The following is a 56342-nucleotide window of genomic DNA, read 5'->3' on the forward strand; positions in this document are numbered from 1 at the left end:
CTCAGTACGCGCCTCCGTGCCATGACCACTCATTTCCGGCGGGGCACCCGCTTGCCGTGACCACTCACCGCGCCCCGGGTGCCGCCGGTTCCGGGCCGGGCGCCGGACCGGATTCCGAGGCCGTGACGTCGGCCGTGCTCTCGACGGGCTCGCCGTGGACGGCCCACACGGTGCCGTCGTCCGCGTACAGCCGTGCGGTGACGTGGTGGGTGCCGCGGGGCACGAGGCGCCCGGCCAGGTGGTGCTCGGCGGTGCGCAGCCGGGCGACGGTCCGGCCGTCGACGTAGAGGTGGGCGATGCCGCGCCCGGCGACCGGCACGGCCGGCGTGCCCGCGGGCGAGAAGCGGAAGTCGCGGACGGTCAGCCGCACGTCCCATCCGCCGGCGGGGGCGGGCTGGATCTCGATCGCGACCCCGGGTGCCCCCTTCCCGCCCACCTCGCGGTAGAGCCGTCCCTCCTCGTCCATCTCGTCGAGCAACGTGCCGACGGGCGAGGCGGAGATCGCGGTCCCCCGTCCGTGCGCATCACCGGCTCCGCAGCCCGCGGCTCCGCCGAGCAGGGCGCAGACCACGAGCGCGGCGAGCAGTCCAAGCGTCCACCGCATGTCCGGGAGCGTAGAACAGGGCTTCTGGCGGCCGGATCCCCCTGAAGTCGGGTTCTTGGACCGCGCACCCACTCTCGAGTACTAGGCCCTGTCGTCAAATTCCCGCCTGCCCCGCGACGCCCGGCACGCCCTCTCGCCGCACCGGGCGAAAGCCCAAGTACGTCCAGTACGAGGACTTCCGCCCGGCACGCCGAGAGCACGCACCGGACGCCGCAGGGCCGCCCTTCGGGCGACGACGGGAATTTGACGACAGGGCCTAGTCCCGTGGCAAATCCGGCCATCCGCCGCCCGGCCCCCGGCCGGCCTCTTGCGCGGGGCGGGACGGAATCCTACGGTGTTGCATAGGAATCAGGCACGAGGGAGCGATCATGAGCGGGGACGCGAGGAAGACGGCCGAGGGGCTGGCCCATCTCTCCGGATTCGGCAACGAACACGGCTCGGAGGCGGTCCCGGGGGCCCTGCCGCACGGCCGCAACGCGCCGCAGCGCGCACCGCTCGGCCTGTACGCGGAGCAGCTGAGCGGTTCGGCGTTCACCGAGCCGAGGGCGTCCAACCGGCGTTCGTGGCTGTACCGGATCCGGCCGTCGGCCGCCCACCCGGCGTTCACCCGCACCGACAACGGCGCCCTGCGGACCGCCCCGTTCACGGAGACGGTGCCCGACCCGAACCGGCTGCGCTGGAACCCGCTTCCGGAGCCCCCGGCCGGGACGGACTTCCTCGCGGGCCTGTGGACCCTCGGCGGCAACGGCGACGCGAGCCAGCGCACCGGGATCGCCGTGCACCTCTACCACGCCAACACCTCGATGGAGCGGGTGTTCAGCGACTCCGACGGCGAGCTGCTCATCGTCCCGGAGCGCGGCGGACTGCTGCTGCGCACCGAGTTCGGGCTGCTGCACGTGGAGCCGGGACACATCGCGCTGATCCCCCGCGGGGTGCGCTTCCGGGTGGAGCTGCTGGACCCGGCGCCGGAGGGCGGCCCCGGCGCCCGCGGTTACGTGTGCGAGAACTACGGCGCGCCCTTCCAGCTCCCCGACCTCGGCCCGATCGGCGCCAACGGCCTCGCCAACGCCCGTGACTTCCTCGCCCCGGTCGCCGCGTACGAGGACGTCGAGGGCCCGGTCGAGGTGGTGAACAAGTTCTGCGGCAACCTCTGGACGGCGACGTACGACCACTCGCCGCTGGACGTGGTCGCCTGGCACGGAAACCATGTGCCGTACGTCTATGACCTGCGCCGTTTCAATGTGATCGGCTCCATCAGCTACGACCACCCGGACCCCTCGATCTTCACGGTGCTCACCTCGCCGTCCGACACCCCGGGTCTGGCTGGCGTCGACTTCGTCGTGTTCGCGCCGCGCTGGCTGGTGGGCGAGGACACGTTCCGGCCCCCGTACTTCCACCGGAACGTGATGAGCGAGTACATGGGGCTCATCGAGGGCGCGTACGACGCGAAGGCGGAGGGCTTCGTGCCGGGCGGCGGCTCGCTGCACAACATGATGTCGGCGCACGGACCGGACCAGGAGACCTTCGACCGCGCCAGCGCCGCCGAGCTGAAGCCGCAGAAGATCGACGACGGCCTGGCCTTCATGTTCGAGACCCGCTGGCCGGTGACCGCGACGGCCCAGGCGGCGCGGGCGGAACACCTCCAGCGCGGCTACGACGACGTCTGGAAGGGGCTCGGGCGGCACTTCCGTCCGGCCGGCTGAGCCTCACCGGCCGTTGCCTTCCACGCCCGCGACCGGTACGGATACCCTCGTGACCTCCTTCGCTCCCGATTCGATCGTCCTGAACCGCAAGCTGCCGCTGTGGTACCAGGTGTCGCAGTCCCTGCGTGCCTCCATACTCGGCCGCACCCCTCAGGACCCCCTGCGCCTGCCCACCGAGGAGCAGCTCGCGGGGCACTACGGGGTGAGCGTGCTGACCATGCGGCAGGCGCTCAAGGAGCTGGAGACCGAGGGGCTCATCACCCGGCACCGCCGGCGGGGCACGTTCATCGAGCCGAGCGCCCGGCGCGGCGCGCCCGTGCGGCTGCTCGGCTCGGTGGACACGATCGTGGCCCAGCAGTCGGGCATGACGACCGAGCTGCTGGACCAGGGGAAGGCGCCCGTTCCCGGCGAACTGGCGGAGTTCTTCCCCGATGTGGACGAGGTGGCGACGTACCACCGGCTGCGCAGCGACGAGACGACGGGTGAGCCGACGAACCACGCGCGCAACTACCTCCGGCCGGAGCTGGCCGACCGCATCGACCGGGAGGACCTGATCCGCTGGCCGATGACCAAGGTGCTGCGGGACGTGCTCGGGGTCGGCATCAGCCGGATCACCGACACGGTGGAGGCCACGCTCGCGGACCCGGAGACGGCGCGGCTGCTCCAGGTGCCGCTGCTCAGCCCGATCCTGCGCTACACGGGCGTCATCCACGGCCAGGACGGGCAGGCGCTGGACGTCGCGGTCATCCACTACCGGGGCGACCGCTTCTCGTTCACCGTCACCCTCGACGCGCACTGACGATGGCGTACGGGGACGGCGGACGGCGCCCGCGTCGTACGATGCCGGGCGTGACGCCCGACGCCGCTCCGCTGCTCGCGGACCTCATGCCGTGGTCCGTCGCACCGCCGAGACTGGGCCGGAGGTGGCCGACGGCCCCCGACCCGGCCTCCCTGAAAGCCCGTTGGGACGCCCTCGTGCGGGCCGAGGGGGCGGACCGCGAGACGCTGTTCGGGCCGACGCGGGCGCGCACGACGCACTCCGCGGTCGCCCAGCTGCCGGGCCAGTCCAGCGGGACGGGCCGTCTCGCGCGGGCGTCGGACCCCTGCCCGGCACCGGTCCGGGTGCTGAGCGCCCCCTTCGACGAGCAGTGGCTGATTCCCGATCACAGGCTGATCGACTCGGCCCGCCCCGAGCTGTGGCGGGTGGCGGACGACGAGCAGGTGTTCGCGGTCGAGCAGTCCCATGTGCCCGGGACGTCCGGTCCGGCCCTGCTGGCCGCCTCCGTGCTGCCGCTGAGCGCCGGCCGCGGCGGGCGGGTGCGTCCCCTCTACCGGCGTCCCGGCGGCCGTGAACCGAACCTGGCGCCGGGCCTGTCGGAGCACCTCGGCTCCCGCCTCGGCCACCCGCCCGCTCCTGTCGACGTCCTCGCCTGGACCATGGCGGTCGCGCGGCACGGCCGGGACGGCTGCGTGGTCCCGCTCACCGCCGACCCCGAAGTGTGGTCGTCCGGAGTCGAGTTGGGCCGTCGCATGCTCCGGCTGATGCGCCGCGGGGGCGAGCGCCCCAAACTCCCCGGCGGCCGGCGCCCCTACGTGCGCGCACCGCTGTCCGCGGGCCCCCTCCTCGCCGACCCGCACTACGACCGCGCCGAGGAGTGCCTGCACCTCGGCGAGGGCAGGATCTCGCCCGTGCCGCCCGAGGCCTGGGACTTCGAGGTCGGCGGCGCGCGCGTGCTCGAGCAGTGGTTCGCGGCGAGGTCCGGGGCGGGAGAGCCCGGCACCCTGGAGGCGATCGGCCCCGCCGGCTGGCCGCAGGCGTGGACGTCAGAACTCCTCGAACTCATCACGGTGCTCGCGCTCCTCGCGGAACTACGGCCCCGGCAGGCCGCGTTGGAGTCCGGGCCATCGATCACCCGCGCGGAGCTGCGCACGGCCGGGGTGCTCCCGGTCCCGGACACGGCCTGCCGCCCGGCGTCGGTGCTCGACCACCACGAAGAGGGTCCCGAGGGCCAGTTCGCGCTGATCTAGCGGTGCGGTCCCATTACGGGCGCGCATCACCCCTCGCCGCGCCGGGGCCCGCCGGCCGAGGACGGCCGGATCACCCCGCGGAAATCAGTGCATGACAAATGTATGCCCAGGGTCCATGATCCATCGCATGCAGCCAGAGCCCCTGCCCCTCGAAGGCATCACCGTCGTCGCCGTCGAGCAAGCCGTCGCCGCGCCCTTCGCGACCCGGCAGCTCGCTGATCTGGGCGCCCGGGTCGTCAAGGTCGAGCGGATCGACGGCGGGGACTTCGCCCGGGGCTACGACACCACGGCCCATGGCCTGGCCTCGCACTTCGTGTGGTGCAACCGGGGCAAGGAGTCCATCGCCCTCGACCTGAAGGACCCGCGCGGGCTCGATGTCGTCCGCAGGCTCGTCGCGGGGGCGGACGTGTTCGTGCAGAACCTCGCGCAGGGGGCGGCGGCCCGGCTGGGACTGGACGCGGCGACCCTGTGCGGCGAGCATCCGCGGCTGATCGCCGTGGACATCTCCGGGTACGGACCGTCGGGGCCGTACGCCGGAAAACGCGCGTACGACATGCTCGTGCAGTGCGAGGCGGGGCTCGTGTCGGTGACCGGGACGCCCGGGCAGCCGGTGAAGGCGGGCATCCCCGCCGCGGACATCGCGGCGGCCATGTACGCGTTCTCGGGGGTCCTGGCGGCGCTGGTGCGGCGCGGCACGACCGGGCGCGGGGGTCCGGTCGAGGTGTCGATGCTGGACGCGCTCGCGGAGTGGATGGGGCATCCGCTGCACCACGCGATGCACGGCGGGACCCCGCCGGCCCGCACGGGTCTCGCCCACAGCGTGATCGTGCCCTACGACGCCTATTCGACGGCTGACGGCGGGCACGTGCTGTTGTCGGTGCAGAACGACCGGGAGTGGCGGCGGCTCGCCCAACAGGTGCTGGAGCGGCCCGAGATGGCGGACGATCCGCGCTTCGCCACGAACGCGGCGCGGGTGGCCGACCGGGAGCACGTGGACACCGTGGTCGCCCGGGCGCTGGGCGCGCTCGGCGCCGACGAGGCGGTGGCCCGCCTGGAGGCCGCGGGCATCGCCTGCGCACGGCTGCGGGACGTGACGGAGGTGGCGGAACATCCGCAGCTGGCGGCCAGGAACAGATGGCGGGACGTGGGATCGCCGGTCGGACCGCTGCGGGCGCTGCTGCCTCCGATCACGCTGCCGGGCGGGGAGGATGCTCGCATGGGGTCCGTCCCGCGGCTCGGCGAGCACACGGGGGTGGTGTTGCGGGCGCTGGGCATGACCGAGGCGGACGTCGCCGAGCTGCGGCGGGACGGAGTGGTGCGCTGAGCCTCACGGCCCGGTGACGGTGGTGACCCGCGCTCCGGACGTGGTGATCACCGGGCACCGCTGCCCGCCGTGGGGATGACGGACGCGGAGGGGCAGCGTTGCGCCGGTTCGGTGGAGTCGCCGGAGCGCGGGTCGAGAAGGCCGGTGCCGACAGCCGGTCAGCGGCTGCCGAACAGCGAGCGGCGCAGCCGCCTGAGCGGCGCGAACAGCGAGACCCGCCGCACGCGCGCGACCCTGGAGCCGCTGTCGTGCGCGTGGTCACGGGTCGTGAGCTCACGCATCAGCGACGTCGCCTCGAGCGTCTCGCGCTGCGGTATGGCGGGACCGCCGAGCACCGCGAGATGTCGGTCGAGGCGCGAACTGGTCGCGCTGCTCCCGCACGTGATCGCAGGGACACGTGCCCTGCTGCGCATCGTTATCTGTTCCATGTCACTCCCCACCCGTACAAGTCCACCCGGCCCGGGCAGAGTAACCCTATCGCCCCCTCGCGGCGCGTGTGTATCTCGGACAAAGGATTCACCTTCCCCATAAGGGGGTTGACGGTTACTCTCCGAATCCAACCGTTTCCAGGGCGAGTTGGACAACCGGCGAGGTAGTGGGCTGTTCCGAGCCGCCGGAAGGCTCGACCGTCACCGCGAGTGACGTCGCGTTGGGGTTCAGTCCGTCGGCGACGAGGGGCGTGTCGCCGTCGAAGAGACCGAGGGAACGCGGTTTCTCGTTGGGGCGCATGAGCCACAGCTGACGGACGCGCCCGTCCGGAGGAGTGCCGAGTCCGCTCAGCGTCACGACGGCGCGCCGCTCCGACGCGGAGGCCACTACTCCGATTCCGCGGCCCCGCGCGTCCCGTCCGGCGGTCGCCCGCGCGTCGGGGGCGGCGAGAACGTGGGCGATCTCACGCGCCTGGGCACGCTCCTGGTCCAGCCGGTCGCGCGCCTGGGTCGCCTGCACCGCGAACAGCGCGGCGACGACGAGCGCCGCGGCGGCCGTGGCGGTGGCGAGCGGGGCGAACAGCGGGCGGAACCAGGGAGCACCGGCCCGCGCGGACTGATGGGCCGCCCGTACTCCGGGCAGGTCCCGGGCAGCCCGTTCCTGAGGGGTCATCCGTACGGAGGCCTGTTCCTGGGGCGTCGTCCGCACGGCGGTCAGCACCCGCTCGCGCAGCGCGGCCGGCGGGGCCGCCGCCGTGGACCAGGCGAGCCGCACGGCGTCCTCGGTCAGCGCCCGCACCTCCTCGGCGCAGCGGTCACAGCCCTTCAGATGGCGTTCGAAACGGCGCCTCTCGTCGCCCTCCAGTGCGTCGAGGGCGTAGGGGGCGGCGAGGGAGTGCAGATCCCGGCCCATCAGTCGGTCGAGGACGCTCATGCGGCACCCCTCTCTCTTCCGTTCTCTCTTCCGTGCGGATCACGGCCCGGCAGGCGGTCGTGGACGTTCACGCGACTCCTCCCAGGCATTCACGCAGGCGGGTGAGCCCGTCGCGCATACGGGTCTTGACGGTGCCGAGCGGCAGGGAGAGCCGCTCGGCGACTTCACGGTAGGTGTAGCCGTCGTAGTAGGCGAGGGTGACGGACTGCCGCTGCAGGGCGGTGAGCCGGTCGAGGCAGCGGCGGACCCACTCGCGTTCGAGGCCGGCCTCGACCTCCTCGGCGACCTGGTCGAAGGCGGGGTGGTGGTTGCGCCGCCCCTCGCGCTGCTCGCGTTCGGTGGCCGCGCGGGCGCTGCGCACCCGGTCGACGGCACGGCGGTGCGCGAGGGTGAGGATCCAGGACAGGGCGCTGCCGCGTCCGGGGTCGAACCGCGGCGCGGAGCGCCAGAGTTCGAGCAGGACCTCCTGCGACACCTCCTCCGACTGCGCCGGGTCGCGCACCACACGGCGCACCAGTCCGAACACCGGCCCGGACACCAGTCCGTACAGCTCCTCGAACGCCCTCTGGTCTCCTCCGGCCACCAGTACCAGTAGTTCGTCGGCTTCCACCCGTCCCCCTCTTCGGCCCCGCACGGCCCGTCCCTTCCCTTACGTCTTCGCAGCGAACCTGCCTACGGATGGGTTACGGATCAGCGAGCGGAAAACGCGTGTCCGTCACCGATCAGTTCGTACGTTCCGCAGCCGGTCTGTCCCCTGTCCGCCACCGGCGGTCCCGCGCGTCCCGCGCCGGCCTGCCGGAGGGCCCGCCGGAAAAGAAGCCGGCCCGTCGATGAAACAAGCTGCGAGAACCGCCGTAAAGACGTTTGGGATTCGACCAATCCACCCCGGCGACCGCTCCGAATGGCGTGCGTCAGGCAAGTTGGACAGAGGACGGACGGCATGACACCTATCTCCAGGACCGGCGCGAGTCGCAGGACTCTCGCGACCCTCGTATGCGGTGCGCTGGCTGCCGGGGGGCTCGCGGCCGCGGGTGCGACGGCGCTGACGCCGGGGGCGGCCTCCGCCTCCAGCCACCGGGAGGCCCCCCTGATCTCGGGCACTCCCCAGTACGACAACACGGACGTGTACGCGTTCGTCAGCCCGGACAAGCCCGACACGACGACGATCGTGGCGAACTGGATCCCCTTCGAGGAGCCGGCCGGCGGCCCGAACTTCTACACGTTCGCCGACGACGCCCAGTACGACATCCACATCGACAACAACGGTGACGCGCAAGGTGAGTTGATCTACCGCTACACCTTCAAGACGCACCGCAAGAACGGCAACACGTTCCTCTACAACACGGGCCCGGTCACCAGCCTCGACGACCCGGACCTCAACATCACGCAGACGTACGACATCGAACTGCTGCGGCTGCACAACCAGCGGGTGGTCTCGAGGACCAAGGTCGCGGACGACGTCCCGGTCGCCCCGTCCAACGTCGGCAAGGCGTCGATGCCGGACTACGCGAAGCTGCGCCACCACGCGATCTCCAAGCTCGCCGGCGGCTCGACGACGTTCGCCGGCCAGGCGGACGACCCGTTCTTCCTGGACCTGCGCGTCTTCGACCTGCTGTACGGCGGGAACCTGTCCGAGGTCGGGCGGGACACCCTCAAGGGCTACAACGTCAACTCCATCGCCCTGCAGGTCCCGAACGACATGATCCGTGAGTCGGAGGGCCAGCCGATCGTCGGCATCTGGTCCACCACGCAGCGCCGGGACGCCCGCGGCCACTACACCCAGGTCTCGCGCCTGGGCATGCCCCTGGTCAACGAGGTCGTCAACCCGCAGAAGGACAAGGACAAGTTCAACGCGTCCGCGCCCTGGGAGGACGCCCAGTTCCTGAAGAACGTGACCAACCCGGAGCTGCCGAAGCTCATCGAGGGGATCTACAAGATCAAGGCCCCGGCCGAGCCCCGCAACGACCTGGTCGACGTGTTCCTGAAGGGTGTGAAGGGCCTCAACCAGCCGCCGCACGTGCGTCCGGCGGAGGAGCTGCGCCTCAACACCTCGATCAAGCCGACCATGCACCCCAAGCGGCTCGGTGTCCTCGACGGCGACAACGCGGGCTTCCCGAACGGCCGCCGCCTCACCGACGACGTGATCGACGCCTCGCTCCAGGTCGTCGAGGGTGAACTGGTCGGTTCCAAGAACGACCTGGGCGACGCGGTCGACAAGAACGACAAGGGCTTCGAGAAGTCCTTCCCGTACGTCGCCCTGCCGACCTCGGGTTCGCGCGGCGCGCTCGCCAAGGGCACGACCAGCGGCACCGACGTGCGCAGCCAGCTCGGCGACGCCCTGCAGCCCGCCGGAACGGACGCCGGCGGCAAGACCGACACCATGCTGATCGCGGGCTCCGCCGCGGCGGGCGCCGCCGGCATCCTGCTCATCGGCTCCGGCCTGCTGTGGTGGCGCCGACGGATGTACAACCGGGCCTACTGACCCGGCTCACCGACTGGCGCGGCCCGCACGCAGTTCACACCCCCCACGGTGCGGGCCGCGCCGCCCCACCCCCCACAAACGACCGTTTTCCGAGGACTTTGAGGAGAGGGCATGTCCCCGCGTACGAACGACGACGCGACGCCGGACGCCGAAAAGGCCACACCCGACGAGAACACCGCGGCGGCCATGCCCGACGAGAGCACCGTGGAGCCGGCACCGGCCGACGGGACCGCGGAGGCTGCGGTCGCCGACGGGACCGCGGAGACGGCGGTCGCCGAGACCGTCACCGCCACCCCGGCGGCCACGGCCGGGGACGAGGACCCCGGGGCACCGGCGCGCGAGGCGGACGCCGCGAAGGCGGCACCCGCCGACGGGACCGCGGAAGCCGTCCCCGGCGGGGGCACGGCGGACGCGGTCGACGAGCGGGTGGCGGCCGTGCGCCGGCTGTCGCGGTCGCAGCGCCGCTGGCGGGCCGCCCAACTCGGATTCTGCGCAGCCGCGTTGGCGGTCGCCATGACGGCGGGCTCGGTGGTGCTCGGCGCCCTGAGGGACGGTGCGACGACGCCCGCCGTCGCGGCCGTGTCCAGCGGTGTGTCGCCGCAACTGCTCGCGAGCGGCGACCTCGACGCGAGCATCCGCTCCCTCCAGACCCATCTCCGCACCCAGCCCAAGGACTTCGGCGGCTGGGCCACGCTCGGTCTCGCCTATGTCGAACAGGCCCGCACCAAGGGCGACCCCTCGCGTTACCCCCAGGCCCAGGAAGCGCTCGGCCGGTCCCTGAAGCTGCGCCCCGACTACGATCCCGCGCTCGCCGGACAGGCCGCCCTCGCGGCCGCCCGGCACGATTTCACCGGCGCCCTGAAGTACGCGGACCTCGCGCTGGAGCAGAACCCCTACAGCGAGCGCGCCCTGTCCTCCCGCATCGACGCCCTCGTCGAACTCGGCCGCTACGACGAGGCGTCGAAGGCCGCCGACCTGGCGGACTCCCGGAAGCCGGGCGTCCCCGTCTTCACCCGGTTCGCCTACGTCCACGAGCTGAGCGGCGACGTGAAGACCGCCCGCCGGGTCCTGGAACAGGCGCTCGCGACGGCGACCGGCCGCGGCGACATCTCGTACGTGGCGTCCGCGCTCGGCCAACTGGCCTGGAACCAGGGCGACTACCACTCCGCTCTCACCTATTACGCACGGGCGCTCGCCGCCGACGACACCTACCTCCCCGCCCTCGAGGGCCGGGCCCGCACACAGGCCGCGCTGGGCGACCGCGCGGCGGCGATCAAGGGGATGGAGCAGATCGTGCAGCGCTACCCGCTGCCCCAGCCCCTGGTCGAACTGGGCGAGTTGTACGAGGCCCGGGGCGCGGCCGGAGACGCGCAGAAGGCCCGCGACCAGTACGCCCTGGTGAACGCCTGGATCTCCCTCGCCCACTCCTACGGCGTCAACGCCGACCTCGACACCGCGCTGGCGGCCGCCGACCACGGCGACCACGAGGCCGCGCTGACGGCGGCCCGCGCCGAGTGGGCCCGCCGGCACACCGTGCACACCGCGGACGCGCTCGCCTGGGCCCTGCACGTGTCGGGCCGCGACGCGGAAGCCCTGCCGTACGCGCGCCGGGCCACGGCGACGGGCTACCGCAACGCCTCCTTCCTCTACCACCTCGGTGTCATCGAGGGGGCCAACGGCCACACCGGCAAGGCCCGCACCGCGCTGAAGGCGGCCCTGGACCTGAACCCGGGCTTCTCGCCGCTGGGCGCCCGCGAGGCCCGTGAGGCACTGGAGGCCGCGAAGTGAGGGCGCCCCGGTTCCTCGCCCTGTGCGGAACGGTCCTGACCGCGGCCTGTGCGCTCGTACTGGTCCCCTCCGGATCCGCGAGCGCGCATCCGCTCGGCAACTTCACCGTCAACCGCTACGACGGTCTCGTGGCCGCTCCGGGACAGTTGCGGGTCGATCACGTCGAGGACCTGGCCGAGATCCCCGCCACCCAGGCCGGGCCGGACATCAAGAGGCTCGGTCTGGACGGCTGGGCCCGGCAGCGCTGCGAGGCCGCCGCGCACGACAGCGAGGTCACGGTGGACGGGCGGGCGGTGACGCTCAGCGCGGGCGCGAGCACGGCGCGCCTGCGACCGGGGCAGGCGGGACTCGACACCCTGCGCGTGGAGTGCCGGCTGACGGCGCCGCTGCCCGGCAAGGACACGGTCGCCGTGGGCTTCCACGGCGCGGGCGCCGACCACGGCCCCGGCTGGCGCGAGATCACCGCCCGTGGCGACCGGATGACGCTCACCTCCTCGGACGTACCGCGGAAGTCCGTCTCGTCCGAGCTGACCCGGTACCCCAAGGCGCTGCTCTCCTCCCCCGCCGACACCGCCACCGCCTCGCTGCGGATCCGGCCCGGCGGCCCCGCCCTCGTCGAGGAGCGGCGCGACGCTCCGGCCGCCTCGGTGCTCCCGCGCGGCGCCGACCGCTGGACCCAGGCCCTGAACGACCTGGTGGCCCGACGCCACCTCACCTTCGGCTTCGCCGCCCTGGCCCTGGTCATCGCCGTGGGCCTGGGCGCGATGCACGCGCTCGCGCCCGGCCACGGCAAGACCCTGATGGCCGCGACGGCGGCGGCGCGCGGGGGCCGGGCCCGGTTCAAGGACGTGCTGCCGCTCGCCGCCTCGGTGACCGTCACCCACACCCTCGGTGTCGTCGCGCTCGGCCTGCTGGTCACCGCGGGTTCGGCGGCGGCCCCCTCCGTGATCGCCTGGCTGGGCGTGTCCAGCGGCGTCCTCGTCACCGGGGCCGGCATCACCCTCCTGCGACGGGCCTGGCGCAACCGGCCCTCCGCGCACGGCCACGGACACAGCCACACCCACGACCACGGGCACGGCCACGGGCATCGGCACGACACGGACCACCCGCACGACCACACCCACGATCACGACCACGCGTCGCCTCACGGGCACGACCACGCGCACGAGCACGACCACGACCGGGCCGCGGCTCATGACCACACGCACGAACACGGCCCGGACCACTCGCACGACCACGAGCACCCGCTCCTCCCCCAGCACACACACGATCACGATCACGGCCACGACCACGACCACGACCACGGGGACACTCCGCACCGGCACGCCGCGCGCCCCCTGGTCCTGGCCCACGCCACCGCGTCCGTCACCACCGGCGCTCCCACGGCGACAGCGACAGCATCCCGGCCCCACACCCACGACCACCCGCACCCGCACCCGCACCCGCACCCGCACCCGCACGACCACAGCCACGAGCACGACCACCACTCCCCCACCCTCGAACACACCCACGGCGGCTTCACCCACACCCACGAGATCGCCCCCACCCTCCGCGGAACGATCCTGCTCGGCTTCGCCGGCGGGCTGGTGCCCAGTCCCTCGGCCGTCGTCGTCCTCGTGGGCGCCGCGGCGCTCGGACAGGCCTGGTTCGGCCTCCTCCTCGTGCTCGCGTACGGCGTCGGGCTCGCCCTGACGCTGACGGCGGCCGGGTTCGCCGTCGTCAAGCTCGGCAGCGGCGTGAACCGCGCCCTGGCCGGACGCCGGCGGTGGGCCGAGGGACGCCTCGTGCTCCTGGTCCGCAGGACCGCGCCCCTCGGATCGGCGCTGATCGTCGTGGCCCTCGGGGCCGGATTGGTGCTCAAGGGGGCGGCATCCGTACTCGGCTGAGGTACTTTTGGGGAGAAATCGCGCGCAAGCGAATGGGGGACGCACGTGTCCGAAGGTCCGGGCAGTGAACGTGTGATCGCGGGGCGCTACCGGCTGCTCTCGCCCTTGGGCGAAGGCGGTATGGGCACGGTGTGGCGCGCCCGCGACGAAGTGCTGCAACGCGAGGTCGCCGTGAAGGAGGTCCGCGCCCCGGCCGGGCTTCCCGACTCCGAGGTCGAGCGGATGTACGCGCGTCTGGAGCGGGAGGCCTGGGCGGCCGCCCGTGTCTCCCACCGCAATGTGGTGACGGTGTACGACGTGGCCATGGAGGACGGCCGGCCCTGGATCGTGATGGAGCTGATCCGCGGCATCGCGCTCTCCGATCTGCTGGACGCCGAGGGACCGCTCGATCCCCGGCGCGCCGCCCACATCGGCGCCGAGGTGCTCGCCGCGCTGCGCGCCGCGCACGAGGCGGGCGTCCTGCACCGGGACGTCAAACCGGGCAACGTGCTGATGGCGAACGACGGACGGGTCGTCCTGACGGACTTCGGCATCGCGACGGTCGAGGGCACCTCCGCCCTGACCATGACGGGCGAGGTCATCGGATCGCCCGAATTCCTCGCTCCGGAGCGGGCGCTCGGCCGCACCCCCGGGCCCGAGTCGGACCTGTGGTCGCTCGGGGTGCTGCTGTACGCGGCGGTCGAGGGCAACTCGCCCTTCCGGCAGCCCACTCCGCTGAGCACCCTGCGGGCCATCGTCGACGAACCGCTGCCGGCGCCGCGTCGCGCGGGTCCGCTCGCCCCCGTCGTCGAGGGGCTGCTCGCCAAGGACCCCGCCGAGCGGACGAGCGCCGAGGCGGCCGAGCACGAGCTGCGCGTCGTCGCGGCGGGCGGTACGGCACCCACGCGCCCCGCGGGCGCCGTGTCCCCCTCTTCCGGGGCGCCGACGATCGGGGCGTTCGGACTGCCGGCGCCGACGTCCTCGACACCGCCCCAGGGCTTCGGCCCGCCTCCCGCGACCGTGCCCTCGGCCACCCCCGCGGGCCCCGCGGGGGAACCCGACCGCAACCGCCGGGCCACCGTCGCCATCGTCGCGGGCCTGATCGCGCTGGCCCTCGCCATCGGCGGGCTGACGTACGCCCTGCTGAACCAGGACGGCTCGGACGGCCACACCGGTCAGGGGAACAGCAGCAGCGGGGGCACCGGCACCACCGACGGGGGCACGGCCTCGGAGGGCCACAAGAGCCAGAGCGCCGCGGCGGGCGCGACCGGCGGCACGAGCCCCTCCAAGAGCGAGCCCGGCGGCGGGAGTTCGACCACCGCTCCGCCCGCGCAGTCCGTACAGGTGACGGTCTCGGGCCACAACACCCACTACACGGGCGCCTGCCCGCCGCCCGGCGCGCAGGCCCCCTCGTTCACGGCGACGTTCACGGTCGGCCGCGTTCCGGTGGATGTCGAGTACCGCTGGGTGACCGAGACCGGCGAGGTGACCGACGCGAGCTGGAAGACGCTCTCGTTCCCCTCGGGCGGCGGAAGGACCCAGCAGAAGACGGTGGTGGCGACGACGTACGACACGAGCGGGGAGTTCTCCAACTCGATCCACGTGGAGGTGCGCGATCCGGTGCGCGTGACCTCGAACTCCGTTCCGTTCACCATCACCTGTATGACGGAGACCCCGACGGACGGGGCCTCCGCATCCGTGTCCGCCTCCCCCTGACGGGGCGGGCGGTGTCCCTCGGCGGGGCGGGCGTCCTCCCCGCCGGGGCGGTGTTCTCTCGAAGGGTTCCGGGGTGGGGGCCCGGAGGTCAGGCGGCTCCGGAGAGGGCCGGCAGGTAGCCGCCGGACTGTCCGCTCGCGGTCGGGTGGTAGGACACCCCGATGTCCAGCCAGTTCAGGCTGTGCAGCCAGGCGCTGCCGGAGCAGATCTCGTGGCCGGTGAAGTTGCCCCTGACATCGGCGAACGTGAAGCCGTGGGCGGCGGCACGAACGGCGATCGCGCTGTCCAGATAGTCGGCCGCGCCGTTGATGGCGGACCGTTCGGTCTCCGAAAGTCCGGTCAGGCAGCTGCCGTTGAGCTTGTAGAAGCGGGGGTAGCCGAGGACGACCACGTGGGCGGCCGGGGCTTTCGCGCTGATCGCCGAGTAGACCGAGTCGAGCTTGCCGGGGAGCGTGGAGTCGACGTACGCCTTCGCCGTGGCGATGCGTGAGAGGCAGGTGCTCTCGGACTGCAGGACGCAGGTCGTCATGACGTCCGAGAAACCGGCGTCGTTGCCGCCGATGGTGATCGAGACGAGGCCCGTGGAGGAGCCCAGCGGGCCGAGCTGGTTCGCCGTCACATCACCCGTACGAGCGCCCGAGCAAGCGGTGAAGTCGAACGACGAGGGTGAATGGGCGGCGTTCCAGAGGTAGGGGTACGCCTTCGTGCTGCGGTCGCAGGAGCCGCTGGAGCTGATGTAGCTGCCCGCGCCGACGCCGGAGGAATAGGAGTCACCGAGCGCCACGTAGCCGGTGGCCGCCGCGGTTCGAGCCTGCGCCGCGGCCGCCCCGGTGAGGGCGAGGCCGGCGGCCAGGAGGAGTGAGGTCATGTATGCCGAAAATCTGGGACGTTTCATGGAACCTCCCTTTAGCAGGATCTCTGCCACAACTTTGGTAGCAGCTACGCGCATTGACAGGAAGTGTCCATGCCAAGACTCTTATGCATCAACCGATGGATCCGTCCCTGTTCGTCACCTATCCCGCCACATGTCCGTGCCGGTCGGGCGACAGCGGGACGACACGGGAGGACGACCTGTCAACTCCCGGGGACCGCTTCGGGCCACGCCCGCGGCCCGACGGACGGCTCACCGACCGCCAATTCCGGTGTCGCGCGGCCCGGTTGCCGAAGAGATCCGTCAACTCGGCTGTGCGGCAGTGCCGTCGGTCCCCGCCCGGCGGCCCCTCGCCCGTCCGGCGGCCGTCCCGCCGCCCCGAGGGCGGGACGGGGATCCCGTCGCACCGCACCCCCGCAACGGGCGGACGGGGTACACCGGAAGAGCGGGACCGAACGCGACACACACGGCACACCGCGGAAACCGGGTGCACGGGGCGCCCGCGTGACAGATCATGGCGACATGTCTGCGAACCCACACGACGCTCTGCCGATCAGGCTCAACGTCGACGACAGCGACTCGCCGTCGGACGTCGTCGACGCCCTGTTCCTCGGCCGCTTCGCGACGGGCGAGCAGCCGCACTCGCACGCGGCGAACATCGACCGCGTGCGCTCCGGGGCCACCCTGCTCCCGCCGGACGCCCGGGTGCTGCGCTCCGCGCGCGACGACGACCGCAGCGCCACCCTCGCCGAGGGCGACGGCTGGACCCTGCTGGTGTCCCGCTGGAACCGCGGCGCCGACGTCACGGTGACCGCGACCAGCGCCGAACTGGCCGAGAAGGTGCTGAAGCAGGCCACGGACGGCGCGGTGGACGAGCCGGAACCGCAGCCGGAGAACGTCACGATGGGCTTCTGGTACGTGTCGCCGCGCCGGGGACCGCACCGCACGACCCGGCAGATCTCCGCGGGCACCTGGGAGGAGGTCCGCCCCAACTACACGGCGCCGGTGGCGGACGCCATGGACCGCCTGATGAAGACGACCCCGGAGGACATCGCGGGCCGGCTGCTGCTGCTCCACGGCCCGCCCGGCACCGGAAAGACCTCCGCCCTGCGCACACTGGCCCGTTCATGGCGCGACTGGTGCCAGGTGGACTGCGTGCTGGACCCCGAGCGGCTCTTCTCCGACGTCGGCTATCTGATGGACATCGCGATCGGCGAGGAGGACGGCAGCGGCAAGGGCCGCTGGCGGCTCCTGCTCCTGGAGGACTGCGACGAACTGATCCGCGGCGAGGCGAAGCACACCGCGGGCCAGGCCCTGTCCCGGCTGCTCAACCTCACCGACGGACTGCTCGGCCAGGGCCGCAACGTCCTCGTGGGCGTCACGACCAACGAGGACCTGGAGCGTCTCCACCCCGCCGTGGTCCGCCCCGGCCGCTGCCTCGCCCGGATCGAGGTCGGACCGCTCACCCGCCGCGAGGCGGTGGGCTGGCTGGGCACCGAGGAAGGCGTCTCGCGCGAGGGCGCGACCCTCGCGGAGCTGTACGCGCTGCGCCGCGGGACGACCCCGACCTCGGTGCCGGACCAGCGCGAGGGCGCGGACGCGGGCCTGTACCTGTAGCCGCGCCCCGCAGCCGCGCCGACGGCCACCACCGCCCGGACCGACACCCCGGCGGGGGCCGCACGGAAACCGACCGGATCTCGGGCCTGGCGGGGCCGCACGGAAACCGGCCGGATCTCGGACCCGGCGGTCCGGCCCCGGCGGGGCCGAGCCGTGCTCGGGCACCCGGGCCGCCCCTCGGCCCGACCCGCGCCGGAGTCGAGCCCGAGGCCGGCCGGTCGCCCGGGCGGGAACCGCGGCTCACGGCGCGCGGCTGCCGCCCTCACGGGCTCACAGCCCGTAGCTCGCGGCTCGCGGCTCGCGGCTCGCGGCTCGCGGCTCATAGTGGCCAGGAAGCACTGCCAGGAAGCGCCGCTAGGAAGCGTCCTCGAAGGCCGCCCGCAGCGCGTCGCGTACGGCGTCCAGCGCGGCGTCCTCGGTCAGGCCGAGCCGTCGCGCGCGCTCGGCATAGGTCTGCGCGGCCGACGCGGCCTCGCGCGACGCGGCGTCCCCGGCGGCGGCCACGAACGTGCCGTTGCGGCCCCGCGTCTCGATCACCCCGTCCGACTCCAGGGCCCGGTAGGCCTTGGCGACGGTGTTGGCCGCGAGGCCGAGCGACTCGGCCAGCCCCCGTACCGTGGGCAGCTTGTAGCCGACCGGCAGCGCGCCGGACCTGGCCTGCTCGGAAATCTGGGCGCGCACCTGCTCGTACGGCGCGGCCCCCTCTGCGATGCGGATCTTCAGGGTCACGCGGCGATTGTCCCGTACCCGCACGAAAATGAGAGGCATCCGCGGGCGGCGCCCGCGTAACGTGCGATCACATGACCGTGATCGTTCGCGAACTGCCGCGCGGGGACCCGACGGACGCCGCGGGGTTCGCGCGCATCCGCCGACGGGCCCTTCCGTTCATGCTCTCCACCGCCGAGTCCGTCGCCCACTCCCTGGAACGGGCCCATCCCGACTCCCACTACCGGCCGTTGCTGGCCGAGGAGGACGGGGAGCTGATCGGCACCGCGCAGGTGGGCCTCGTCCACGACAGTCCGGAGCCCGGCCAGGGGAGCCTCAACATCTACGTGGCCCCGGAACGGACCGGCCGCGGCGCGGGCTCGCTGCTGGCCCGCACCGCCGAGGAACGGCTGGCCTCCCTGGGCGCGACCCGGCTGCACACCTGGGTCCTGGACGAACCCGGCAACCGCGCCTTCGCCGAGAAGCGGGGCTATCGCGCCGCCCGCTCGGCGCACTTCCTCCGCCTCGACCTGGCGAACGGCACCCTGCCACCGCTCCAGCCCCCGCCGGACGGTGTGGAACTGCGCACCGGAGCGGACTTCGCGGACGATCCCCGGCGGCTGTTCAGGCTGGACGCGGAGACGCTCCGCGACGAACCGGGCGACATCGAACGCGAGTCCACGGACTACGAGGCCTGGCTGACGGAGACCTGGCACCACCCCCTGCTGAACCACGAACTCACCTCCGTCGTCCTCGTCGACGGCCGGCCCGCGGCGTTCAGCGCGGCCCACACCGACGACGGCACCCGCTACGGCACCGCGATGACGGGCACCGGCCGCGCCTTCCGGGGCCGCGGCCTGGCCAAGCTCGCCAAGAACCACTCCCTGCACCGGGCCCGCGCGGCGGGGTTCACGGAGGCGTTCACCGGCAACGACGCGGGCAACGGGCCGATGCTGGCGATCAATGAATGGCTCGGTTACGAAATCTGCGCAACGGAGGTGAACCATGTCCGCGACCTCGGCTGACACGCCCGGCTCGTTGGATGTCGTACTCGTCAAGGCGGGCCGCACGAAGATCAGTTACCCGGCCGAGCTGCTCGCCGACGACGGCAACCGGGTGGTCGTCCGCGCCCCCTGGGCGGGAGACGGCGTCCGCGACTTCGGCTTCGTGCGGTTCGAGAAGGGCGACGTCTTCACCGAGTACTACTGGCGGGACCGCTGGTACTCGGTGAAGGAGGTCCGGAACGCCGAGGGCGAACGCAAGGGCTGGTACTGCGACATCACGCGTCCCGCCACCGTCCTCGGAGGCCGGCTGGTGGTCGAGGATCTCGACCTGGACCTGTGGCTCTCGGCCGACGGCACGGACGTACGGCGCCTGGACGAGGACGAGTTCGCGGAGAGCGGCCTGGCGGCCGCCGACCCGGCCGCCGCGGCCGCCGCCGAGAAGGCCCTGGACGACCTCGAACACCTGGCCCGCGAGGGCGGCTTCGAGGCCCTGCTGACGTGACCGGCGGAACCGCCGGGGGTGTCCGGTGACCCTGGATCCGCCGGACGCGACCGGCGCCCCCGGGCCGGGAGCGGTGCCGCTCGACGAGTGGCACCGCTCCCGGTCCGTTCGGGAAGGGGCGGCACGGCTCAGAAGCGGGCCACCACCGCGTACCGCTCGTCGTCGACCTCCCGGCCCCACAGGCGCGCGTCGGCCGACAGCGGTTCCACGCACAGGTCCGCGGGGTCCGACAGCAGAGGCCGGAGCAGTGCGGCCGTCCGCTCGGCGGACATGCCGACCGGACTCACGTCCCCCCACACGCCCTCGACGAGCACCAGTCGCCCTCCCGGGCGCAGCAGCCCGCGCCAGTGCCGCAGCACGCGCTCGGGACGGGGCAGTGTCCACAGCACATGACGGCTGAGCAGCACGTCGAAGCGCTGCTCACCGACGGGCGGTGCCACCGCGTCGCCGACGAGGAACACCGCGTCACGTCCGGCCAGCTTGGCGCGGGCCCGGTCGATCATGCGCGGCGCGAGGTCGACCCCGGTGACCCGGTGTCCCTGTTCGGACGCGATGAGCGACAGACTGCCGGTGCCGCAGCCCACGTCCAGCAGGTCCCCGGGTCTCCCGGGCAGCCAGTCCCGCAGCCGGCCGGCCCAGGCGCCGCGGATCTCGGGGTCGCGCAGTCCGTGGTCGGGCTCCTCGTCGAAAGTGCCGGACTCCGCGTCCCAGTCGACGCCCGCCCCTGGATTCGTTCCGCCGTCGCTCAGCATGCGTTCCACGGTGCCACCCGCCACTGACAACCGGCCCGCGCCCGTCACGGACGACCGCTGGAGTGACCCGCGTCACAGACATTTCGCGACCGATGAGGAACTCTCCCCGAAACGGTCTACCTCCGTACAACCGCGGAATCCGGTAGACGTGAGGAGGCAGCCATGCGCCGTGTGACCGTGCAGAAGCCCCTGAGGAAGTCGGACTCCCGCCGTGTACGGGACGAGCCCGACGAGCGCCCCGCCGAGCGCCCGGAGGTCCGGAAGGACATCGCGCGCACCTGGTGGCCGGACGGCTGAGCCGCCGCGCCGGACACCGCGTACGGTGCGCGGACGGCTTTCCGCGACTCGGCGTGGACGCCGGATCGGACTGGGTAGGGTTCCTCACCGGCAAGGACGCACATACGGTCGAAGCGGGGCGCGAGTGCGCCCTCCCCGGGTGCGCGAGAGAACGCCACCGGCGGAGGAACGATGTCTCCTGACATGGAGAACAGCACCCACGTGTTCCTGAGCGAGACGGAACACCACGGCAGCCCTGTCACCGACCCCGAGGGGCTGCGGGCGCGGATCGTGCAGCACGCCCTCTTCGCCGAACGGCTGGTCGTCACCGATTCCCAGGTGCTCCACAACGCGGCATTACGTTCGCTCCTCGGCGGGCGGACGCCGTCGAGCGCCGCATGGCGTGCGGACCTCGCCGAGTTGATCCGTTCGGACATGCTGGTCGTCGTGCGGCGCGACTCGGCGAGTTCCTTCCGTGAGATCCGGGACGAACACGAAGCGCGCGGTGTGAACGATGTTCCGGCCGAGGAATACGCCGAGCTCATGGACGAGATCACCGAAGGGCATGTCGTCCCGTACTCGGTGGACAGGGCGAGCGAGCTTTTCAGGAGGAGGACGGCGAACCGTCTGGCCGAACTGATCGGACCGCCCGACGACGACTACGCCCGGACGCTGCGTTCCGCGGTGGAGTGGATCCGCGGCCAGGATCCGCTGTACTACAACTCCCTGCGCGGATGGATCGAGGAGCGGCGCGCGACGCACAGGGACATTTCCGAAGTCGCGCTGGAGGCCGTCGAGCGGTCGGCGAACTGGTCCTTCAGAACCACCCTGCCCGCCGTGCTGGAGATGCCCGTGGCATGGGGCGCCGTACGCACGCCCGCCACCGTCGCGCTGCAGGGGGAAGCGCCCCCGGAAGAATCGGCGCTGCCCGGATACGCGTTGAACCCCTACGTACTGGCGCGTCTGCCCGCGGGTGTGGTCAACGAAGCCGTCGGGCTCGAGTCCCGGAAGGTGGTCGTCGATCAGTTCGCGAGAGCCCACAGCGGTCGGCCGGTGGACACCGACGCGCTGAAGAACGGCGTCGAAGACTTCTGCATGCACCTCCAGGAAGCCGCGGTCGCCGCCTTCCGGGGCCTCGACGCCGACGCCCTCGCCGCCGTCCGGGACGAGCGGGTGAGGGCCAGGCTCCACATCTCGCCCCCCTCCGTGGCCACGGGCGCCGTCGACACCCTGATCGGGCTGATCAGTTCCGGCTTCAGTCCCGCTTCGCTCATGCTCAATCTGCTTTCCGTGCCGTTCGACGTCCTCCAGGACAAGAAGGAGCGGAAACTGAAGAAGGAGTCCGAAAGGTTCAGGGCCGCCTGGAGGCTCGAGAAGCAGCTTCCGGAGCACGAGAAGTTGCTGCGCATCGTCAGCCCGACGGAACCGCCCGAGTGAGACGAACGCGCACCGGCGTCACCGCGGCCGGGCCAGTGCGGCGGCGGCGATGGTGATCGCGCACCGTACTCGCCGGTCCGCGAAGGCCGCGCACAACTCGGCGGAGCCGAACCAGGCGGGTTCCGCGACCGACTCCATGGCTTCCGGCGACCGCTTCCCGGATACGGGGGCCTCCACATGGGCCTCGACCACCTCGATGGGTGACTCGATCAGGCCGGTGTCCGCGTAGAGCACGCCCAGCCGCTTGGTGGCGGTCGCGGTCAGTCCGGTCTCTTCGTTCAGTTCCCGGGCCGCGGCCTGTTCGACCGACTCGTCGGGCTCCCGGCCGCCCCGCGGGAATTCCCACGACAGATCGCCGATCGGGTAGCGGAAAGAAGGGACGAGCGCGACCGTGTCGGCCCACCGGGGCACGATGACAACCCCCGGATTCGACCATTTCCACCGAAGATACCGCCCCGGCTTCCCGCCCGGGGAGACGACGGCGTCGTCGTACAGGCTCCCGTAGGCGTTCCGGTACACCTCGACGGCCTCTTGTCTCCGGATGGGGCGTGGCTGCATCGACTGCCTCCGAGAACGGACTTCGGGAATTGACCCACAAGGCGGCACCACATCAACCGTGCCCGTCACCCCGGCCGGCCAACCCACGGGACGCCGCAGGACACCCCGCTTCCCCGGGAACCCGGACGGCAGGTTTTTGCGTGGCAGCCTCCTTGAGAGTCAGGTGCCGGAGTTGTCGACGAACCCCACGATATCGAGGTACTCGATCTTGGGCGGGACGCCATAGATCCCCGTCACCTTGTCGACGATCTCCTCGGTGAAGAAGGCGCGGGCTTTCTCCACGTCGTCCCACACGTAGAAGTTCCTTGCCTGACCACCGTCTTCATCGAGCATGAAGCTCTTGAAGCGAAGGCCGGCCATTCCCTCGAACGGTTCTCGGAGTTCGTCGGCAATCTTCGCGAGAGTTGAACGATCGAACTTGTCGGTCTGCGCGAAAGTCACGAGCACGCCAATCATCGGTCCTCCTATTGATCGGGCGAGAAACAGTCGATCGAGTGACGCCAGTGGCGGATCCCCGTACGCACGGCCAGAAAATCTGGTCGTTATGGTGTGAATATCGACGAACTAGAACAGATTATCGCGAATGACCGTGGACAGCCCGGTGATGTCACACCTCGCCAAACCGTGCATTCAATACCGGCGCACGTGACCGAGCGATGCGTCCGCTGCTCGTGACAGTCACCGTCTCGCTACGCTCGGCGTCCGCGGCGCGGGAGGCCGCGAAGGCGGCGGGCGGCGCGGTGGCCGGGGCCTACGGTCTGGCGATGGGCAGTCACGGTGGCGCCGCCGTCGGGTCTGCGCGATCCACGGCGTCCGCTGCGCGGGCGCGAGGCATTTCCAAGGTGACCTCCCGCAAGCCGCGGAAAGCCCTCCCCGCGCTGTAGACGCGGAGTGGGGCGGAACGGCTTCAAGAGTCGGCGGTCCTTGGGAGCCGTGCGAGGAGCCGACCGAGGCGTCCGGCGACGGACGAGCGCGGACCGCCGCGGACAGCGGCAGCGCCTGGCAGCAGGTCATGTCGGCCCCCTCGACCGCCCTTCCTGAGCCCCCCGTTAGCCCTGCCTTAAAGGCACCATAAGGATCTCCCTCCCCCCGTCTCCAGCAGGCGATTTCGCGGTTCCTTGGGGCTAGTTTTCTGATCACCCCCCACGGGATCCCCGCACGGAACACCGCGCGGGGCCCGCACCCCACGCCCCAGGACCGTTCGAGGAGTTCCCCATGTCCGCACGCCGCAAGGCCGTCGGCGTCGCCGTCCTCGGTGTCGCCCCGCTCGTCCTGTCCGCGCTGGCCGCGGCGCCGGCCTCGGCACACGGCTCGATGGGGGATCCGGTGAGCCGGGTGTCCCAGTGTTACGCGGAAGGCCCGGAGAACCCCAGGTCGGACGCCTGCAAGGCGGCCGTCGCGGCGGGCGGCACCCAGGCGCTCTACGACTGGAACGGCATCCGCATCGGCGACGCGAACGGGCGGCACCAGGAGCTGATCCCGGACGGGAAGCTGTGCAGCGCCGGCAACGCCGAGTTCAAGGGACTCGACCTGGCGCGCTCCGACTGGCCCGCGACGAGCGTGAGCAGCGGCTCGTACACCTTCAAGTACCGGGTGACCGCGCCCCACAAGGGCACGTTCAAGGTCTACATCACGAAGTCGGGCTACGACCCGTCGCAGCCGCTGGCCTGGGGCGACCTCGACCTGGCGCACCCGGTCGCGACGGCCACCGACCCCACGGCCTCGGGCGGCTTCTACACGTTCTCCGGCGCCCTCCCGGAACGCTCCGGCAAGCAGCTCCTGTACGCGGTCTGGCAGCGTTCGGACAGCCCGGAGGCCTTCTACTCCTGCTCCGACGTGGCGTTCGGCGGCGGCAAGAGCACGAGCGGCGGTGCCGCTCCCGCGCCGAGCGCCTCGGCGCCGTCCGACAAGCAGATCGAGGCCGGCAGCGGCAAGTCGACCGTGGAGCACCACGGCCACGGTGACGACGACGCCGGTACGTCGGCGGAACCGGCCGCGAGCGCGGACACCGTGAAGGCGGCCGAGGACACCGGGTCGGCGGAACCGGCCGAGGAGGCCCGGGCCACCGCCGATTCCGCCGGTCCCGCGGACTCCTCGGAAAACCTGCCGGAGGCCGCCGGCTCCGCCCGGAGCCTCGCCGAGACCGGCGGCGACTCCTCCACCTCGTACGTCGCGATCGGCGGTGCCGCCGCGCTCGCGCTCGGTGCCGCGGCGCTGTTCGCCTCGGTGCGGCGGCGCGCGACGCCGGACAGCCGGCGCGGGCGCTAGGCCCTGGGCCTGAGCCCTGGGCTCGATGAACTCCGGGGGCTGACCGGCGGCTCAGGTCGGACAGCCCCCGGCGGCGTGTTCCGCCGTCCGCGCCGCGCGGGCGCGGGGCGCGGACGGACGATCACGCCGGTGTGCCCGGGCGGACGACCATGGACGAGTCGTCCGCCGAGCCGGTCAGCTGAACACGGACGCGCAGGTGGTGGTGGACGCGTGCGCCGGGTCGAGCGCGTTCGCCACCTCGTGGTACGCGATCCGGTCGAAGATCCCGATGGCCACGTGCTCGGAGAGGTCGAGCCCGCACAGGTTCTGCAACAGGACGTTGTGGACGTCGGATCCGCTCAGGAACCCCGACTGGTACGGCGTGACCACCTCGTCGTACTTGGTGGCGATGACCGTGTAGTGGACGCCGGGGACGGTGTCGCCGCCCGCGTTGAGCTTGGTCAGGAACGCGGAGCCGGCGATCTGGTCCGCGAGTCCGGGGGTCGCCGCGGTCAGCAGGTCCTCGGCGCCCGGGAAGTACGGGAGCAGTTTGGTGAGTCCGTTGAGGGTCGTGCCGTGGTTGTCGGGGGCGAGGCCGACGAGGGCGTTCACCTTGGCGGCTCCGCCGAGGAACTTCAGGTAGTAGCGGGGCATCATGCCGCCCTGCGAGTGACCCACCAGGTCGGCCTTGGCGGCGCCGGTCGCGGCGAGCACCTTGTCGACGAACACCTGGAGCTGTGCGGCCGACTTGTCGATGGGGCCGAGGCCGTAGAAGAGGGGGACTCCGGGCAGCTGCCCGTAGTCGAGGGAGAAGACGCAGTACCCGCGGCTGGTCAGGTAGGGGGCGAGGGCCAGCCAGTTGTCGACGGAGTTCCCGAAGGTGCCGTGCACGAGGACGACGGGGCGCGGGTGCGCGGCGGACGGCTTGCAGGAGTAGTTGTTCCAGCCACTGCTGGGGGCGGAATCAGCTTGTGCTGTGGCGGCGGGGAGGACCGCGACCGTGGCGGTCAGAAGCAGCGCGGCCAGGGGTCTGAGCACTCGCTTCCAGGGCAGCATCGGGTGATCTCCTTGCGGCTCAAGGGAGTTGTGGGGGTGTACGCCCTGTGATCCGGATCACGAAGGATGCTGTTCACTCGTCAAGTTACGGTCGAGTAGCAGAGGTGTGAAGTTACGCGTCGGTAAAAACTTCCAGTGATAACCAGGGCGGTCGCCACCGGTGACGGAACGTCACCAGGCGGGTCTGATGGGACCGTAGGGCGCGATGCCCGCCAAACACGCGTGCAACGCGCGCATCTCGCCCTCCCCCACCACTTCGGCCCATGCCCGCACGGCATCCGCGGCCGCCTCCTCCGCCGCCCGGGTGCAGGCCCAGCCGAGTTCGGTGAGCACGACGAGCCTGGCCCGCGCGTCGTCGGGGTGCGGCCTCCGCTCGACGTACCCCTTGCGGACGAGTTCCTCGACGAGCTGACTGGCAGCCTGCTTGGTGACCCCCAGGTGAGCGGCGACATCACTGACCGTCGCCCCGTCCGGCGCGAGCCGTGCGAAGGCGAAGCCGTGCGCGGGCCGCACCCCCTCGAATCCGCGGGCGACCACGCCCTCGTGGATACGTTGCGTCAGCTCGCCGGCGGCGGCGAGCAGGGCGGCGGACAGGGCCATGGCTTCGGAGTTCTGCACCCCCGCATTGAAACACCCTTGACTATTCGGTCAAGCTGCTTGACCATAATCTCAGAGCTGGTCAAGCAGCTTGACCATCTGCGAGTCACCCTGAGTCATCGGCTCAGCGGTTCGGCTCCGCTCGCCCTCGACCGGCCGTCCGGCCGGACATCACCGACCTTGGAGGCACCCTTGCCCGTCGTCCGTTCGTCCGAAGCCGTCGTCCACGAGGTCCACGGCGCCCGTTTCGTCTCGTACGCCTCTCCCCGCAGCGGCAGCGAGGAGTTGTGCGCCTGGCGCGCGGAGATTCCCGCGGGCCACCGGGCTCCCGTGCACACCGTCGACCGCGAGGAGGTCTTCCATCTCCTCTCCGGCGAACTGCTGGTCACACTCGGCGGCCGCACCGAGCGGATCACCGCGGGCGACACCGTGATCATCACCCCGGGCGTGACCCTCGGCATCGAGAACCCGGCCCAGGAGCCCGCGCTCTCCTGGGTCACCACGTCCGTCGGCCTCCGGGCGGAACTGGCCGACGGCTCGGTCCTCACGCCGGAGTGGGCCAACTAGGGCCTGTCGTCCGGGCCGTGTCACGCAGGGGCCGTCGGCTGCTGTTCCTGCCCCTCTCCCTGCCTCTGCCCTTGCCCTGGCTCATGTCCTTGCCCTTGCCTTGGCTCTTGTCCTTGCCCTTGCCCTAGCCCTGACTGGGCTCGTTCCAGGAAGCGCAGCAGTTCGACGGGGAAGGGCAGGACGAGGGTGGAGTTCTTCTCGGCGGCGACGGCCACCACGGTCTGCAGCAGGCGCAGTTGGAGTGCGGCGGGTTGCTGCGACATCACTCCGGCGGCTTCCGCGAGTTTCTTGGAGGCCTGGAGTTCGGCGTCCGCGTTGATGACCCGGGCGCGGCGTTCGCGGTCGGCCTCGGCCTGGCGGGCCATGGACCGTTTCATCGACTCGGGCAGGGAGACGTCCTTGATCTCGACCCGGTCGATCTGCACGCCCCAGCCGATGGCCGGGCTGTCGATCATCAGTTCCAGGCCCTGGTTGAGTTTCTCGCGGTTGGAGAGCAGGTCGTCCAGGTCGCTCTTGCCGATGATCGACCGCAGTGAGGTCTGTGCCATCTGGGAGACCGCGAAGCGGTAGTCCTCGACCTGGATGATGGCGTTCGCCGCGTCCACCACCCGGAAGTAGACGACCGCGTCCACCCGGACGGTGACGTTGTCCCGGGTGATGCCCTCCTGCGCCGGGACGGGCAGGGTCACGATCTGCATGTTGACCTTGCGCAGCCGGTCCACGAAGGGCACCACCATCGTGAAGCCGGGGCCGCGCACCTCGGGGCGCAGCCTGCCGAGCCGCAGCACCACACCCCGTTCGTACTGTTTGACGACGCGGGCGGCCGCCATCGTGCAGGCCAGCCCCACGGACGCGGCGGAGACTCCCGCCACCACCAGTTCCTCGACCATCACGGCCCCCCAGGGTCCGACGCGGCGCACCGGGCGTGTACGGCGTGCGCTTCGAAGGTAGACCCGGCACCGGAACGAGGGCGAGCCCCCGCACGCCGGTCGCGTGCGGGGGCTCGCCCGCTGGTCCTCGTAGTACCGCGGGTCCGGTCGCGCGGAACACCGTGGGGGGTGCCGGCCCGTGGGTCGACGAGTCGACGAACGGCCGGTCCTTCGCGCGACCGGACGGTCAGCCGACGCTCACGCCGTAGTAGCTGAGCGCCTCGGTGACCGGCTGGAAGAAGGTCGTACCGCCGGAGCTGCAGTTGCCGCTGCCGCCGGAGGTCAGACCGTAGGCCACGCTGCCGCCGTACAGGGGACCGCCGCTGTCTCCGCCCTCGGCGCAGACCGTGGTCTGGATCATGCCGTAGACGACGTCACCACTGCCGTAGTTGACCGTGGCGTTCAGGGCGGTGACCCGGCCGCTGTGGGTACCGGTGGTCGAGCCGCGCCGGTAGACCGTCGTGCCCACGCTGGGCGTGGCCGCGCTGCTGATCGTCTGGCTGCCGACCGCGCTCGGGTGCGCGACCGAGGTGTTGGTGTACTTGACCAGCGCGAAGTCGTTGGTCGGGAAGCTGTAACTGACGTTCGTGCCCAGCTTGGTGGTCTGGCCCGAGTTGGAGTACCAGGTGGAGGCGACCTCACCGCAGTGGCCGGCGGTCAGGAAGTAGTAGGTGCTCCCGCTGTGCACGTTGAAGCCGAGCGAACAGCGGTAACCGCCGCCGTAGATGGCGTCGCCGCCGCTGATCAGCTTCTTGAAGGTGCCCGGGGTGTGCTTGATCGTGAGCGCGGCGGCGTTGCCGCCCGCGTCCTGCTTGATCTTCGCGATCTCCGCCTTCGAGACCGTGCTGTCGACGGTGACGACCACACGGTTCGTCTTGGCGTCGACCGCCCAGGCGGTGCCCGCGACGTCGGACTTGAGCACCGACTGCCCGACGCTGCTCAGCTGGGTGGCGCTGAACGTCCGGGCGTCGGACGCGTTCGCGCTGGGGACCGCGAACGCTGCGGCGGCGACGAGTCCGGTGGACACGGCGATCAGCCGGCTCCGTCTCGCGATGCCACCGCGGGGGGTTGTGCGCTTGATCCTCACGTTTCATTCCTCCGAAGGGAAGTAAGGGGCCCCATGTCGTGGGGTCGGGGCCCGTGAGGCGCAGCCGGGAGCCGCCCGTCCGGATTCCGGACAAGCCATGCCCCTGACAAGCGCTGAGGGGGAGTATTCGGCTGCGCGACCGACAGGCGCAAGGGCACCTTTCGGCCGTGCAGCCTTCAACTTGCCCTCATATGGGGGAGGTTGATCATCGGACCACTGGAGGCACCGGATTCCCCCCGCGTCCCCGGGAGTCCCGGGAGCCTCAGCCCAGTCGGCGCTCCCCCGCGGGGACGGCCACGCGCAGCGTATTTCCGGGCGGCGGGAGGGGGCAGACGAAATGATCGGCGAACGCGCACGGCGGAAGCACGGCCCGGTTGAAGTCCACCGTCGTACGCCCCTCGGCGTCGGGTGCGACCGGGTGCAGGAACCGGAAGCGGTAACTGCCGTCCCCGCTGGTGGTGTCGGCGAAGACGGCCCACAGCGTGCCGTCGCTCTCGACCGACACCTGGAGGGTGAGGTCCTGTCCGTCCAGGGTGAAGGCGAGGACCCCACCGAGGGCGAGCCCGCGGGTCACCCCGTCGGCGTTCTCGACGCGCACGGTACGGGCCTCGCCGTACGGGGTGAACCGTCCGGGCACCGCCCAGCGGGCGTCGTAGGGGGTCGCCTCGATGCCCGCGAAGGCCTGCCGGGCGGGCGCCCCGGGGTCGTAGTCGCGTACGCCCCAGACCTCCTCGCGGACCAGGACGACGAACCGCCGCCGTCCGCGTCCGACCCGGGCGCCGCCGGCCGGTCCGTGGTCGGCGTCCAGCGCGATGTCGCCGGTGAAGGGCTCGCCGTCGACCGTGAGCCCGTCCTCGGCGGCCGCCGTCAGGGTCACCCGGCCGCCCTTGACGGCCCATTGCCCGGGGATGTCCGGAAGTCGCCCTTCCGGATAGTCCTCGATCCAGTGGGTGCCGGTGAGCGCGAGCGGGCCGTACGGCTCGGACACCGTCGTCACGCGGTGCTCCCGCCAGTGCTTCCAGTCCTCGGATGCGTCCGTCGTCATGTGATCAACCCTTCCACACGAACCCGGCCGGACCGGGGTGCGGGCGCGACGTGGTGCCCGTGCCTTCACCCGCGCCCCTCTCCTGTCACCCCGCTCTCCCCCACGCGCCTTCGCCGTTCCCGAACTTCACCGTCAGCAGTCACAGCACGAGCAGCACTCACAGCACTCGCAGCACTGGCACGCCTCGCAGCAACTGCAGTCGCAGTCGCTCAGGCACCCTTCGCGCTTCTTGCGCGACCACGGACCCTCGTACTCGTCGGCGCAGCACATCTTGCAGGTGCAGCACAGTCCGACGGCGGCGGCACAGCCGGCCCAGAATCCGCGCTTTCCGGGGGCGGGGGGCTGGAAGGAGGGCCCGCCGCCGAAGGGGTTGCCGCCGCCGGTGTACGGATTCCCGCCGTGCTGGGGCGGCGGTCCGAAGGCGCCCTCGGGCCCGGGCCGGACCGAGGAGCCCGGCGGAACGACGAGAGCACCGGACCCGGGAGAACCAAGGGAGCCGTGCGATCCGTGCGTCCCGTCCCCCGCGTGCCCGCATCCCGAGGTCCCGAACGCGCGGTCCACCGAGCGTCCCAGCTCATGGACGAGCAGCACGTGCGCCAGCCTGCTGTCGGTGAACTCGGCCTCCCGCAGGGCGAGCCGTATCCCGTGCACGGCGTCGTCGGCGAGCCGGCGGGCCTCGGTGAGCGGGGTCCCGGTGGCCGTGAGCGGGTTCCACGCCCCCGACGCGGCGTCGGCCTCCCTGTCCTCCACGGCGTCCAGCAGATGGGCGAGCCGCCCGAAGAGCCGCCCGGCCTCGGCCAGTGGAGCGGCGTTGCCGGGGCGGCCCGCGAGGACCGCGGTGTGCGCGAAGGCGGCGGCGGTGGCGGTCTCGGTGGGTTCCGTCACGGTCAGCAGCGGTGTTCCCGGCCCGGCCAGCGCCTCGATCCCGACCTGCCGGTCCACCGCGTCGACGAGCACGGCCGTGTCGAAGCCGACCGCGGATCCCGTACGCGCCCCTGCCTTGCCCCAGCTCGTGGCCACCCGGCGCGCGGCGAGCGCGACCGGCCTTCGCGCGAGGAGACCGTCCCCGTCGGCGACGTGGTCGCGCACCTTCGCCGAGGCGAGGACCAGCGAGACGGCGGCCGCGAGCCGCGCGCCCTCGCCCTGCGCGACGGAGGCGGTCCGCATGCCGCGCAGCGGACAGGGGCCCGCGGTGCGCCGCCACCCCGTCGCCCTCTCGGCCTGAGCCTCCGTCAGAACCGATATCAGCAGGCCGTCATAGTTGGTGACCACCCGCGCGAACTGGCCGTGGTCCCCGCGCAGCGCGAGGCACAGCCCGCACAGGTGCGCCATCCACTGTGTCTTGAGCCCTTCACCGAGACGGTGGCTGCAGGGCCTCACGATTCCGAACACGACACTCCCCCGTGACCCGTACGACGTTGAGGTCCGGATCGTATCGACCCCTCCTGTTCACTCGTACGCCCCGCCCGTCACCCGGTCGCCGAAAGAAATCATATTTCACTCTCAGTCAGTAGCCTTACCCCGTAAGACCCTTGAGCGGCGCGGGCTCTCGACGGATCCGCTGTGCACCAGTACCGTCACGAAACCCCCACGCGGCGTCTATCCACTTGGCGCGACATCCGCATCATGCACGACCATGGGTATGCGGAAGCACGAAAGACCGCTGTGAGAGGAGGCGTCCATGGGATCGGTGCGCAAGGCGAGTGCCTGGCTTGGCCTCGTCGACGACAACGATGACGAGCGTTACTACGACGACGACTACGCCGAGGGTCAGGACTCCGGCGACGCCTGGGTCACCGACCCTCGCGTGAAGGTTGCTTCCGAGACGGCCGAGGAGAAGGGCCGCCGGATCGGCACGGTCACCCCGGACAGCTTCCGGGACGCCCGCGGTATCGGCGAACTCTTCCGGGACGGTGTCCCGGTCATCATCAACCTCACGTCCATGGAGGCCACCGACGCCAAGCGCGTGGTGGACTTCGCGGCCGGCCTGACCTTCGGCCTGCGCGGCACCATCGAGCGGGTGGCGACCCGGGTCTTCCTGCTGACCCCGGCGCACACGGAGATCATCAGCGGCGAGGCCGCGGGCCGGCAGACGGACGGTTTCTTCAACCAGAGCTGAGGCAGGGCCGCTCACCGGCCCCGCCTCGCCGGGGCTTCACCCACGGGCCCTTCACCTGAAGGCGTCGAGCCCGGTGAGCGCCTTGCCCAGCACGAGCTGGTGCATCTCGACGGTGCCCTCGTAGGTGAGCACCGACTCCAGGTTCGTCGCGTGCCGCATCACGGGGTACTCCAGCGAGATCCCGTTGGCACCGAGGATCGTGCGCGAGGTCCGGCAGATCTCGATGGCCTCCCGTACGTTGTTGAGCTTGCCGAAGCTGATCTGCTCGGCGCGGAGCCGTCCCGCGTCCATGCGGCGGCCCAGGTGATGGGCGAGCAGGATCCCCTTGTGCAGCTCGACGGCCATGTCGGCGAGTTTGGCCTGGGTGAGCTGGAAGCCGCCGATGGGACGCCCGAACTGCTCGCGCGTCCTCGCGTACGCGAGGGCGGACTCGAAGCTGGAGCGCGCCGCGCCCATGGCGCCCCACACGATCCCGTACCGCGCGTGCGAGAGACAGCCGAGCGGGCCCTTGAGGCCGACGACCTCGGGCAGGACGGCGTCGGCCGGCAGCCGTACGTCGTCGAGGACGAGCTCGCTGGTCACGCTGGCCCGCAGGGACCATTTGTGCTTGATCTCCGGGGCGGAGAACCCGGGCGCGTCGGTGGGCACGACGAATCCGCGGATGCCGTCGTCGGTCCCCGCCCAGACGACGGCGACACCGGCGACGGAACCGTTGGTGATCCACATCTTGCGCCCGTTCAGGACCCAGTCCCCGCCGTCGCGCTTGGCGTGCGTGCGCATGGAGGCGGGGTCGGAGCCGTGGTCGGGCTCGGTCAGTCCGAAGCATCCGATGATCTCGCCGGAGGCCATACGGGGCAGCCAGGTCTGCTTCTGCTCCTCGCTGCCGAACCGGTGGATGGCGTACATGGCCAGCGAGCCCTGCACCGAGACGAGCGAGCGGATGCCGGAGTCGGCCGCCTCGAGCTCCAGGCAGGCGAGGCCGTACTGCACGGCGCTGGCCCCCGCGCACCCGTACCCCTGGAGCGACATGCCGAGGGCGCCGATCCCGCCGAGCTCCCGCGCCAGTTCCCGGATGACGGGCAGCTCGCCCTTCTCGTACCAGTCGGCGACGTACGGCAGGACGCGGTCGGCGGCCCAGGTCCGCACGGTGTCGCGGACGGCGAGGTCCTCCGCGTCCAGCAGGTCGTCGATCCCGAGCGGGTCGGCGGGGTCGAAGGACGGCAGCTTCGAGGACGCGGACATACGACAGCCTCCGGGAGGGTGATAACTAGCACCGCTAGTTAAGGATCTCGGCCCGACGTTACGACGCAGTGTCCCGCAAGTCCAGGGCACTTTCGCACGGCACCCGGGGAGCGCCTCCCTCCCGGGTCCCCCGAGCGGCGGCGAAGGGGCCGGACCATCCGCGTGGTACCGGCCCCGGGACCGAAGGACCTAGGGCCTGTCGTTTGGATCAGGCGGCATGGAGACGCGGTGCCTTGTCGACTGGGCCGAGCGGGGCAGGGTGCGTGCAGCTGCAAGGCGGAGGAGGACGACGACGCGGTGGGGGCACCTCCCGGCCGAAGGCTGGGGGACATCGGCAACCGACGACAACGCCGCAGATGTGCGTGCCCTGCCCCGCGTACCGCCGCATGATCCAAACGACAGGCCCTAGGCGGAGACGCGGGTCTCGGTGGTCCCGGCGACGTCCCGGGGGGACGGGATGTCGGCGGGGTCCGCCCCGGAGGCCCGGCCGCCGACGCCGCCTTTCGCGGGAGCCGGGAACGCGGCGGGAGCCGTCGCCTGGGCCGGGACGCAGGCAGGGCCCGCCGCGGAAGCCCGGCCCTCGGCGGGAACGCCGCCCGGAGCCGGGAAGCCCGCGGTGCCCGTCACGGGAGCCGGGAGGCCCGTCGCCTCCGTCGCGGGAGCCGGGATCGTGGCGGTGCCCGTCGAGGTGGCCGGGACCTCGCCGGTGTCCGTCGCGGGGGTCCCGCACTCCATGATCCGCGGCAGCCGCAGCGCCATCACGGCGCCCAGCAGCAACAGGCCCGCGCTCACCAGCAGCGTCACGTGCAGTCCGTGCACGAAGGAGTCCCGGGCGGCGTGCCGCAGGGCGGCGCCGGACGCGCCTCCGAGCCGGTCGGCGACCTGGTAGGCCTCGCCCAGCGAGTGCCCCGCGGCCGCCGAGTCGGCCGCCGGGACCCCGGGGACGGACGAGAGTCCGGGCTCGTACGCCGCGTTCATCACGCTCCCCAGCAGCGCGATTCCGATCCCCGCGCCCAGCTGGTACGAGGTCTCGCCGATCGCCGCCGCGCCGCCCGACTGCGCCTGCGGCGCCTCGCTCAGCATCGACTCGTACGCCCCGAAGAGCGTGGTCTCCAGACCGAAGCCGAGCAGCACGAAGCCGAAGAGCAGCAGCCCGGCGTTGTCCCTCCCGCCCATCGCGGTGAGCGTGACCACGGCGGCCGCGGTGAGGCAGAACCCGAAGCAGACCATGGCGCGCGGCCCGAACCTGCGCAGCAGCCTCGCCCCCGCGAGACCGGCGGCCATCGCCGCGACGGTCAGCGGCAGCAGTCGCAGCCCGGTCTGCAGCGGTGACAGGTCGAGCACGAGCTGCAGGTACTGCGCGGCGATCAGTTCGAGGCCCACCAGGGCGAGCATGGCGAGGACGATGCACCCCACCGACGTGCTGAAGGCGGGACGCGCGAACATGCTCAGGTCCACCAGGGGATGCGCGCGCCGCCGCTGCCGCCGCACGAAGGCGGTCATCAGCACCGCGCCGACGAGCAGGGAGCCGAGGGTGAAGGGGCCGAAGGGCGCCTCGCCGCCGCCGAGGCGTTTCACGCCGAGGACGAGCCCGAACAGGCCCGCGGCGGCCATGAGCGCCCCGGCCACGTCCCAGGGACCGTCGCGGTCGCCGTGGGACTCGGGCAGCAGCAGCCGTCCGACCGGCAGGCTGACGATCATCAGCGGGATGTTGACGAGGAAGACCGATCCCCACCAGAAGTGCTCGAGGAGGAAGCCGCCCAGCAGCGGTCCGACCGCCGCGCCGACGGCGGCGACGGCGCTCCAGATGCCGATGGCGAGCGCCCGCTCGCGCCGGTCGGGGAAGACGTCGCGCAGGATCGACAGCGTGGCGGGCATGACCATCGCGCCGCCGACGCCGAGCAGGGCGCGGGCGCCTATCAGGAGCTGCGCGTTCCCGGAGAAGGCCGCGATGCCGGAGGCGACGCCGAAGAGGGCGTAGCCGAGGAGGAGGACTCTCCGGCGGCCGATCCGGTCGCCGAGCGTGCCGAAGAGGATGAGGAGCGAGGCGCAGACGAGCGGATAGACGTCGACGATCCAGAGCAGCTCTATCGCGCCGGGCCTCAGGTCCTCGGTGACCGCGGGCACCGCGACGTGGAGCACGGTGGCGTCGAGGGCGACCAGCAGCAGGCTGACGCACAGGACGACGAGGACGACCCAGCGGTTGGCACCGGCTCCGGCTTCCCGACGGCATCGCGCAGCGGCCGTGGTCGTCCGGGACATGTACGTACCTCCAGAGGTTCCCTCGCGTTCTGCGGATCCGCAGGGTGGGGACTCCCTGGGGCTGCGGCCCGGAGAGCGGAATCCCGGGCCCACGCAACAAAGGCGAGTGAGCCGCCAGCGTACGCGAGTTCTCGCCGGTGACACGTGGCGGACCTCTCACGTTCGCTGACCAGGCATGTGGCGTACGCCACGCCGCCCGCACACCGACACGCCGTACGCGGCCCGCCGGTTCCGCGGTCTGCCGGTTCCGCGGTCTGCCGATAATCAAGCCCGTGACCGATCCGGAGAGTCCCGCCGCGACGCGCCCCGAGGGCTCACTGCGCCGGGCCGCACCCGCCCTCCTCGGGTACGCGGCGGTACGCGCCCTGGGCCTCGCCGCCCTCGGCGCCTGGAGCGCGGTGAACGGCGGGAGCGCCCGCCGGCTGCTGTCGGAGCGCTGGGACTCGCTCTGGTACACCAGGGTCGCCGAGCTCGGCTACGGCTACGAGGTCCGCCTCCCGAACGGCGACGTGCACACGAACCTCGCGTTCTTCCCGCTGCTGCCCTGGCTGGAGCGGACCGTCCACGCGGTGACATCCCTGTCGTACCCGGACGCCGGTCTGCTGGTCACCGCGGTGGCCTCGCTCGCCGCGGCATGGGGGATCTTCGCGGTCGCCGACCATGTCCACGGCCGCCGGACCGGGGTGTGCGCGGTACTGATGTGGGCACTCCTGCCCGTCGGCGTCGTGCAGTCGATAGCGTACAGCGAGTCACTGTTCACGGCGCTCGCCGCGTGGTCGCTGTACGCGGCGCTGACCGGCCGCTGGCCGACCGCGGGGCTGCTCGCCGCGTTCGCCGGACTGACCCGGCCGGTGGGGGTCGCGGTGGCCGCGTCCCTGTGGGCCGCGGCGATTACCTCGTTCGTGGGAGAACACCGGCACGACGGAAGCGCGCCCCGGACGGACGGCGCACGCCCGTGGCGGCGCGCCCTCGCCATGATCGTCGCGCCGCTCGGCGCCGCCGGCTACGTGCTGTGGGTGGGGCACCGCACGGGCGGGGGCCCGCTCGGCTATCTCGACGTCCAGGCGGGCTGGCGCAACGGCTTCGACGGCGGCCACGCCTTCGGGCGCTTCGTGGCGGAGAAGTTCACCTCGCTCCCGTCCGCCCCGGCAGGTGTCGCCCTGACCGCCGGGGTCGCGCTGGTCCTGTGGCTCTATGTGGCATGCGTACGTCAGGGACAGCCGCCGGCGCTCCTGGTCTACACGGGGACCGTCGTCGTGCTCGCCCTGTGCGCGTCGGGCTACTTCGGCTCGAAGCCCCGCCTGCTGCTGCCCGCCTTCCCCCTCCTGTTCCCCCTCGCCCTGGCCCTGGCCCGGCTGCGCACCTCCAGGTCGGCGCTGGTCGTCGGGGGCGCCGCGGTGGCCTCGGCGACGTACGGGGCCTTCTGGCTGAACGGTTCCGGGCCCCCCTGACCGGCCTGGTGCCGTCCCGCACCGGGCCGACGCCGTCCCGCACCGGGCCGGTGAGCGGGGCGGAGAATTCCACCCCATCCTTCGGTGAACGAATATAAAAGTGCCATAAACTCGAAGCCTCTCGGCGACCAATGGAATTGAAGGCTCCGCAGTGCGGGGATTAGCGATTCATTGGAAATAAACATGATCCTGAGAGGAATCCCACATCACATCGTCATCACAAACCGAGTGAATCGGCCTGGGGCGCAGCTCACTCGCTGTAACGTCGATTGAGTGCGTACCGAACGAAACCTCACCCGTCTGGACCGGGTCTTCGCCCGGCTGGACCGTGAGCCGGAACGACCGGCCCACATCGATGTACCGAGGATGAGCCGGCACAGGGTCGTCCTCTTCGCGGCGACCCTGGCCTTCTACCTGGCGATCGTGTGGGCCGTGGCGATCACGTCCTGGCTGGTCCGGTTCGACTGGCAGGTCATGTTCTTCCGGCCCTACCAGCAGTGGCCGGAGATCCACGCGTTCCTGGACTACTACGTGGTGCTCGGCCAGCGCGGCCCCACCGCGGTGATGGTCGCCGCGTGGCTGGGCTGGCGCTCCTGGCGCCAGCACACGCTGCGCCCGCTGCTCACCCTGGGCGCGTCCCTGCTGCTGCTCAACATCACCGTCGGCGCCGCGAAGCTCGGCATGGGCCGTCTCGGCCCGCACTACGCCATCACCATCGGCTCGAACGAGATGGGTCTGGGCGGCGACATATTCCCCTCGGGTCACACCGCCAACGCCGTTGTGACCTGGGGGATCCTGGCCTATCTGGCGTCGACCCCGAGAGCCAGACGCTGGCTCTCGGCGCTGTCCGCCGTGACCTCGCTCGGCGTCGGCCTCACCACCGTGTACCTGGGTACGCACTGGCTGAGCGACGTGCTGCTGGGCTGGGCCGCCGGTCTGCTGATCCTGCTGGCGCTGCCCTGGTGCGAGCCGCTCATCGCCCGCTCCGAGGCCGGGATCTTCTCGCTCCGCGACCTGTGGCGCTCCCGTCGCGGCCGCGCGGCGACCGCGCCGCTCCCCGCTCCGGCCGTCGTACCGGTCATGTCCCCGCGGGCCGCCGCGGTGGACAGCGAGCCGCCGGCCCGCGAGACCGTCGCGTCCCGTCCGTCCAGATCCCCCGTCCACCTGGCTCCGGGCCCGCACACCGCCCGCTCGGAACGCACCCCGGTGACACCGGCGGGCAGCCGCCGACCACCCCACCCGGACCGTCCGGCACACCTGGACCGTCCGGCACGCGCGGCCGCCGCCGCGAAGGCCCGCCCGCTGACGGGCAGCTGATAGCCGCGGGGCCGGTACGCACAACCTCTCCCCGCGCCGCGAAGGCCCCGGCTCCTCGAGCCGGGGGCCTTCGCACGTCGCGCGGCGGCACTCAGCCCTTCCAGCAGCGCGTCACCGTGCCGTCCGTGACCTCGAAGTTCAGCCGCCCCACCAGGTACTCCATGGTGACGATCGCACCGGGCGGCAACGAACGCACCGTCGGCCAGCCGTGCTCCCGCGCGCGCTCCCGCGCACTGCTCACCTCCAGTCCGACATAGCTCTCCGGACTGTCCTGCGGTTCTGCGTGAGAGGGGGGAATGGGTGCCATGCCGCCACGTTAGGCGGCCCGCCCCCGGCGGCGGAAGGCCGATCGGCGGCCGAGCGGCATCCGTCCCCCGCCGGTCACACTTCTGTCACAAGACCACGACATGCGTTTCGCCGAACTCCATCACTCCCGCGAGGGACTCCTTCCGCGTTCCGCACGCCTTCGAACGTAATTCGGAGTCGGTGTCCGGACGCGGCGAATAGACCTGTGAAATGTGCGGAGCGGCACGTCGGCGCACGCTCGGTGATGCTTTTGCATTCCGGTCCCCTCCGATTCCGTCCCGCACCCCGGAAGCTGACGCCGCATAGGAAATACACGCTTCGGACACAGAACCCCCGCACGGGCGCCGTCGGCACCCGGGACTCCCGCTACGGCACCCGGGCCGCGCCCGGCACCCCCTCGGCCCCCGGCCTCCCGGGCTCCTGTCTCTCCAGTGCCCGGGACAGCCGGTCCCGGGCCGCCCTGATCACGTCGCCGAGCCCGGCGGGCTCCAGGATCTCGAACTCGAAGCCCAGCATCAGCACGTGGACGACCATGACGTCGAGGCTCGCCGCCCCGGTGCGCAGGACACAGCTGTCGTCGCCCGAGGCCTCCAGGGTCCCGTCGTGGGGCGAGAGCCGCGCGGCGGCCTCCTCCAGCGGCACCAGCAGCCGGACGACGGCGTTCGTGGCGTACGCGCCGGTGGAGACGCCCCGGGAGACGTACTCGGCCAGGTTCTCGGCGGGTGGCGTACGGGGCGTGAAGCGCGGTCCGTGCGGCGGCCTGGGCGTGATCCGATCGGCCCGGAACGTACGCCAGTCCTCACGGTCGGCGTCCCAGGCGACCAGGTACCAGCGGCGCTCGGTGCACACCAGCCGGTACGGCTCGACGGTCCGGCGCGTGGAGGAGCCCCCGTGATCGCGGTACTCGAAACGCAGCCGCTCGCTGTCGCGGCAGGCGTTGGCCAGTTCGGTGAGGACGGCGGGGTCGACGGCGGAGGCCTGCCGGCCGCGCAGCATCGGCACGGTGAAGGCGTTCAGCGCGCCGACCCTGCGCCGCAGCCGGCTCGGCAGGACCTGTTCCAGTTTGGCGAGGGCGCGTACGGAGGAGTCGCCGATGCCCTCGATGCCCTGACCGGCCGCCGTGCGCAGCCCCACGGCCACCGCGACGGCCTCGTCGTCGTCCAGGAGCAGCGGCGGCAGCTCGGCTCCCGCGCCGAGCTGGTAACCGCCGCCCGTGCCCGGGCTGGCGTTGACGGGATAGCCCAGCTCGCGCAGCCGCTCCACGTCGCGGCGGATCGTGCGCGCGGTGACGCCGAGGCGCCCGGCGAGGTCCGCGCCCGACCATTCGCGGTGGGCCTGCAGCAGCGACAGCAGGCGCAGCAGTCGTGCGGAGGTGTCCAACATGCCGCCGAGTCTGTCAGCCCTTGCGGACAGCCACTGTCCGCGAAGGAAGGGGATCGCGCCGGTCTCCCCGGCACTCCTCAGGGCCGGTAGGCGATCTGCGGTACGTCGAAGCAGTTCGTGTTCATGTCGCCCTGGGTGACCCAGCCCCTGCCGTCGCGCCAGCGGGCCACCGACAGGCAGGTCCGGCGCGTCCTCGGCGGCTCGGCCAGCCGCTCGTAGGTGACGGGGACCAGCAGTCCGCCCGCCGTGTAGGGCGCGCCCCGGTTCATGAACGCGTCGACGCAGCCCCGGGTGACGCCCGACGGGGGGCAGGACTTCGCCGCGTCCGTGAACCACCGTGCCGCGGCCCATCCCTCCAGCTGCCACTGGGAGTGGACCGGCAGCCCCTCGGTCGCGTCGCGGAACTCCCGTACGGCCGGGTCGCCGACGTCCTCGTAGTTCCGGCTCGCGCCCGTGGCCCACAGCGCGTTGCGGCAGCGCGGCGCGTCCTTGTAGTCCTCGGGCACGGTGGACGTCCAGTTCTGGACGTTGGTCACCTTGGCGGTGACACGGGCGCCGACGTCGTCCATGGCCTTGCAGAGCCGGGCGTTGCCGTGGGTGTCGAGGGCGTCGAAGACGAGGTCGGCGCCCTGCGCCTTCAGGTCGGCCGCGGCCGCGCGGAAGTCGGGCAGCGCGAAGTCGACCTGTTCCGGGACGACCCGGTAGCCCTCGGCCCTCAGTCCCTGGGTGACGAGGCGGGCGTAGGCGGCGGAGGCGGACTGGTTGTAGGAGACGACGGCGGCCGTCCGGGCGCCCTGGACGCGCTTGAAGTAGCGGTACACCTCGGTGCCGCCGTACAGCTCGCCGTTCCAGCCGGGGGTGCCCTCGCGCGGGGCCAGGCTGCCGTAGATCCCGTACAGGTGCGGATAGGTGTCGTAGGCGGCGCCGATGGGCTGGCCGCCGATGTCGGGCACGCCCGCGCGGGAGACCCGGGAGGCGCCCGCGTAGTCGAGGGCGGTGGTGGCGACGAGGGCGACGACCTCGTCCTCGTCGACGAGCCGGTGCACGCACTCGTTGTTGCCGACGCCGCTGCCGCCGTCGTCGCACGTCCGCACCTCGACCCGCCGTCCGTCGATGCCGCCCCGGGCGTCGAGCCGGTCGAAGAAGGCCTTCGCCCCGTCACGCGGTCCGGTGAAGGCGGAGCCGCCGACGGGGCTGGTGGCACTGCTGATGACACCGACGCGGATCGGCGCCGTGGACTGCCGGGGCGCGGGCGTGGCCCGGTCCTCGAAGTCGCTCTCGGGGAGCCGGCTGCCGCAGGCCGTGCCGATCAGGAGCAGCAGGCCCGCGACGGCGGCGCCGGTCGCCGTGCGCCGCACCGCCGGTCAGCAGCCCGGGACGGGGCTCGCCGAGGCGTTGCCGCTCAGCTGGACCAGCGCGCAGAGCGTCTTGGCGGAGACCTTCCAGGTGCCGTTCTGCTCGACGGCCGTCCCGGAGGCGTTCGGCAGGGCGGTGGCTCCCTGGAGGAGGAGCGTGTAGGTCACGTTCGCCTCGGTCGGCGAGGTGAACTCGATCTTCTGCACGTCCGCCTTCACCTGCTGACCGCGCTGGTCGCCGTTGAAGCCCTGCAGCACCGGGGCCATCTGCTCGCCGTTCTCCAAGACGGCCAGCTTCTCCTTCGCGGAGACGGCCGGGTCGAAGAACTTCTCCCAGTTCTGCTTGATCTCCTGCTGGGCCGCCGCCGGGTCGGCCGGAGCCGTGGCGGGCGGCGCGCTGGGGGAGTTCTTCACCGAGGGTGTGGACGACGAGGAACTCCCGCCGCCGTTGTCGCTGCACGCCGTGAGGGTCGCGGCGAGGACGAGCACCGCCCCCGCCGCCACCGCCCTGACGCGCCCCCGCCCGCGGTCGCTTCTGACGTTCCCCCGCCTGAGGTCGCTCCCGAGAACCATCTGGCTCACCACCGGGTGTCGGTCCGGGCCACAAGCGCCCGGTGCTTTCAGGGTCAGCTTCCAGGGGGCATAGTGCAAGCCATCGGCTGACATGGACAGATACCCGACGTGTGGGAGTCCGGATGCGGACAGCTCGACTGCGGAGCGTGCACCCCGTCCTGTGGGCCGGCTGGGCCGCCCTGGCCGCCGGGGCGGTGCTGTGCGTCATCGGCTGGTACGGCGTCTCGGGCGAGCGGTTCGCGGAACGCCAGCTCCCCTACCTCGCCTCCTGCACGGTGCCCGGCGCCGCGCTGATCATCGCCGGCGCGGTGCTGCTCGCCCACGGCGGCGACGCCTCTGCGGCGGCCCGCGTGGAGGAGCTGTACGGGCTGCTGGTGGCCGCCGGATCCGCCGACGACGGGGAGCCGGGGCCGGCGGCCGCGCCGGTGGCCGTGAGCGGCGACCTCCTCATGGTGCCCGGCGGCACCCTGTACCACCGCGCCGACTGCCCCCTGGTCGCCGGGAAGCCGGAGGCCGTGCCGGCCGACTCGCGCGTCCTCGCGAGCGGGGACCTGGGACCGTGCCCGATCTGCGAACCCGACGCCGAGGGCACCCCTTCCGACGGTGAGCCGCCCTCCCCCGCCTCCGGCGGCACGCCCCTCACCGGGCGGCCCGCCGCGCCCGGCCGCCCGTCGGCGCCCGACGGCCCGCCCGCCCCGGAGCGTCCGCCCACCGCCCCGGACGGCTGATGTCCTCGCTGACGTACGACCTCACCCTCGCCGGTCTCTCGATCGGTTCCGTCGCCGCGCTCACCGGGATCGGGCTGGTCGTCACCTACCGGGCCACCGGGGTGCTCAACTTCGCGCACGGCGCGATCGCGATGGTGTGCGCGTATCTGCTGCGCCAGTTCACGGTCGAGTGGGGCTGGCCGCTCGCGCTCGGCGCCCCGGTGACCCTGCTGCTGGTGGCCCCGGCGATCGGGCTGGTCCTGGAGCGCTTCGTGTTCCGGCCGCTGTCCCTCCTCGGCGGCGACCCGGCGCGGACCCTGGTCGCGAGCATCGGGGTCTTCGTCCTGCTGGTCGGCGGGGCGGCGCTCGTGTGGGGCACCGGCGCGCGGACGGACGCGCCGACGCTGGTGCCGGCCGACCCGTGGCGGCAGCTGGCGGTGGCCGTCGCGCTGGCCGCGGGCGTGGGCGCGGTGACGCGCCGGACCCGCTTCGGCACGGAGCTGCGGGCGGTCGTCGACGACCGCCCGCTCGCGGTGCTCGGCGGTGTCGACGCGGACCGGGTGGCCGCGGCGGGCTGGGCCTTCGGCTCGTTCACGGCGGGTCTGACGGGCGTGCTCCTCGCGCCGTACGTGCGGCTCGACCCGTACGGCCTGCCACTGCTCGTCATCGAGGTGATGGCGGTCGCCGTGGCGGCCCGGATGCGCAGTCTCCCCGTCGCCGTCGTGGTCGCGCTCGGCATCGGTGTCGCCCAGAGCCAGCTGACCCGGCTGCACCCCTCGGGCCCCGCGGGGCCGCTGCTGCAAGCGGTCGGCGCCAACCTCTTCGTGGTCGCGCTGCTCGTCGCCGCGCTCGTCCTGCCCGGCATCGGCACCCGTGCCGCGCTCCCCCGCCCGGTGACGGCGCGCGCGACGGCGCCGGGCGGGGCCTGGGCGGTGGCCGTCGTGCTGTTCCTGCTGCCCCTCGGGTTCGCGGGCTCGGACCTGCACACGTCGGTGCAGGTGCCCGCGCTCGGTGTCGTCCTGCTGTCGCTGGTCGTGGTCACCGGCCGCGGCGGCCAGATCTCGCTGGGACAGGCCGCGTACGCCGGTCTGGGCGCCCTGTTCACGGCGCTGCTGGCCGCGGGCCGGTTCCCGGGGCTGCCGCGGCTGCCCGAACTGGCCGCGCTGGCGGTGGCCGTGCTCCTGGTGGCCCCGCTCGGCGTGCTGACCGGGTGGCCGGCCATCAGGCGGCACGGCCTGGCGCTCGCGGTGGCCACCTTCGCGGTGGGCGTGGGCGTCAGCCGGTTCGTCTTCGAGCAGCCGTACGCGGTGGCCGGACTGTCCCTGGGCCGTCCGGCCGGATTCGGCGGGGACCGCGCGTACTACGTGCTCGAACTCGTCCTGCTGGCCGCCGCCCTGCTCGCCGCGCACACGCTGCGCCGGGGCCGGCCGGGCCGTGCCCTGGCCGCCCTGCGGGACCACGAGGCGGGCGCGTCGGCGGCGGGCGTCCGCGTCCCGGCCCTGAAACTGACCGCGTTCGTCGCGGGGGCCGCGCTGGCCGCGCTCGGCGGCGGCATGCTCGGCATGGGCCTGCGCGCCTTCGACGCCACCGAGTACGACCCGGTCCGGAGTCTGCTCTGGTTCGCGGCGGTCGTCGTGCTCGGCGCCGACAACGTCCTCGGCGCGCTCGTCGCCGCCGCCCTGCTGGTCGGGCTCGACGCGGGGGCCCGCGGCGGGGTGGCCGCCGCTCTGATCGGCCTCCTCGCCGTCCTCGTCGGCCGCTTCCCCGAGGGCCCCTACGAGGCGCTGCGCGCGGCGGTGTCCCGGCTCCGTCCCGAACGCCGGGCGACCCTGACCCCGGTGGGCCTCGCCGCCCGCCGCCACCTGCGCACCGCCGCCGGAGAGCGGCCCGGGCCGTCCGCGCCACCGCCCGCCGCGGCAGCCGTGGCGCCGGCCGGCACCGGCGGGCGCCCCCGACCACACCCGGGACCCGCCGCACCGGCCGGCGCCGACCGGGAACCCGCACCGCGCCCGGCTCCCGCCCCACCGACGGGCACCGGCCCGGAACCCGGCCCACGCCCGCGACCCACCACCCCGGCGGCCACTCGCCGAAGAGCCGGGCCGCGCACGGGACCCGCCGCGCCGGCCGGCGCGGGGAAGCCGTCGGGTGCCGGGGGCGGGCCGTCGCGGCGGGGGAAGACCGGAGCCGCCCTCCGCGGCGGCGCGGACCCGGGGACGCTCGCCGCCCGGGGGCTCCGTGTCGCCTACGGGGGATTCACCGCTCTCGACGGGGTGACCCTCGACGTCCCGCCGGGGCGGATCACCGCGGTCGCGGGGCCCAACGGAGCCGGGAAGAGCACCCTCTTCCACTGCCTCGCGGGGACGCTGCGCCCCTCCGGCGGACAGGTGCTGCTCGCGGGCCGGGACGTCACCCGGCTGGCGGCGCACGCGCGGACGCGGCTGGGGATCGCGCGGACCTTCCAGCAACTGGCGGTCTTCCCGTCGCTGACCGTGGCCGAGAACGTGCGCGTGGGCGCCGAGCAGGGCCGGATCGCCGACCCGGGCGCGGCGGAACGGGCGCTGCGGCTGTTCGGGCTGGACGGGCCGGTGCGGTCGCTGCCCGCGGCAGGGCTGCCGACCGGGACGCTCCGGCGCGTGGAACTGGCCCGGGCGCTCGCCGGGAGCCCCCGGGTGCTGCTGCTCGACGAACCCGCGGCCGGTCTCGACACCGGCGAGGTGAGCGCGCTGGCCCGGGTGCTGCGGGCGCTGGCCGCGGACGGCACGGCCCTCCTGGTCGTCGAGCACGATCTCGACCTGGTGGCCGACCTGGCCCACACCGTCCACGTCATGGCGGCCGGGCGGATCGTCGCCTCGGGACCCGCCGACCGTGTCCTGGACCCGGGGAGCGGCGGATGAGGATCGCCCTGCGCGACGCGCGCGTGCGCTACGGCCCCCTGGAGGCCCTGCACGGCGTGAGCCTGGTCGCCCCGGGCCCCGGTCTCACCGTGCTGCTGGGCCGCAACGGCTCCGGCCGTACGACCGTGCTGCGCGCCCTCGCCGGGGCCGTTCCGCTGTCGGGCGGCGCCGTCGTCTGGGACGGTGCCGACGTGACGCGCCTGCCCGCGTTCGAGCGGGCCCGGCGCGGACTGTGCCTCGTCCCGGAGCGCCGGGCCGTGTTCGGTTCGCTGACCGTCCGCGAGAACCTGGAGCTCGGGGCGGTCGGCCTCCCGGCCGCCCTGGAGGCCTACCCGCAGCTGGCACCGCTCCTGGACCGCCGCGCGGGCACCCTCTCCGGCGGCGAGCAGCGCATGCTGGCCCTGACCCGCGCCCTGTCGGCCCGCGCACGCGTGGTGCTCGTCGACGAACCCGCGCAGGGCATGTCCCCGCCGGTCGCGGCCCGGACGTACGCGCTGCTGGGCGCTCTCGACGCGTGTGTGGTGATCGCCGAGCAGCGGCTGCCGCCGGGACTGCGCGAGCGGGCGGGCCGGACGACGTACGTCCACGAACTGCGCCGCGGCGCGGTCGTGTTCAGTGGGGAGGCCGCCGAGACGACGGTGCGGAGCGGTGGGTCACCCGGTTCGAGTGGTGGACCGCCCGGTCGTGGACCGTCCGGTTCAGGTGCGGGCCGGACCGGGCGGGAGCCCCGGCGCGGGAGGCGCCCGCGGCCTTCGGGATGACCAGCCGGATGCCCTTGGCCAGCAGGTCCGGGCTGCCGCCGATCTTCTTCCTGTTGACGTTGTAGAGCGTCTGCCAGCCGCCCGCCACCCGGTACTTGCGGGCGATCGACGTGAGCGTCTCACCGGACTTCACCACGTGGAAGGGGCCCTGCAGCCCGTACGACCGGGAACAGGCGGGCCAGGCGCCCCAGCCCTGGGCGGCCAGCACCTTCTCCGCGATCTTGATCTGCTGGGCGCGGGTGGCGAGGTCGGCGCGGGAGGCGTAGGCGAGCCCGCCGAACCGGACCCAGGTGGACTGCAGGAACTGGAGCCCGCCGTAGTAGCCGTTCCCGGTGTTCGCGTGCCAGCGGCCGCCGCTCTCGCACTCGGCGAGACAGGCCCAGGGCCATTCCTCGTTCGCGCAGTCGCGGGCCCCCCTGACCGCCCCGGGGCCGGGGAGCGAGGGTGGTGCCGCGGCTCTCGCCTCGCAGGGAACGAGAACGGTCAGCACGGCGGCGGCCGCGGCCGCGTACCGCGCGCGTCCGCTCGGCAGCCCGGACGCGGTGTGTGCGGTCGGCGGAATCCGCCTGATCGGCATGAAGGACATCGCGCCACGCTAAGCAGCGCGGGCCGCTCCCCCGCCCAGCCCGCGCCCGGCACGCCCAGGGCCCCACCCGGTCGGACGACCGGATGGGGCCTTGTGCCCGGGACGAGGGGGAGCGTGGCTCAGATGTCGAGCCGCTGCCCGGGCACGATCAGGTCGGGATCACCGCCGATCACGGACTGGTTGGCGGCGTAGATCTTCCGCCAGGTGGTCCCGTGCCGCGCGGCGATGGCACTCAGGGTGTCGCCTTCGCGGACGGTGTAGTCGCCCCGGGACGAGCCGCGGCCGGTGTGGCCCGGCGCACGGTCCGGCGTCTTCGCCGGGACGGACCGCCGGGTCTGCTCGCGCGCCGGCCCGGAAGCGGACCTGGTGGCCGGCTTGGCGGCCGACTTGCCGGCCGACTTGCTGGTCGTCGATCCCGCGGACGACCCGGCGCCCGAGGAACCGGGCGCCTTCCCGTAGGCCCCGGCGCGGGCCGAGCAGGTGGGCCAGGCGCCCCACCCCTGTGCGCCCTGGACCTTGTTCGCGATGGCTATCTGCGCGCTCCTGGACGCCTTGTCGGCGGTCGGCGCGTACGCCGTGCCCCCGTAGGCGCGCCAGGTGCCGGCGGAGAACTGGAGCCCCCCGTAGTAGCCGTTGCCGGTGTTGATGTGCCAGTTGCCGCCGCTCTCGCACTGGGCGATGCGGTCCCACACTCCACTGTCGGCCGCGGCGGCGTCGCCGGTCGCGGCGAGCAGTCCGAGCGGGGCGAGCAGTGCCGCCCCGGCGAGGACCGCCGTCGTACGTGTCTTGTTCGCCGTACGAGCCTTGTGACCGTTCTCGTGAGTGCTATCGGCACATGCGGACATGTATTTCCCTCTCGAAACACCCGGGGTCCCCCAGGAAGGGGCGCGACGACCTGCGTGTAGGACGCGGCCGTCACGCTCCGACCCGTCCGCCGACGGCGTGCTGTGATCCGAGGAGGATCGGTCGGCGGACGTACCCGAGCGGTGCTCGTTGCACACGGCGGAGGAATCTATGGAGCCGGGCGCCCCGATATCAACCAACTCCTTGTCATTCGAGGCCAGTTAGCCGTTACCCCGGGTATCGTCGATTTTCGGCCACCCATTTCATTGGGTGATTTCCGGATTTGTCGACCTGCACCTCTTGCGATCTGTGACTCACTTCACCCATTCAACTTCCTTCGTACTCCTCGAAGTTGACTGGGAGTAACCAATTCCGGGGGCGCCTTCACCCTGGGCGTCGGATGGTTCGATTCCGTTCGCTCTCGGGCGTGACTCCGGCCACAGATCACCCGTTGACATCTTCATGAGCCGGGAACCCCCGGCTCATGGGCCGGGAGCCACCCGGCGCCGCCACGCACCGCATCCCGAGGAGCCACCGTGCCGCGCATGCTCGACGTCAGCGACGACGTACGCGCCGAGATCGGCGACGAAGAAGCCGACCGGCTGCTCGCCGGAGAGAACGCCCCCGGCAGTTACGACTGCACGTCGTGCCGCACCCCGGGCGACTCGGAACAGGAGCGCACCAGCACCGTCCTGTTCATCGGCGACGAGACCGCCGTCCTCGCCTTCGCCCACGCCACCTGCCTGCCCTCACAGGTCGTGCAGGTCACCGAGGAACAACTCCAGGGCGCCGTCCGCTCGATCCACCCCGACGGCGCGCCCGCCGACCTCGCCCCCGAACAGGCCGTGCTCGGCGTCACCAGCGGACTCGTCCTGATCAACGGCGAGCTGCACCCGGCGCTCGTCGTCGAGCCGACGGGGCCGATCGTCCGTCCCGGCTCGACCGACATCGGCGACGACTTCCTGCCCCTGCTGATCGAGCAGGGCTTCATGCCCGCGACCGAGCTGAACTCGGTGCCGCCCGTCCTGCACGGCTGGTCCGTACTGCTCGCGGCGGGCCAACTGCACGCCGTGCTCCAGCCGGGCGCCGGAGGCGGCTCGCCCGTCGCCTGGTGGCAGGCCCACCAGGCGCTCCAGGTCACCGACAGCTGGCGCGCCGCGGCCAACAAGCTCCAGCAGGTGCTCCTGTTCGCGGCGCCGGTCGGTTCGATCGGCCGTCAGCCCCGGGAGGACCTGCTGCGCGACGCGCTCGACAAGGCGGCGGCCAACGGCAAGCTGGTCGCGGCGGCGATGCCGCTCGCCGGCATCTGAGGCGGGCCCGCGGGGCAGGGCGGGGAACCGCGGGCGGGCGGCCGGGCAGGCCGCTCAGGGGTGCCCGCGCGGTTCTCCGCGCCCCCGCGCGCGCCGCTCACTCCGGACGGACCACGAAATGACCGTCCCGGCCGCATCCGTTGGACGGCCGGGTCGTTGGCACGTACGTGCACACCTACGACGTCCCCGGCCACCGGCCCTTCCAGCCGGTCCCTGCCTCTGGCTCCCCCCTCCGTTCGAGCAGAGAGGTGACGGCGTCGCGACCGGTGCATGATCCTCATCAGGGCGGCTCATCGGCCACGCCGATCTACGACGCGCTCCACGCCGAGTGGATCAGGGCGTTCAGGACCCTGCCCGGTGACCGGCACGGCGAGGAGAACCTGGACTTCAAGGCCTTCGGGATCCTCGGGCGCGGCCCGAACTCGTTCAGCTCCCCGGGCTCGTACAGCTCGTACAGCGCGGGGGCGCAGACGACCCGGCAGATCGCCGCGCAGCACGGACACACCACGACGACGACGGCCGTCTGGCAGCCGGGCGGCCGCCAGCACGGCACCGGCATGCACCACATCCCGGCCGCACTGCCGCCCGCCCCGCGCAGGGGCCTGTGAGCGGCGAGGTCCGCGAGCGGTGACGTGTGAGGGGCGGCTCCCCCGGGGAGCCGCCCCTCACACGTCACGCGTGGGCGTTACTTCTTCTTGTTGGTGCCGCGCTTCTCGCGCACCCGCACCGAGATGTGGAGCGGCGTGCCCTCGAAGCCGAACTCCTCGCGCAGCCGGCGCTCGATGAAGCGGCGGTAACCCGCCTCGATGAAGCCGGAGGCGAAGAGCACGAACCGCGGGGGCTTGGTGCCCGCCTGCGTACCGAACAGGATGCGGGGCTGCTTGCCGCCGCGGACCGGGTGCGGGTGGGCGGCGACCAGCTCGCCGAGGAAGGCGTTCAGACGGCCGGTCGGGACGCGGGTCTCCCAGCCCTCCAGGGCCGTCTCGATCGCCGGGACGAGCTTCTCCATGTGGCGGCCGGTGCGGGCCGAGACGTTCACCCGGGGCGCCCAGGCCACCTGGAGGAGCTCGGTCTCGATCTCCCGCTCCAGGTAGTAGCGGCGCTCCTCGTCGAGGGTGTCCCACTTGTTGAAGGCGAGGACGACGGCGCGGCCGGCCTCGACGGCCATGGTGACGATGCGCTGGTCCTGCACCGAGATGGTCTCGGACGCGTCGATCAGGATGACCGCGACCTCGGCCTTCTCGACGGCGGCGGCGGTGCGCAGCGAGGCGTAGTAGTCGGCGCCCTGCTGGAGGTGGACGCGCTTGCGGATGCCCGCCGTGTCGACGAACTTCCAGGTGATGCCGCCGAGTTCGATGAGCTCGTCGACCGGGTCCCGGGTGGTGCCCGCGAGCTCGTTGACGACCACGCGCTCCTCGCCCGCCACCTTGTTCAGCAGCGAGGACTTGCCGACGTTCGGGCGGCCGATGAGGGCGATGCGGCGGGGGCCGCCGACCGCGGTGCCGAAGGTCTGCGCCGGGGCCTCGGGCAGCGCCTCCAAAACGGCGTCGAGCATGTCGCCGGTGCCGCGGCCGTGCAGCGCGGAGACCGGGTGCGGCTCCCCGAGACCGAGGGACCACAGGTACGCGGCGTCGGACTCGCCGCTCATGCCGTCGACCTTGTTGGCGCACAGGACGACGGGCTTGCCGGCCTTGCGCAGGAGACGTACGACCGCCTCGTCCGTGTCGGTCGCGCCGACCTTGGCGTCGACGACGAAGACCACCGCGTCGGAGGCCTCGATCGCGTACTCCGCCTGGGCGGCGACGGACGCGTCGATGCCGAGGACGTCCTGCTCCCAGCCGCCGGTGTCGACGACCTTGAAGCGGCGGCCCGCCCACTCGGCCTCGTAGGTGACGCGGTCGCGGGTGACGCCGGGCTTGTCCTCGACGACCGCCTCGCGACGGCCGATGATGCGGTTGACCAGGGTCGACTTGCCGACGTTCGGGCGGCCGACGACGGCGAGGACGGGCAGCGGGCCGTGACCCGCCTCCTCGATCGCGCCCTCGACGTCCTCGATGTCGAAGCCCTCTTCCGCGGCGAGCTCCATGAACTCCGCGTACTCGGCATCGCCAAGCGCCCCGTGATCGTGCTCTGCCGAGCCGTCGGGCTGGATGTGGTCGTTCATGAAGTCCGTACCTCGTCGTTCATTCGTGGTGATCGGTGGAACGCCCGTGAACCGGGTGATCCACTACTAAGTGTCGTCTAACGCCCGGCGCGGCGCCCGGCGTTTTCCGTGCGTCCGGTCAGGTGTCTGGCGTGGTCCAGATGGGCGCTGAGCTGCTTCTGGATGCGGCCGGTGGCCTCGTCCAGTGCCTGTCGGGTGCGCCGGCCGCTGCCGTCGCCCGCTTCGAAGGGGTCGCCGAAGACGACGTCGACCCTGCTGCGCAGCGGGGGCAGCGCCTTGGTCAGCCGGCTGGTCCGCTCGGAACTCCCCAGCACCGCCACGGGGACGATCGGGGCTCCGCTGCGCACCGCGAAGTACGCGAGCCCGGCCCGCAGCGAGGCGAAGTCGCCCTCGCCCCGGGTGCCCTCCGGGAAGATCCCGAGGACCCCGCCGGAGGCCAGGACGCCGAGGGCGTCGGTGATGGCCGTGCGGTCGGCGATCTCCCGGTCGACCTTCAGCTGGCCGATGCCCAGCAGGAACGGGTCGAGCGGGCCGACGAACGCCTCCTTCTTGATCAGGAAGTGCGTGGGCCTGGGCGCGACGCCCATGACCATCGGCCCGTCGATGTTGTGCGAGTGGTTCACGGCGAGGATCGCCGGGCCGGTCGCGGGGACCTTCCAGGCGCCGAGCACGCGCGGCTTCCACAGTCCGTACATCAGGCCGACGCCGATGCGGCGTCCGACCTCGGCGCCTCTCGCGGAAGGTGCGCTCACGCGGCGGCCCGCTTCTCCTCGACGAGGGTGACGACACACTCGATGACCTGCTCGAGCGTGAGGTCGGAGGTGTCCACCTCGACCGCGTCGTCCGCCTTGGCGAGGGGCGAGGTCTTGCGGCTGGAGTCGGCCTCGTCCCGCTTGACCAGCGCCTCACGGGTCGCGTTGATGTCCGCGCCCTTCAGCTCGCCGCTGCGCCGGGCGGCACGGGCCTCCGGGGAGGCGGTGAGGAAGATCTTCAGGTCGGCGTCGGGCAGCACGGTGGTGCCGATGTCCCGGCCCTCGACGACTATGCCGGCCGGCGCGGACGCGGCGAGCGCGCGCTGCAGCTCGGTGATGCGGGCCCGCACCTCGGGCACGGCGCTGACCGCGCTGACCTTGGAGGTGACCTCCTGCGTACGGATCGGGCCGGCGACGTCGGTCCCGTCGACCGTGATGGTCGGCTCGGCCGGGTCGGTGCCGGAGACGATCTCCGGCTTCCCGGCGACGGCGGCGATCGCGGAGGGGTCCGTGATGTCGATGTCGTTGCTGACCATCCACCACGTGATGGCGCGGTACTGGGCCCCGGTGTCCAGGTAGCTCAGACCGAGCTTGGCGGCCACGGCCTTCGAGGTGCTCGACTTGCCCGTGCCGGAGGGGCCGTCGATGGCGACAATCACAGCCTGGGCGGTACGGGCGGCGCCGTTTTCCACGGTGGGAACACCTTCCTGGTGCGGGGTGGGGGTCTCTGCGGGGCGCGAGCGCGCCCCGCACAAGGTTACCGGCCCCGCGGACCCCGCATTACTGGCCCTTCCCGGCGGCGGTGCCACCGGCCCTTCCCGGCGGCGCCCTCACTGGCGCAGCGCCCAGCCCCGTTCCCGCAGCGCGGCGCCGAGGACCGGCACCGCCTTGGGCTCCACCATGAGCTGCACCAGACCGGCCTGCTGACCGGTGGCGTGCTCGATGCGTACGTCCTCGATGTTGACCCCGGCCATCCCCGCGTCGGCGAAGATGCGGGCGAGCTGACCGGGCTGGTCGTCGATGAGGACGGCCACGACCTCGTAGACGCGCGGCGCGGAGCCGTGCTTGCCGGGGACGCGGACCTGGCCCGCGTTGCCGCGGCGCAGGACGTCCTCGATGCCGCCGGCGCCCTCGCGGCGCTTGGCCTCGTCGGAGGACTGCAGGGCGCGCAGGGCCCGGACCGTCTCGTCGAGGTCGGCGGAGACGTCGGCGAGGAGGTCCGCGACGGGGCCCGGGTTCGCGGAGAGGATGTCGATCCACATCCGGGGGTCGGAGGCCGCGATCCGGGTCACGTCGCGGATGCCCTGCCCGCAGAGCCGTACCGCCGTCTCCTCGGCGTGCTCCAGGCGCGCGGCGACCATGCTGGACACCAGGTGCGGCATGTGCGAGACGAGCGCCACGGCGCGGTCGTGGGCGTCCGCGTCCATGACGACGGGCACGGCACGGCAGTGCGACACCAGTTCCAGGGCGAGGTTCAGGACCTCGGTGTCCGTGTCCCGGGTCGGGGTGAGCACCCAGGGCCGGCCCTCGAAGAGGTCACCGCTCGCGGCCAGCGGGCCGGACTTCTCGCGGCCCGACATGGGGTGCGTGCCGATGTACGGGGTGAGGTCGAGGCCGAGCGCCTCCAGCTCGCGGCGGGGACCGCCCTTGACGCTGGCGACGTCCAGGTATCCGCGGGCGAGACCGCGGCGCATGGCGTCCGCGAGGGTCGCGGCGACGTGCGCCGGCGGGGCGGCGACGATCGCGAGGTCGACCGGCCCCTCGGGGGCCTCGTCCGTGCCGGCGCCGAGCGCGGCCGCGGTACGGGCCTGCTCCGGGTCGTGGTCGGCGAGGTGGACGACGACGCCGCGGGCGGCGAGCGCGAGGGCCGCGGACGTGCCGATCAGCCCGGTTCCGATGACGAGCGCGGTCCTCACTGGGCGATGTCCTTGCGCAGGGCGCCAGCGGCGCCGAGGTAGACGTGCACGACGTCGGCGCGCGGCCGGTCGGACTCGATGTGCGCGAGGACCCGGACCACCCGGGGCATCGCGCCCTCGATGTCCAGCTCCTGCGCGCAGATCAGCGGGACGTCGACGATGCCGAGCTTGCGGGCCGCCGCGGCCGGGAAGTCGCTGTGCAGATCGGGGGTCGCCGTGAACCAGATGCTGATCAGGTCGTCCGTGGTCAGCGCGTTGCGCTCCAGGATGGCGGTGAGCAGCTCGCTGACCTGCTCGTCCATGTGGCCGGCCTCGTCCCGTTCCAGTTGGACGGCGCCCCGGACCGCTCGTACCGCCACGGTGATGCTCCTCGCTGATCTGTGTGCACGTCGTGTCACACCAGCGTAGTCAGCCCTCCGGGCGCGGGTGCGCGGCGCCCGCCTGACGAGACGGGGGCCGGGCGCCGGATCCGGCCAGCATCGGCGCCCGGCGACACCGGTGTCACCCGAATCGCCCCATTCCGCGCCGTCCGGTGGGAACGCGCCCGTGTGCCTCTGGACTCGGGCGCGCGCGTCCGCTCTCATGGCAGGAGACCCGCCCCCGGGGGAGGCACGGATGAAGCGACCAGGACCCCTTCTCACCCTTCTCGCGGGACTCGTGTTCGCCGTGTTCCTGCTGGTGCTCAACGCGACGACGGGGACGAAGAACGCGTCGAACCCGTACCGGCAGGCGTCGCCGGGCGTCTCGGTCTCGGCCACCGCGCCGACCGTCTCCACCTCGCCGTCACCGAGCCTCCCACCGAGCCCCTCGCCGTCCCGCAGCGCCGTTCCCGACGGCGACTACGCGGGCCGCACCGACGACGACACCTCCGCGGTCGCGGTCTCCCTGCGGGGCGGCAGGGCGATCGCGTACTTCTGCGACGGGCACGACAAGGAGTCCTGGCTGAAGGGCGACGTCGAGGCCGACGGCACGATGAAGCTCACGGGCGGGAACGGCGACGAACTGGACGGGACCCTCCAGGACCACAAACTGATCCGCGGCACCGCCGCCGTCGGCGGACAGCGGTACGCCTTCACGGCCGACAGGGCCGTCAAGCCCTCCGGCCTGTACCGGGCGACGGCCACCGTGCGCGGAGCGAAGATCGACGGCGGCTGGATCGTGCTGCCCGGCGGAAAGCAGGTCGGCGTCGTCGAGCGCGACGGCACGCCTTCGGCGGCACCGGAGATCGACCCGGAGACCGGTGCCGTGACGATCGACGGCCAGAAGATCGTCGCCCGTCCCGTCACCCCCTGACCTCCTCTGCCACAGGAGCCGTTCATGACCGTGGACCCGAACGCCGCCACCCAGGGCTTTCCCCCTCCGCCGCCCGGCCACGGCCGCCCGGGCGCGGCGCGCTATCTCGTCCCGGCCCTGGTCGCCGCGGCCGTCGCGGTCGGCCTCGGCGCCTACGGCAAGGTCCACGACCCCACGGGAACGGCCTTCAACCTCGCCGGTTTCAGCAGCACGGGCGCCGTGAAGTCCTGGCTGGCGACGACGGCGTTCTTCTTCGCCCTCGTCCAGCTCGTCTCGGCGCTCATGCTGTACGGAAAGCTGCCCGGCCCGGCGTGGGCGGCGGCGCTGCACCGGTGGTCGGGACGGATCGCGTTCCTGGTGGCGGTGCCGGTCGCGGTCCACTGCCTGTACGCGTTGGGCTATCAGACGTACAGCACCCGCGTCATGTGGCACTCGCTCCTGGGGTGCTTCTTCTTCGGTGCCTTCAGTGCCAAGATGCTGCTGCTCCGCTCGGAGCGCCTGCCCGGCTGGCTGCTGCCCGTCATCGGCGGCCTCGTCTTCACCGTGCTCACCGCCGTCTGGCTGACGTCCGCCTTCTGGTTCTTCCGCACGTTCGGAGTGACGACATGACCCACCGCTCGACGCGGCGCACGGTGATCCTCGCCACGGGGGCGTCCGCGCTGCTCGCGGGATGCAGCAAGTACGACAGCGGCGGCGGCTCCTCGGACTCGTCCCCGAAGGCCTCCAGCGGCCGGCAGCTCACCACGACGGGCGCCGTCCCGGTCGGCGGGGGCATGATCTTCAAGGACCAGAAGGTCGTCGTCACCCAGCCGGCGAAGGGTGACTTCAAGGCGTTCTCGGCGGTCTGCACGCACCAGGGGTGCCTCGTCGACAAGGTCGCGAACGGCACCATCGACTGTCCGTGCCACGGCAGCAGGTTCAGCGTCGAGGACGGGGCGGTGAAGAACGGTCCCGCGACGCGTCCGCTGCCCGCGGAGCAGATCACC

Annotated in this window: 51 protein-coding genes and 3 pseudogenes (1 of these 54 running past the window's edge); 26 read left to right on the plus strand and 28 right to left on the minus strand. The window is 72.5% G+C overall.

Features of this window, described 5'->3' with window-relative positions; translation table 11 throughout:
- Nucleotides 1-64 precede the first annotated feature (64 nt).
- The gene (locus ACICHK_RS10000; protein WP_406836627.1) at nucleotides 65-604 is read right to left on the minus strand and encodes a hypothetical protein; all 540 of its coding nucleotides are present in this window, start codon (nucleotides 602-604) and stop codon (nucleotides 65-67) included.
- Nucleotides 605-972: 368 nt separating this feature from the next.
- Here ACICHK_RS10000 and hmgA point away from each other — a divergent pair, with 368 nt between their 5' ends.
- The 4 genes from hmgA to ACICHK_RS10020 all read left to right on the plus strand — a co-directional run bounded on the left by hmgA (nucleotide 973) and on the right by ACICHK_RS10020 (nucleotide 5659).
- Complete coding sequence (gene hmgA / locus ACICHK_RS10005; protein WP_406836628.1) at nucleotides 973-2307, plus strand: homogentisate 1,2-dioxygenase; 1335 nt, start codon at nucleotides 973-975, stop codon at nucleotides 2305-2307.
- Between the two features lie 49 nt (nucleotides 2308-2356).
- On the plus strand, nucleotides 2357-3106 hold the full coding sequence (locus ACICHK_RS10010; RefSeq protein WP_151474799.1) for a GntR family transcriptional regulator: 750 nt from the start codon (nucleotides 2357-2359) through the stop codon (nucleotides 3104-3106).
- A 41-nt stretch (nucleotides 3107-3147) separates the two neighbouring features.
- Nucleotides 3148-4335: a type ISP restriction/modification enzyme gene (locus tag ACICHK_RS10015; RefSeq protein WP_406836629.1), complete on the plus strand. Its 1188-nt coding sequence runs from the start codon at nucleotides 3148-3150 to the stop codon at nucleotides 4333-4335.
- Nucleotides 4336-4450: 115 nt separating this feature from the next.
- Nucleotides 4451-5659, plus strand: a complete 1209-nt coding sequence (locus ACICHK_RS10020) for a CaiB/BaiF CoA transferase family protein (protein WP_406836630.1) — start codon at nucleotides 4451-4453, stop codon at nucleotides 5657-5659.
- 158 nt (nucleotides 5660-5817) lie between these two features.
- On the opposite strand, the gene ACICHK_RS10025 is transcribed toward ACICHK_RS10020, so the two are convergent.
- From ACICHK_RS10025 to ACICHK_RS10035, 3 genes are all read right to left on the minus strand, one after another.
- Nucleotides 5818-6087, minus strand: a complete 270-nt coding sequence (locus ACICHK_RS10025; RefSeq protein WP_406836631.1) for a hypothetical protein — start codon at nucleotides 6085-6087, stop codon at nucleotides 5818-5820.
- A gap of 115 nt (nucleotides 6088-6202) precedes the next feature.
- A complete protein-coding gene (locus tag ACICHK_RS10030; protein ID WP_406836632.1) occupies nucleotides 6203-7021 on the minus strand; it encodes an anti-sigma factor domain-containing protein in 819 nt (272 codons plus the stop codon).
- Nucleotides 7022-7088: 67 nt separating this feature from the next.
- The gene (locus tag ACICHK_RS10035) at nucleotides 7089-7631 is read right to left on the minus strand and encodes a sigma-70 family RNA polymerase sigma factor (RefSeq protein ID WP_151474795.1); all 543 of its coding nucleotides are present in this window, start codon (nucleotides 7629-7631) and stop codon (nucleotides 7089-7091) included.
- 330 nt (nucleotides 7632-7961) lie between these two features.
- On the opposite strand from ACICHK_RS10035, the gene ACICHK_RS10040 reads away from it, so the two are divergent.
- From ACICHK_RS10040 to ACICHK_RS10055, 4 genes are all read left to right on the plus strand, one after another.
- Nucleotides 7962-9503, plus strand: a complete 1542-nt coding sequence (locus tag ACICHK_RS10040; RefSeq protein WP_151474794.1) for a DUF4331 domain-containing protein — start codon at nucleotides 7962-7964, stop codon at nucleotides 9501-9503.
- Between the two features lie 111 nt (nucleotides 9504-9614).
- Nucleotides 9615-11291, plus strand: coding sequence for a tetratricopeptide repeat protein (locus tag ACICHK_RS10045; RefSeq protein ID WP_406836633.1), 1677 nt, complete (start codon nucleotides 9615-9617; stop codon nucleotides 11289-11291).
- Nucleotides 11288-13177 (plus strand): sulfite exporter TauE/SafE family protein, encoded by a 1890-nt coding sequence (locus ACICHK_RS10050; protein WP_406836634.1) that lies wholly within the window; start codon nucleotides 11288-11290, stop codon nucleotides 13175-13177. The genes ACICHK_RS10045 and ACICHK_RS10050 overlap by 4 nt, the downstream gene beginning before the upstream one ends.
- Before the next feature lie 45 nt (nucleotides 13178-13222).
- On the plus strand, nucleotides 13223-14872 hold the full coding sequence (locus tag ACICHK_RS10055) for a protein kinase domain-containing protein (protein WP_406836635.1): 1650 nt from the start codon (nucleotides 13223-13225) through the stop codon (nucleotides 14870-14872).
- Between the two features lie 88 nt (nucleotides 14873-14960).
- Here the strand turns inward: ACICHK_RS10055 and ACICHK_RS10060 are convergent, their stop codons facing one another.
- Nucleotides 14961-15767, minus strand: coding sequence for an SGNH/GDSL hydrolase family protein (locus tag ACICHK_RS10060; RefSeq protein WP_406836636.1), 807 nt, complete (start codon nucleotides 15765-15767; stop codon nucleotides 14961-14963).
- Nucleotides 15768-16265: 498 nt separating this feature from the next.
- Between ACICHK_RS10060 and ACICHK_RS10065 the strand changes: the two genes are divergently transcribed.
- Complete coding sequence (locus ACICHK_RS10065; protein WP_151474789.1) at nucleotides 16266-17360, plus strand: DUF5925 domain-containing protein; 1095 nt, start codon at nucleotides 16266-16268, stop codon at nucleotides 17358-17360.
- A 354-nt stretch (nucleotides 17361-17714) separates the two neighbouring features.
- Here the strand turns inward: ACICHK_RS10065 and ACICHK_RS10070 are convergent, their stop codons facing one another.
- Nucleotides 17715-18089 (minus strand): GntR family transcriptional regulator, encoded by a 375-nt coding sequence (locus tag ACICHK_RS10070; RefSeq protein WP_192582843.1) that lies wholly within the window; start codon nucleotides 18087-18089, stop codon nucleotides 17715-17717.
- Nucleotides 18090-18160: 71 nt separating this feature from the next.
- Here ACICHK_RS10070 and ACICHK_RS10075 point away from each other — a divergent pair, with 71 nt between their 5' ends.
- Both ACICHK_RS10075 and ACICHK_RS10080 read left to right on the plus strand, forming a co-directional pair.
- Complete coding sequence (locus tag ACICHK_RS10075; RefSeq protein ID WP_406836637.1) at nucleotides 18161-19090, plus strand: N-acetyltransferase family protein; 930 nt, start codon at nucleotides 18161-18163, stop codon at nucleotides 19088-19090.
- A complete protein-coding gene (locus ACICHK_RS10080; protein WP_151474786.1) occupies nucleotides 19071-19571 on the plus strand; it encodes a DUF402 domain-containing protein in 501 nt (166 codons plus the stop codon). Before ACICHK_RS10075 ends, ACICHK_RS10080 begins: the two co-directional genes overlap by 20 nt.
- A 128-nt stretch (nucleotides 19572-19699) precedes the next feature.
- Here ACICHK_RS10080 and ACICHK_RS10085 read toward each other — a convergent pair whose 3' ends face one another.
- Nucleotides 19700-20323: a class I SAM-dependent methyltransferase gene (locus ACICHK_RS10085; RefSeq protein WP_406836638.1), complete on the minus strand. Its 624-nt coding sequence runs from the start codon at nucleotides 20321-20323 to the stop codon at nucleotides 19700-19702.
- Nucleotides 20324-20485: 162 nt separating this feature from the next.
- On the opposite strand from ACICHK_RS10085, the gene ACICHK_RS10090 reads away from it, so the two are divergent.
- The gene (locus ACICHK_RS10090; protein ID WP_263974428.1) at nucleotides 20486-20620 is read left to right on the plus strand and encodes a hypothetical protein; all 135 of its coding nucleotides are present in this window, start codon (nucleotides 20486-20488) and stop codon (nucleotides 20618-20620) included.
- Nucleotides 20621-20803: 183 nt separating this feature from the next.
- Nucleotides 20804-22036 (plus strand): hypothetical protein, encoded by a 1233-nt coding sequence (locus tag ACICHK_RS10095; protein ID WP_406836639.1) that lies wholly within the window; start codon nucleotides 20804-20806, stop codon nucleotides 22034-22036.
- Between the two features lie 18 nt (nucleotides 22037-22054).
- Here ACICHK_RS10095 and ACICHK_RS10100 read toward each other — a convergent pair whose 3' ends face one another.
- Together ACICHK_RS10100 and ACICHK_RS10105 are read right to left on the minus strand one after the other, a co-directional pair.
- Nucleotides 22055-22594, minus strand: a complete 540-nt coding sequence (locus tag ACICHK_RS10100) for an NUDIX hydrolase (RefSeq protein WP_406836640.1) — start codon at nucleotides 22592-22594, stop codon at nucleotides 22055-22057.
- Between the two features lie 159 nt (nucleotides 22595-22753).
- The gene (locus tag ACICHK_RS10105; RefSeq protein WP_151474782.1) at nucleotides 22754-23050 is read right to left on the minus strand and encodes a hypothetical protein; all 297 of its coding nucleotides are present in this window, start codon (nucleotides 23048-23050) and stop codon (nucleotides 22754-22756) included.
- 759 nt (nucleotides 23051-23809) lie between these two features.
- Between ACICHK_RS10105 and ACICHK_RS10110 the strand changes: the two genes are divergently transcribed.
- Nucleotides 23810-24862: a lytic polysaccharide monooxygenase gene (locus ACICHK_RS10110; RefSeq protein WP_406836641.1), complete on the plus strand. Its 1053-nt coding sequence runs from the start codon at nucleotides 23810-23812 to the stop codon at nucleotides 24860-24862.
- A 174-nt stretch (nucleotides 24863-25036) separates the two neighbouring features.
- Here ACICHK_RS10110 and ACICHK_RS10115 read toward each other — a convergent pair whose 3' ends face one another.
- On the minus strand, nucleotides 25037-25897 hold the full coding sequence (locus ACICHK_RS10115; RefSeq protein WP_406836642.1) for an esterase/lipase family protein: 861 nt from the start codon (nucleotides 25895-25897) through the stop codon (nucleotides 25037-25039).
- 171 nt (nucleotides 25898-26068) lie between these two features.
- A complete protein-coding gene (locus ACICHK_RS10120) occupies nucleotides 26069-26515 on the minus strand; it encodes a MarR family winged helix-turn-helix transcriptional regulator (protein WP_151474779.1) in 447 nt (148 codons plus the stop codon).
- A gap of 171 nt (nucleotides 26516-26686) precedes the next feature.
- On the opposite strand from ACICHK_RS10120, the gene ACICHK_RS10125 reads away from it, so the two are divergent.
- Complete coding sequence (locus tag ACICHK_RS10125) at nucleotides 26687-27061, plus strand: cupin domain-containing protein (RefSeq protein WP_406841185.1); 375 nt, start codon at nucleotides 26687-26689, stop codon at nucleotides 27059-27061.
- 20 nt (nucleotides 27062-27081) lie between these two features.
- On the opposite strand, the gene ACICHK_RS10130 is transcribed toward ACICHK_RS10125, so the two are convergent.
- The 4 genes from ACICHK_RS10130 to ACICHK_RS10145 form a co-directional block, all read right to left on the minus strand.
- Complete coding sequence (locus ACICHK_RS10130; RefSeq protein WP_406841186.1) at nucleotides 27082-27951, minus strand: slipin family protein; 870 nt, start codon at nucleotides 27949-27951, stop codon at nucleotides 27082-27084.
- A gap of 226 nt (nucleotides 27952-28177) precedes the next feature.
- Complete coding sequence (locus ACICHK_RS10135) at nucleotides 28178-29077, minus strand: S1 family peptidase (protein WP_151475048.1); 900 nt, start codon at nucleotides 29075-29077, stop codon at nucleotides 28178-28180.
- A gap of 262 nt (nucleotides 29078-29339) precedes the next feature.
- A complete protein-coding gene (locus tag ACICHK_RS10140; protein WP_406836643.1) occupies nucleotides 29340-30122 on the minus strand; it encodes a DUF1684 domain-containing protein in 783 nt (260 codons plus the stop codon).
- Nucleotides 30123-30254: 132 nt separating this feature from the next.
- Nucleotides 30255-31514 (minus strand): DUF5685 family protein, encoded by a 1260-nt coding sequence (locus tag ACICHK_RS10145; protein WP_406836644.1) that lies wholly within the window; start codon nucleotides 31512-31514, stop codon nucleotides 30255-30257.
- A 289-nt stretch (nucleotides 31515-31803) separates the two neighbouring features.
- Between ACICHK_RS10145 and ACICHK_RS10150 the strand changes: the two genes are divergently transcribed.
- Nucleotides 31804-32241 (plus strand): cell division protein SepF, encoded by a 438-nt coding sequence (locus tag ACICHK_RS10150; protein WP_151475045.1) that lies wholly within the window; start codon nucleotides 31804-31806, stop codon nucleotides 32239-32241.
- 51 nt (nucleotides 32242-32292) lie between these two features.
- Here ACICHK_RS10150 and ACICHK_RS10155 read toward each other — a convergent pair whose 3' ends face one another.
- Together ACICHK_RS10155 and ACICHK_RS10160 are read right to left on the minus strand one after the other, a co-directional pair.
- Nucleotides 32293-33483, minus strand: coding sequence for an acyl-CoA dehydrogenase family protein (locus ACICHK_RS10155; protein ID WP_406836645.1), 1191 nt, complete (start codon nucleotides 33481-33483; stop codon nucleotides 32293-32295).
- Nucleotides 33484-34190: 707 nt separating this feature from the next.
- A pseudogene (locus tag ACICHK_RS10160) lies at nucleotides 34191-35745 on the minus strand (MFS transporter); the annotation flags it as partial.
- Nucleotides 35746-36017: 272 nt separating this feature from the next.
- Between ACICHK_RS10160 and ACICHK_RS10165 the strand changes: the two are divergent.
- Entirely contained in the window at nucleotides 36018-37196 is a 1179-nt protein-coding gene (locus ACICHK_RS10165; protein WP_406836646.1) for a glycosyltransferase family 39 protein, read from the plus strand.
- Between the two features lie 273 nt (nucleotides 37197-37469).
- On the plus strand, nucleotides 37470-38513 hold the full coding sequence (locus tag ACICHK_RS10170) for a phosphatase PAP2 family protein (protein ID WP_406836647.1): 1044 nt from the start codon (nucleotides 37470-37472) through the stop codon (nucleotides 38511-38513).
- A 91-nt stretch (nucleotides 38514-38604) separates the two neighbouring features.
- Here the strand turns inward: ACICHK_RS10170 and ACICHK_RS10175 are convergent, their stop codons facing one another.
- From ACICHK_RS10175 to ACICHK_RS10190, 4 genes are all read right to left on the minus strand, one after another.
- On the minus strand, nucleotides 38605-38820 hold the full coding sequence (locus tag ACICHK_RS10175) for an I78 family peptidase inhibitor (RefSeq protein ID WP_151474996.1): 216 nt from the start codon (nucleotides 38818-38820) through the stop codon (nucleotides 38605-38607).
- A 365-nt stretch (nucleotides 38821-39185) separates the two neighbouring features.
- Nucleotides 39186-40202, minus strand: coding sequence for a helix-turn-helix transcriptional regulator (locus ACICHK_RS10180; RefSeq protein ID WP_406836648.1), 1017 nt, complete (start codon nucleotides 40200-40202; stop codon nucleotides 39186-39188).
- A gap of 77 nt (nucleotides 40203-40279) precedes the next feature.
- Nucleotides 40280-41560 (minus strand): ABC transporter substrate-binding protein, encoded by a 1281-nt coding sequence (locus ACICHK_RS10185; protein WP_151474994.1) that lies wholly within the window; start codon nucleotides 41558-41560, stop codon nucleotides 40280-40282.
- A gap of 6 nt (nucleotides 41561-41566) precedes the next feature.
- Nucleotides 41567-42130 carry a hypothetical protein gene (locus ACICHK_RS10190; protein WP_192582862.1) on the minus strand — a complete coding sequence of 188 codons (564 nt, stop codon included), beginning with the start codon at nucleotides 42128-42130 and terminating at the stop codon, nucleotides 41567-41569.
- A gap of 122 nt (nucleotides 42131-42252) precedes the next feature.
- Between ACICHK_RS10190 and ACICHK_RS10195 the strand changes: the two are divergent.
- The 3 genes and pseudogenes from ACICHK_RS10195 to ACICHK_RS10205 form a co-directional block, all read left to right on the plus strand.
- Nucleotides 42253-42717: pseudogene (locus tag ACICHK_RS10195) on the plus strand (hypothetical protein); the annotation flags it as partial.
- 140 nt (nucleotides 42718-42857) lie between these two features.
- Entirely contained in the window at nucleotides 42858-45731 is a 2874-nt protein-coding gene (locus ACICHK_RS10200) for an ABC transporter permease subunit (protein WP_406836649.1), read from the plus strand.
- Nucleotides 45728-46492 (plus strand): ABC transporter ATP-binding protein, encoded by a 765-nt coding sequence (locus ACICHK_RS10205; protein WP_406836650.1) that lies wholly within the window; start codon nucleotides 45728-45730, stop codon nucleotides 46490-46492. Before ACICHK_RS10200 ends, ACICHK_RS10205 begins: the two co-directional genes overlap by 4 nt.
- 229 nt (nucleotides 46493-46721) lie before the next feature.
- On the opposite strand, the pseudogene ACICHK_RS10210 reads toward ACICHK_RS10205, so the two are convergent.
- Both ACICHK_RS10210 and ACICHK_RS10215 read right to left on the minus strand, forming a co-directional pair.
- Nucleotides 46722-47078 (minus strand): annotated as a pseudogene (locus ACICHK_RS10210) (transglycosylase family protein); the annotation flags it as partial.
- A 119-nt stretch (nucleotides 47079-47197) separates the two neighbouring features.
- Complete coding sequence (locus tag ACICHK_RS10215) at nucleotides 47198-47923, minus strand: transglycosylase family protein (RefSeq protein ID WP_406836651.1); 726 nt, start codon at nucleotides 47921-47923, stop codon at nucleotides 47198-47200.
- Nucleotides 47924-48457: 534 nt separating this feature from the next.
- Between ACICHK_RS10215 and ACICHK_RS10220 the strand changes: the two genes are divergently transcribed.
- Both ACICHK_RS10220 and ACICHK_RS10225 read left to right on the plus strand, forming a co-directional pair.
- Nucleotides 48458-49231, plus strand: coding sequence for a hypothetical protein (locus ACICHK_RS10220; RefSeq protein WP_151474674.1), 774 nt, complete (start codon nucleotides 48458-48460; stop codon nucleotides 49229-49231).
- A 266-nt stretch (nucleotides 49232-49497) separates the two neighbouring features.
- Nucleotides 49498-49839: a hypothetical protein gene (locus ACICHK_RS10225; protein ID WP_151474673.1), complete on the plus strand. Its 342-nt coding sequence runs from the start codon at nucleotides 49498-49500 to the stop codon at nucleotides 49837-49839.
- 77 nt (nucleotides 49840-49916) lie between these two features.
- Here the strand turns inward: ACICHK_RS10225 and der are convergent, their stop codons facing one another.
- The 5 genes from der to aroH all read right to left on the minus strand — a co-directional run bounded on the left by der (nucleotide 49917) and on the right by aroH (nucleotide 54422).
- Complete coding sequence (gene der / locus ACICHK_RS10230) at nucleotides 49917-51395, minus strand: ribosome biogenesis GTPase Der (protein ID WP_406836652.1); 1479 nt, start codon at nucleotides 51393-51395, stop codon at nucleotides 49917-49919.
- Between the two features lie 77 nt (nucleotides 51396-51472).
- Entirely contained in the window at nucleotides 51473-52186 is a 714-nt protein-coding gene (locus ACICHK_RS10235) for a lysophospholipid acyltransferase family protein (protein ID WP_404818697.1), read from the minus strand.
- On the minus strand, nucleotides 52144-52839 hold the full coding sequence (gene cmk, locus ACICHK_RS10240; RefSeq protein WP_151474671.1) for a (d)CMP kinase: 696 nt from the start codon (nucleotides 52837-52839) through the stop codon (nucleotides 52144-52146). The genes ACICHK_RS10235 and cmk overlap by 43 nt, the downstream gene beginning before the upstream one ends.
- Before the next feature lie 138 nt (nucleotides 52840-52977).
- Nucleotides 52978-54063, minus strand: coding sequence for a prephenate dehydrogenase (locus ACICHK_RS10245; protein ID WP_103551489.1), 1086 nt, complete (start codon nucleotides 54061-54063; stop codon nucleotides 52978-52980).
- Nucleotides 54060-54422, minus strand: a complete 363-nt coding sequence (aroH, locus tag ACICHK_RS10250; RefSeq protein ID WP_037628600.1) for a chorismate mutase — start codon at nucleotides 54420-54422, stop codon at nucleotides 54060-54062. Before aroH ends, ACICHK_RS10245 begins: the two co-directional genes overlap by 4 nt.
- Before the next feature lie 256 nt (nucleotides 54423-54678).
- Here aroH and ACICHK_RS10255 point away from each other — a divergent pair, with 256 nt between their 5' ends.
- The 3 genes in view from ACICHK_RS10255 to ACICHK_RS10265 are tightly spaced (at most 24 nt apart) and all read left to right on the plus strand, a layout consistent with a single transcriptional unit that may run on beyond the window.
- Complete coding sequence (locus ACICHK_RS10255; protein ID WP_406836653.1) at nucleotides 54679-55356, plus strand: hypothetical protein; 678 nt, start codon at nucleotides 54679-54681, stop codon at nucleotides 55354-55356.
- Between the two features lie 24 nt (nucleotides 55357-55380).
- Nucleotides 55381-55965, plus strand: coding sequence for a DUF6529 family protein (locus ACICHK_RS10260; RefSeq protein WP_151474668.1), 585 nt, complete (start codon nucleotides 55381-55383; stop codon nucleotides 55963-55965).
- Nucleotides 55962-56342: the 5' portion of a Rieske (2Fe-2S) protein gene (locus tag ACICHK_RS10265; RefSeq protein ID WP_406836654.1), read on the plus strand. It continues 30 nt past the right edge of the window; only the first 381 of its 411 coding nucleotides appear in the window; it begins with the start codon at nucleotides 55962-55964; its stop codon lies off the right edge, out of view. The genes ACICHK_RS10260 and ACICHK_RS10265 overlap by 4 nt, the downstream gene beginning before the upstream one ends.

It is taken from the genome of Streptomyces sp. AHU1, assembly GCF_045343905.1.
In the GTDB taxonomy this organism is placed as follows: Bacteria; Actinomycetota; Actinomycetes; order Streptomycetales; family Streptomycetaceae; genus Streptomyces; species Streptomyces triticiradicis.

Bases quoted from the DNA above. Each gene is read 5' to 3' on its own strand.
- ACICHK_RS10215 (WP_406836651.1), bottom strand. From the start codon at position 47,923: ATGTCCGCATGTGCCGATAGCACTCACGAGAACGGTCACAAGGCTCGT.
- ACICHK_RS10130 (WP_406841186.1), bottom strand. From the start codon at position 27,951: ATGGTCGAGGAACTGGTGGTGGCGGGAGTCTCCGCCGCGTCCGTGGGG.
- ACICHK_RS10040 (WP_151474794.1), top strand. From the start codon at position 7,962: ATGACACCTATCTCCAGGACCGGCGCGAGTCGCAGGACTCTCGCGACC.
- ACICHK_RS10000 (WP_406836627.1), bottom strand. From the start codon at position 604: ATGCGGTGGACGCTTGGACTGCTCGCCGCGCTCGTGGTCTGCGCCCTG.
- ACICHK_RS10255 (WP_406836653.1), top strand. From the start codon at position 54,679: ATGAAGCGACCAGGACCCCTTCTCACCCTTCTCGCGGGACTCGTGTTC.
- ACICHK_RS10075 (WP_406836637.1), top strand. From the start codon at position 18,161: ATGACCGTGATCGTTCGCGAACTGCCGCGCGGGGACCCGACGGACGCC.
- ACICHK_RS10025 (WP_406836631.1), bottom strand. From the start codon at position 6,087: ATGGAACAGATAACGATGCGCAGCAGGGCACGTGTCCCTGCGATCACG.
- ACICHK_RS10110 (WP_406836641.1), top strand. From the start codon at position 23,810: ATGTCCGCACGCCGCAAGGCCGTCGGCGTCGCCGTCCTCGGTGTCGCC.
- ACICHK_RS10080 (WP_151474786.1), top strand. From the start codon at position 19,071: ATGTCCGCGACCTCGGCTGACACGCCCGGCTCGTTGGATGTCGTACTC.
- ACICHK_RS10085 (WP_406836638.1), bottom strand. From the start codon at position 20,323: ATGCTGAGCGACGGCGGAACGAATCCAGGGGCGGGCGTCGACTGGGAC.
- hmgA (WP_406836628.1), top strand. From the start codon at position 973: ATGAGCGGGGACGCGAGGAAGACGGCCGAGGGGCTGGCCCATCTCTCC.
- ACICHK_RS10150 (WP_151475045.1), top strand. From the start codon at position 31,804: ATGGGATCGGTGCGCAAGGCGAGTGCCTGGCTTGGCCTCGTCGACGAC.
- ACICHK_RS10045 (WP_406836633.1), top strand. From the start codon at position 9,615: ATGTCCCCGCGTACGAACGACGACGCGACGCCGGACGCCGAAAAGGCC.
- ACICHK_RS10015 (WP_406836629.1), top strand. From the start codon at position 3,148: ATGCCGGGCGTGACGCCCGACGCCGCTCCGCTGCTCGCGGACCTCATG.
- ACICHK_RS10205 (WP_406836650.1), top strand. From the start codon at position 45,728: ATGAGGATCGCCCTGCGCGACGCGCGCGTGCGCTACGGCCCCCTGGAG.
- ACICHK_RS10115 (WP_406836642.1), bottom strand. From the start codon at position 25,897: ATGCTGCCCTGGAAGCGAGTGCTCAGACCCCTGGCCGCGCTGCTTCTG.
- ACICHK_RS10060 (WP_406836636.1), bottom strand. From the start codon at position 15,767: ATGAAACGTCCCAGATTTTCGGCATACATGACCTCACTCCTCCTGGCC.
- der (WP_406836652.1), bottom strand. From the start codon at position 51,395: ATGAACGACCACATCCAGCCCGACGGCTCGGCAGAGCACGATCACGGG.
- ACICHK_RS10260 (WP_151474668.1), top strand. From the start codon at position 55,381: ATGACCGTGGACCCGAACGCCGCCACCCAGGGCTTTCCCCCTCCGCCG.
- ACICHK_RS10155 (WP_406836645.1), bottom strand. From the start codon at position 33,483: ATGTCCGCGTCCTCGAAGCTGCCGTCCTTCGACCCCGCCGACCCGCTC.
- ACICHK_RS10175 (WP_151474996.1), bottom strand. From the start codon at position 38,820: ATGGCACCCATTCCCCCCTCTCACGCAGAACCGCAGGACAGTCCGGAG.
- ACICHK_RS10180 (WP_406836648.1), bottom strand. From the start codon at position 40,202: ATGTTGGACACCTCCGCACGACTGCTGCGCCTGCTGTCGCTGCTGCAG.
- ACICHK_RS10190 (WP_192582862.1), bottom strand. From the start codon at position 42,130: ATGGTTCTCGGGAGCGACCTCAGGCGGGGGAACGTCAGAAGCGACCGC.
- ACICHK_RS10095 (WP_406836639.1), top strand. From the start codon at position 20,804: ATGGAGAACAGCACCCACGTGTTCCTGAGCGAGACGGAACACCACGGC.
- ACICHK_RS10065 (WP_151474789.1), top strand. From the start codon at position 16,266: ATGTCTGCGAACCCACACGACGCTCTGCCGATCAGGCTCAACGTCGAC.
- ACICHK_RS10105 (WP_151474782.1), bottom strand. From the start codon at position 23,050: ATGATTGGCGTGCTCGTGACTTTCGCGCAGACCGACAAGTTCGATCGT.
- ACICHK_RS10200 (WP_406836649.1), top strand. From the start codon at position 42,858: ATGTCCTCGCTGACGTACGACCTCACCCTCGCCGGTCTCTCGATCGGT.
- ACICHK_RS10100 (WP_406836640.1), bottom strand. From the start codon at position 22,594: ATGCAGCCACGCCCCATCCGGAGACAAGAGGCCGTCGAGGTGTACCGG.
- ACICHK_RS10020 (WP_406836630.1), top strand. From the start codon at position 4,451: ATGATCCATCGCATGCAGCCAGAGCCCCTGCCCCTCGAAGGCATCACC.
- ACICHK_RS10030 (WP_406836632.1), bottom strand. From the start codon at position 7,021: ATGAGCGTCCTCGACCGACTGATGGGCCGGGATCTGCACTCCCTCGCC.
- ACICHK_RS10090 (WP_263974428.1), top strand. From the start codon at position 20,486: ATGCGCCGTGTGACCGTGCAGAAGCCCCTGAGGAAGTCGGACTCCCGC.
- ACICHK_RS10140 (WP_406836643.1), bottom strand. From the start codon at position 30,122: ATGACGACGGACGCATCCGAGGACTGGAAGCACTGGCGGGAGCACCGC.